The organism is Falsirhodobacter sp. 20TX0035, from assembly GCF_028307215.1.
Classification (GTDB): domain Bacteria; phylum Pseudomonadota; class Alphaproteobacteria; order Rhodobacterales; family Rhodobacteraceae; genus Falsirhodobacter.
Genome location: NZ_JAQMHV010000001.1, coordinates 219,217 through 271,513, shown reverse-complemented (window position 1 = coordinate 271,513; position 52,297 = coordinate 219,217). Strand labels below are relative to the sequence as shown.

The 52,297-nt window shown below is 66.9% G+C and carries 64 protein-coding genes, 2 tRNA genes and 1 riboswitch (2 of these 67 running past the window's edge); of the genes, 40 read left to right on the top strand and 26 right to left on the bottom strand.

All coding sequences use genetic code 11. The annotated features are described in order from the left end of the window. From aroA to trpB, 7 genes are all read left to right on the top strand, one after another. Nucleotides 1-501: the 3' end of a 3-phosphoshikimate 1-carboxyvinyltransferase gene (gene aroA, locus PIJ50_RS01450; protein ID WP_271972058.1), read on the top strand. It extends 837 nt beyond the left edge of the window; 501 of the gene's 1,338 nt are visible here — the last part of the coding sequence; the start codon falls outside the window, past its left edge; it ends in the stop codon at nucleotides 499-501. Continuing rightward, nucleotides 498-1,094 carry a (d)CMP kinase gene (locus PIJ50_RS01445; RefSeq protein ID WP_271972056.1) on the top strand — a complete coding sequence of 199 codons (597 nt, stop codon included), beginning with the start codon at nucleotides 498-500 and terminating at the stop codon, nucleotides 1,092-1,094. The genes aroA and PIJ50_RS01445 overlap by 4 nt, the downstream gene beginning before the upstream one ends. A gap of 94 nt (nucleotides 1,095-1,188) precedes the next feature. Continuing rightward, on the top strand, nucleotides 1,189-2,868 hold the full coding sequence (gene rpsA / locus PIJ50_RS01440) for a 30S ribosomal protein S1 (protein WP_271972054.1): 1,680 nt from the start codon (nucleotides 1,189-1,191) through the stop codon (nucleotides 2,866-2,868). 127 nt (nucleotides 2,869-2,995) lie between these two features. Then, nucleotides 2,996-3,277 (top strand): integration host factor subunit beta, encoded by a 282-nt coding sequence (gene ihfB / locus PIJ50_RS01435; RefSeq protein WP_271972052.1) that lies wholly within the window; start codon nucleotides 2,996-2,998, stop codon nucleotides 3,275-3,277. Between the two features lie 4 nt (nucleotides 3,278-3,281). Next, nucleotides 3,282-3,629 (top strand): lipopolysaccharide assembly protein LapA domain-containing protein, encoded by a 348-nt coding sequence (locus PIJ50_RS01430; protein WP_271972050.1) that lies wholly within the window; start codon nucleotides 3,282-3,284, stop codon nucleotides 3,627-3,629. Beyond that, nucleotides 3,629-4,291: a phosphoribosylanthranilate isomerase gene (locus PIJ50_RS01425; RefSeq protein WP_271972048.1), complete on the top strand. Its 663-nt coding sequence runs from the start codon at nucleotides 3,629-3,631 to the stop codon at nucleotides 4,289-4,291. The genes PIJ50_RS01430 and PIJ50_RS01425 overlap by 1 nt, the downstream gene beginning before the upstream one ends. A 51-nt stretch (nucleotides 4,292-4,342) precedes the next feature. Beyond that, entirely contained in the window at nucleotides 4,343-5,575 is a 1,233-nt protein-coding gene (gene trpB, locus PIJ50_RS01420) for a tryptophan synthase subunit beta (RefSeq protein WP_271972047.1), read from the top strand. Here trpB and PIJ50_RS01415 read toward each other — a convergent pair whose 3' ends face one another. The 5 genes from PIJ50_RS01415 to PIJ50_RS01395 all read right to left on the bottom strand — a co-directional run bounded on the left by PIJ50_RS01415 (nucleotide 5,576) and on the right by PIJ50_RS01395 (nucleotide 8,335). After that, on the bottom strand, nucleotides 5,576-5,947 hold the full coding sequence (locus PIJ50_RS01415) for a DUF2237 family protein (RefSeq protein WP_271972045.1): 372 nt from the start codon (nucleotides 5,945-5,947) through the stop codon (nucleotides 5,576-5,578). Next, the gene (gene pth, locus PIJ50_RS01410; protein WP_271972043.1) at nucleotides 5,944-6,618 is read right to left on the bottom strand and encodes an aminoacyl-tRNA hydrolase; all 675 of its coding nucleotides are present in this window, start codon (nucleotides 6,616-6,618) and stop codon (nucleotides 5,944-5,946) included. The genes PIJ50_RS01415 and pth overlap by 4 nt, the downstream gene beginning before the upstream one ends. Nucleotides 6,619-6,736: 118 nt before the next feature. After that, entirely contained in the window at nucleotides 6,737-7,351 is a 615-nt protein-coding gene (locus PIJ50_RS01405) for a 50S ribosomal protein L25/general stress protein Ctc (protein WP_271972042.1), read from the bottom strand. Nucleotides 7,352-7,448: 97 nt separating this feature from the next. Beyond that, on the bottom strand, nucleotides 7,449-7,916 hold the full coding sequence (locus PIJ50_RS01400) for a PaaI family thioesterase (RefSeq protein WP_271972040.1): 468 nt from the start codon (nucleotides 7,914-7,916) through the stop codon (nucleotides 7,449-7,451). Beyond that, nucleotides 7,913-8,335 (bottom strand): PaaI family thioesterase, encoded by a 423-nt coding sequence (locus PIJ50_RS01395; protein ID WP_271972039.1) that lies wholly within the window; start codon nucleotides 8,333-8,335, stop codon nucleotides 7,913-7,915. Before PIJ50_RS01395 ends, PIJ50_RS01400 begins: the two co-directional genes overlap by 4 nt. 87 nt (nucleotides 8,336-8,422) lie before the next feature. Between PIJ50_RS01395 and PIJ50_RS01390 the strand changes: the two genes are divergently transcribed. Then, nucleotides 8,423-8,794, top strand: coding sequence for a MerR family DNA-binding protein (locus tag PIJ50_RS01390; protein WP_271972037.1), 372 nt, complete (start codon nucleotides 8,423-8,425; stop codon nucleotides 8,792-8,794). On the opposite strand, the gene PIJ50_RS01385 is transcribed toward PIJ50_RS01390, so the two are convergent. The 5 genes from PIJ50_RS01385 to PIJ50_RS01365 all read right to left on the bottom strand — a co-directional run bounded on the left by PIJ50_RS01385 (nucleotide 8,791) and on the right by PIJ50_RS01365 (nucleotide 11,658). After that, nucleotides 8,791-9,540 (bottom strand): YoaK family protein, encoded by a 750-nt coding sequence (locus PIJ50_RS01385; protein ID WP_271972035.1) that lies wholly within the window; start codon nucleotides 9,538-9,540, stop codon nucleotides 8,791-8,793. The two genes, PIJ50_RS01390 and PIJ50_RS01385, sit on opposite strands and share 4 nt — an antisense overlap. A 188-nt stretch (nucleotides 9,541-9,728) precedes the next feature. Further along, the gene (locus PIJ50_RS01380) at nucleotides 9,729-10,058 is read right to left on the bottom strand and encodes a tRNA-binding protein (RefSeq protein ID WP_271972034.1); all 330 of its coding nucleotides are present in this window, start codon (nucleotides 10,056-10,058) and stop codon (nucleotides 9,729-9,731) included. After that, a complete protein-coding gene (gene proC, locus PIJ50_RS01375; RefSeq protein ID WP_271972033.1) occupies nucleotides 10,055-10,858 on the bottom strand; it encodes a pyrroline-5-carboxylate reductase in 804 nt (267 codons plus the stop codon). Before proC ends, PIJ50_RS01380 begins: the two co-directional genes overlap by 4 nt. Before the next feature lie 12 nt (nucleotides 10,859-10,870). Continuing rightward, nucleotides 10,871-11,368, bottom strand: a complete 498-nt coding sequence (locus PIJ50_RS01370; protein WP_271972031.1) for a type III secretion system chaperone family protein — start codon at nucleotides 11,366-11,368, stop codon at nucleotides 10,871-10,873. Between the two features lie 128 nt (nucleotides 11,369-11,496). Then, on the bottom strand, nucleotides 11,497-11,658 hold the full coding sequence (locus PIJ50_RS01365) for a hypothetical protein (protein WP_271972029.1): 162 nt from the start codon (nucleotides 11,656-11,658) through the stop codon (nucleotides 11,497-11,499). A gap of 77 nt (nucleotides 11,659-11,735) precedes the next feature. On the opposite strand from PIJ50_RS01365, the gene PIJ50_RS01360 reads away from it, so the two are divergent. The 3 genes from PIJ50_RS01360 (at nucleotide 11,736) to PIJ50_RS01350 (ending at nucleotide 13,934) form a co-directional block, all read left to right on the top strand. Next, nucleotides 11,736-12,236: a sigma-70 family RNA polymerase sigma factor gene (locus PIJ50_RS01360; protein ID WP_271972027.1), complete on the top strand. Its 501-nt coding sequence runs from the start codon at nucleotides 11,736-11,738 to the stop codon at nucleotides 12,234-12,236. A gap of 368 nt (nucleotides 12,237-12,604) precedes the next feature. Next, nucleotides 12,605-12,694 (top strand) — tRNA-Ser (locus PIJ50_RS01355). Nucleotides 12,695-13,028: 334 nt separating this feature from the next. After that, on the top strand, nucleotides 13,029-13,934 hold the full coding sequence (locus PIJ50_RS01350; protein ID WP_271972025.1) for a DMT family transporter: 906 nt from the start codon (nucleotides 13,029-13,031) through the stop codon (nucleotides 13,932-13,934). 8 nt (nucleotides 13,935-13,942) lie between these two features. On the opposite strand, the gene PIJ50_RS01345 is transcribed toward PIJ50_RS01350, so the two are convergent. The 8 genes from PIJ50_RS01345 to PIJ50_RS01310 are packed head-to-tail and all read right to left on the bottom strand — an operon-like array spanning nucleotide 13,943 to nucleotide 21,743. Beyond that, nucleotides 13,943-14,971 carry a trans-3-hydroxy-L-proline dehydratase gene (locus PIJ50_RS01345; RefSeq protein ID WP_271972024.1) on the bottom strand — a complete coding sequence of 343 codons (1,029 nt, stop codon included), beginning with the start codon at nucleotides 14,969-14,971 and terminating at the stop codon, nucleotides 13,943-13,945. Further along, nucleotides 14,959-16,626, bottom strand: a complete 1,668-nt coding sequence (gene lhpI, locus PIJ50_RS01340) for a cis-3-hydroxy-L-proline dehydratase (RefSeq protein WP_271972023.1) — start codon at nucleotides 16,624-16,626, stop codon at nucleotides 14,959-14,961. Before lhpI ends, PIJ50_RS01345 begins: the two co-directional genes overlap by 13 nt. After that, nucleotides 16,623-17,624: a 4-hydroxyproline epimerase gene (locus PIJ50_RS01335; RefSeq protein WP_271972022.1), complete on the bottom strand. Its 1,002-nt coding sequence runs from the start codon at nucleotides 17,622-17,624 to the stop codon at nucleotides 16,623-16,625. The genes lhpI and PIJ50_RS01335 overlap by 4 nt, the downstream gene beginning before the upstream one ends. Nucleotide 17,625: 1 nt before the next feature. Continuing rightward, on the bottom strand, nucleotides 17,626-18,846 hold the full coding sequence (locus PIJ50_RS01330; protein WP_271972020.1) for an NAD(P)/FAD-dependent oxidoreductase: 1,221 nt from the start codon (nucleotides 18,844-18,846) through the stop codon (nucleotides 17,626-17,628). Between the two features lies 1 nt (nucleotide 18,847). After that, the gene (locus PIJ50_RS01325; protein ID WP_271972018.1) at nucleotides 18,848-19,570 is read right to left on the bottom strand and encodes an amino acid ABC transporter ATP-binding protein; all 723 of its coding nucleotides are present in this window, start codon (nucleotides 19,568-19,570) and stop codon (nucleotides 18,848-18,850) included. Continuing rightward, a complete protein-coding gene (locus tag PIJ50_RS01320) occupies nucleotides 19,563-20,216 on the bottom strand; it encodes an amino acid ABC transporter permease (protein WP_271972016.1) in 654 nt (217 codons plus the stop codon). Before PIJ50_RS01320 ends, PIJ50_RS01325 begins: the two co-directional genes overlap by 8 nt. A gap of 10 nt (nucleotides 20,217-20,226) precedes the next feature. Next, nucleotides 20,227-20,892: an amino acid ABC transporter permease gene (locus tag PIJ50_RS01315; RefSeq protein ID WP_271972014.1), complete on the bottom strand. Its 666-nt coding sequence runs from the start codon at nucleotides 20,890-20,892 to the stop codon at nucleotides 20,227-20,229. 47 nt (nucleotides 20,893-20,939) lie between these two features. After that, nucleotides 20,940-21,743: an ABC transporter substrate-binding protein gene (locus PIJ50_RS01310; protein ID WP_271972013.1), complete on the bottom strand. Its 804-nt coding sequence runs from the start codon at nucleotides 21,741-21,743 to the stop codon at nucleotides 20,940-20,942. A 127-nt stretch (nucleotides 21,744-21,870) separates the two neighbouring features. Between PIJ50_RS01310 and PIJ50_RS01305 the strand changes: the two genes are divergently transcribed. From PIJ50_RS01305 to PIJ50_RS01260, 10 genes are all read left to right on the top strand, one after another. Then, on the top strand, nucleotides 21,871-22,899 hold the full coding sequence (locus PIJ50_RS01305) for an Ldh family oxidoreductase (protein ID WP_271972011.1): 1,029 nt from the start codon (nucleotides 21,871-21,873) through the stop codon (nucleotides 22,897-22,899). 41 nt (nucleotides 22,900-22,940) lie between these two features. After that, nucleotides 22,941-23,567, top strand: coding sequence for a GntR family transcriptional regulator (locus PIJ50_RS01300; protein ID WP_271972010.1), 627 nt, complete (start codon nucleotides 22,941-22,943; stop codon nucleotides 23,565-23,567). Between the two features lie 62 nt (nucleotides 23,568-23,629). Next, the gene (locus PIJ50_RS01295; RefSeq protein WP_271972008.1) at nucleotides 23,630-24,559 is read left to right on the top strand and encodes a dihydrodipicolinate synthase family protein; all 930 of its coding nucleotides are present in this window, start codon (nucleotides 23,630-23,632) and stop codon (nucleotides 24,557-24,559) included. Between the two features lie 73 nt (nucleotides 24,560-24,632). Then, a complete protein-coding gene (locus PIJ50_RS01290) occupies nucleotides 24,633-25,337 on the top strand; it encodes a GntR family transcriptional regulator (RefSeq protein WP_271972006.1) in 705 nt (234 codons plus the stop codon). Between the two features lie 110 nt (nucleotides 25,338-25,447). Next, nucleotides 25,448-26,254, top strand: a complete 807-nt coding sequence (locus PIJ50_RS01285) for a DUF3100 domain-containing protein (protein ID WP_271972005.1) — start codon at nucleotides 25,448-25,450, stop codon at nucleotides 26,252-26,254. Between the two features lie 10 nt (nucleotides 26,255-26,264). Beyond that, nucleotides 26,265-26,762, top strand: a complete 498-nt coding sequence (locus PIJ50_RS01280; protein WP_271972004.1) for a hypothetical protein — start codon at nucleotides 26,265-26,267, stop codon at nucleotides 26,760-26,762. Further along, nucleotides 26,759-27,901, top strand: coding sequence for a M20 aminoacylase family protein (locus tag PIJ50_RS01275; protein WP_271972002.1), 1,143 nt, complete (start codon nucleotides 26,759-26,761; stop codon nucleotides 27,899-27,901). The genes PIJ50_RS01280 and PIJ50_RS01275 overlap by 4 nt, the downstream gene beginning before the upstream one ends. 32 nt (nucleotides 27,902-27,933) lie before the next feature. Further along, on the top strand, nucleotides 27,934-28,845 hold the full coding sequence (locus PIJ50_RS01270) for a LysR family transcriptional regulator (protein ID WP_271972000.1): 912 nt from the start codon (nucleotides 27,934-27,936) through the stop codon (nucleotides 28,843-28,845). A gap of 91 nt (nucleotides 28,846-28,936) precedes the next feature. Continuing rightward, complete coding sequence (locus PIJ50_RS01265; protein ID WP_271971998.1) at nucleotides 28,937-29,803, top strand: NAD(P)-dependent oxidoreductase; 867 nt, start codon at nucleotides 28,937-28,939, stop codon at nucleotides 29,801-29,803. Nucleotides 29,804-29,807: 4 nt separating this feature from the next. Next, nucleotides 29,808-31,349 carry an aldehyde dehydrogenase family protein gene (locus tag PIJ50_RS01260; RefSeq protein ID WP_271971996.1) on the top strand — a complete coding sequence of 514 codons (1,542 nt, stop codon included), beginning with the start codon at nucleotides 29,808-29,810 and terminating at the stop codon, nucleotides 31,347-31,349. Here the strand turns inward: PIJ50_RS01260 and PIJ50_RS01255 are convergent. The 4 genes from PIJ50_RS01255 to PIJ50_RS01240 form a co-directional block, all read right to left on the bottom strand. Continuing rightward, entirely contained in the window at nucleotides 31,334-32,203 is an 870-nt protein-coding gene (locus PIJ50_RS01255) for a VOC family protein (protein ID WP_271971994.1), read from the bottom strand. The genes PIJ50_RS01260 and PIJ50_RS01255 overlap by 16 nt on opposite strands. A gap of 2 nt (nucleotides 32,204-32,205) precedes the next feature. Further along, nucleotides 32,206-32,964, bottom strand: a complete 759-nt coding sequence (locus PIJ50_RS01250; protein WP_271971992.1) for an LbetaH domain-containing protein — start codon at nucleotides 32,962-32,964, stop codon at nucleotides 32,206-32,208. Nucleotides 32,965-33,484: 520 nt separating this feature from the next. Then, nucleotides 33,485-33,560, bottom strand: a tRNA-Phe gene (locus PIJ50_RS01245). A 104-nt stretch (nucleotides 33,561-33,664) separates the two neighbouring features. After that, a complete protein-coding gene (locus PIJ50_RS01240; RefSeq protein WP_271971990.1) occupies nucleotides 33,665-34,528 on the bottom strand; it encodes a hypothetical protein in 864 nt (287 codons plus the stop codon). Between the two features lie 122 nt (nucleotides 34,529-34,650). Between PIJ50_RS01240 and miaB the strand changes: the two genes are divergently transcribed. The 11 genes from miaB to PIJ50_RS01185 all read left to right on the top strand — a co-directional run bounded on the left by miaB (nucleotide 34,651) and on the right by PIJ50_RS01185 (nucleotide 44,269). Then, on the top strand, nucleotides 34,651-35,946 hold the full coding sequence (gene miaB / locus PIJ50_RS01235; protein WP_271971988.1) for a tRNA (N6-isopentenyl adenosine(37)-C2)-methylthiotransferase MiaB: 1,296 nt from the start codon (nucleotides 34,651-34,653) through the stop codon (nucleotides 35,944-35,946). Between the two features lie 107 nt (nucleotides 35,947-36,053). Next, nucleotides 36,054-37,064 carry a PhoH family protein gene (locus PIJ50_RS01230; RefSeq protein WP_271971987.1) on the top strand — a complete coding sequence of 337 codons (1,011 nt, stop codon included), beginning with the start codon at nucleotides 36,054-36,056 and terminating at the stop codon, nucleotides 37,062-37,064. Continuing rightward, nucleotides 37,048-37,545 carry an rRNA maturation RNase YbeY gene (gene ybeY, locus PIJ50_RS01225; protein ID WP_271971985.1) on the top strand — a complete coding sequence of 166 codons (498 nt, stop codon included), beginning with the start codon at nucleotides 37,048-37,050 and terminating at the stop codon, nucleotides 37,543-37,545. The genes PIJ50_RS01230 and ybeY overlap by 17 nt, the downstream gene beginning before the upstream one ends. An 85-nt stretch (nucleotides 37,546-37,630) precedes the next feature. Then, nucleotides 37,631-38,527, top strand: coding sequence for a hemolysin family protein (locus PIJ50_RS01220; protein WP_271971983.1), 897 nt, complete (start codon nucleotides 37,631-37,633; stop codon nucleotides 38,525-38,527). A gap of 52 nt (nucleotides 38,528-38,579) precedes the next feature. Continuing rightward, entirely contained in the window at nucleotides 38,580-40,022 is a 1,443-nt protein-coding gene (lnt, locus tag PIJ50_RS01215; RefSeq protein ID WP_271971981.1) for an apolipoprotein N-acyltransferase, read from the top strand. A gap of 35 nt (nucleotides 40,023-40,057) precedes the next feature. Continuing rightward, nucleotides 40,058-40,106: riboswitch (SAM-SAH riboswitch) on the top strand. Nucleotides 40,107-40,113: 7 nt separating this feature from the next. Next, nucleotides 40,114-41,280 (top strand): methionine adenosyltransferase, encoded by a 1,167-nt coding sequence (gene metK / locus PIJ50_RS01210; protein WP_271971979.1) that lies wholly within the window; start codon nucleotides 40,114-40,116, stop codon nucleotides 41,278-41,280. A gap of 54 nt (nucleotides 41,281-41,334) precedes the next feature. Next, complete coding sequence (locus tag PIJ50_RS01205) at nucleotides 41,335-41,817, top strand: PTS sugar transporter subunit IIA (RefSeq protein ID WP_271971977.1); 483 nt, start codon at nucleotides 41,335-41,337, stop codon at nucleotides 41,815-41,817. A gap of 33 nt (nucleotides 41,818-41,850) precedes the next feature. Continuing rightward, nucleotides 41,851-42,654, top strand: coding sequence for a tRNA (guanosine(37)-N1)-methyltransferase TrmD (gene trmD / locus PIJ50_RS01200; protein WP_271971975.1), 804 nt, complete (start codon nucleotides 41,851-41,853; stop codon nucleotides 42,652-42,654). A gap of 56 nt (nucleotides 42,655-42,710) precedes the next feature. After that, nucleotides 42,711-43,094 carry a 50S ribosomal protein L19 gene (rplS, locus tag PIJ50_RS01195; RefSeq protein WP_271971974.1) on the top strand — a complete coding sequence of 128 codons (384 nt, stop codon included), beginning with the start codon at nucleotides 42,711-42,713 and terminating at the stop codon, nucleotides 43,092-43,094. 11 nt (nucleotides 43,095-43,105) lie between these two features. Further along, nucleotides 43,106-43,327, top strand: coding sequence for a 50S ribosomal protein L31 (rpmE, locus tag PIJ50_RS01190; RefSeq protein WP_271971972.1), 222 nt, complete (start codon nucleotides 43,106-43,108; stop codon nucleotides 43,325-43,327). Between the two features lie 132 nt (nucleotides 43,328-43,459). Beyond that, nucleotides 43,460-44,269, top strand: coding sequence for a division plane positioning ATPase MipZ (locus tag PIJ50_RS01185; protein ID WP_271971970.1), 810 nt, complete (start codon nucleotides 43,460-43,462; stop codon nucleotides 44,267-44,269). Here PIJ50_RS01185 and PIJ50_RS01180 read toward each other — a convergent pair. Further along, nucleotides 44,266-44,586 (bottom strand): ArsR/SmtB family transcription factor, encoded by a 321-nt coding sequence (locus PIJ50_RS01180; protein WP_271971969.1) that lies wholly within the window; start codon nucleotides 44,584-44,586, stop codon nucleotides 44,266-44,268. The genes PIJ50_RS01185 and PIJ50_RS01180 overlap by 4 nt on opposite strands. Nucleotides 44,587-44,800: 214 nt before the next feature. Here PIJ50_RS01180 and PIJ50_RS01175 point away from each other — a divergent pair, with 214 nt between their 5' ends. The 5 genes from PIJ50_RS01175 to PIJ50_RS01155 all read left to right on the top strand — a co-directional run bounded on the left by PIJ50_RS01175 (nucleotide 44,801) and on the right by PIJ50_RS01155 (nucleotide 47,353). Further along, complete coding sequence (locus PIJ50_RS01175; RefSeq protein ID WP_271971967.1) at nucleotides 44,801-45,136, top strand: AtpZ/AtpI family protein; 336 nt, start codon at nucleotides 44,801-44,803, stop codon at nucleotides 45,134-45,136. Nucleotides 45,137-45,139: 3 nt separating this feature from the next. Then, a complete protein-coding gene (locus tag PIJ50_RS01170) occupies nucleotides 45,140-45,892 on the top strand; it encodes a F0F1 ATP synthase subunit A (RefSeq protein ID WP_271971965.1) in 753 nt (250 codons plus the stop codon). Between the two features lie 48 nt (nucleotides 45,893-45,940). Continuing rightward, on the top strand, nucleotides 45,941-46,174 hold the full coding sequence (locus PIJ50_RS01165; protein ID WP_128253405.1) for a F0F1 ATP synthase subunit C: 234 nt from the start codon (nucleotides 45,941-45,943) through the stop codon (nucleotides 46,172-46,174). 77 nt (nucleotides 46,175-46,251) lie between these two features. Further along, nucleotides 46,252-46,791 carry a F0F1 ATP synthase subunit B' gene (locus PIJ50_RS01160; protein ID WP_271971964.1) on the top strand — a complete coding sequence of 180 codons (540 nt, stop codon included), beginning with the start codon at nucleotides 46,252-46,254 and terminating at the stop codon, nucleotides 46,789-46,791. 4 nt (nucleotides 46,792-46,795) lie between these two features. Next, entirely contained in the window at nucleotides 46,796-47,353 is a 558-nt protein-coding gene (locus PIJ50_RS01155; RefSeq protein ID WP_271971962.1) for a F0F1 ATP synthase subunit B, read from the top strand. A gap of 51 nt (nucleotides 47,354-47,404) precedes the next feature. Here the strand turns inward: PIJ50_RS01155 and PIJ50_RS01150 are convergent, their stop codons facing one another. Both PIJ50_RS01150 and PIJ50_RS01145 read right to left on the bottom strand, forming a co-directional pair. Continuing rightward, the gene (locus PIJ50_RS01150; protein WP_271971960.1) at nucleotides 47,405-48,070 is read right to left on the bottom strand and encodes a YiaD family glycine zipper/OmpA-like lipoprotein; all 666 of its coding nucleotides are present in this window, start codon (nucleotides 48,068-48,070) and stop codon (nucleotides 47,405-47,407) included. 51 nt (nucleotides 48,071-48,121) lie between these two features. Then, the gene (locus PIJ50_RS01145) at nucleotides 48,122-48,964 is read right to left on the bottom strand and encodes a methylated-DNA--[protein]-cysteine S-methyltransferase (RefSeq protein ID WP_271972922.1); all 843 of its coding nucleotides are present in this window, start codon (nucleotides 48,962-48,964) and stop codon (nucleotides 48,122-48,124) included. A 78-nt stretch (nucleotides 48,965-49,042) separates the two neighbouring features. On the opposite strand from PIJ50_RS01145, the gene nth reads away from it, so the two are divergent. Further along, nucleotides 49,043-49,687, top strand: coding sequence for an endonuclease III (nth, locus tag PIJ50_RS01140; RefSeq protein ID WP_271971948.1), 645 nt, complete (start codon nucleotides 49,043-49,045; stop codon nucleotides 49,685-49,687). Further along, a complete protein-coding gene (locus tag PIJ50_RS01135; protein WP_271971946.1) occupies nucleotides 49,684-50,676 on the top strand; it encodes an adenosine kinase in 993 nt (330 codons plus the stop codon). The genes nth and PIJ50_RS01135 overlap by 4 nt, the downstream gene beginning before the upstream one ends. Here PIJ50_RS01135 and PIJ50_RS01130 read toward each other — a convergent pair. Next, nucleotides 50,673-51,491 (bottom strand): sulfotransferase family protein, encoded by an 819-nt coding sequence (locus PIJ50_RS01130; protein WP_271971944.1) that lies wholly within the window; start codon nucleotides 51,489-51,491, stop codon nucleotides 50,673-50,675. The genes PIJ50_RS01135 and PIJ50_RS01130 overlap by 4 nt on opposite strands. A 110-nt stretch (nucleotides 51,492-51,601) precedes the next feature. Here PIJ50_RS01130 and PIJ50_RS01125 point away from each other — a divergent pair, with 110 nt between their 5' ends. Further along, on the top strand, nucleotides 51,602-52,297 hold the start of the coding sequence (locus PIJ50_RS01125) for a DUF5928 domain-containing protein (protein ID WP_271971942.1). It continues 882 nt past the right edge of the window; only the first 696 of its 1,578 coding nucleotides appear in the window; the start codon lies at nucleotides 51,602-51,604; its stop codon lies beyond the right edge, outside the window.

Genomic DNA, 52,297 nt, shown 5'->3' with positions numbered 1-52,297 from the left:
ACGCTGGTGGAGATGGGCGCCGACATCACCTTCGAAAACGTGCGCGAGGAGGGCGGAGAGCCGGTGGCCGACCTGCGCGTTAAGTTCTCCTCCCTCAAGGGCATTGAGGTGCCGCCGGAGCGTGCGCCGTCGATGATCGACGAATACCCGATCCTGTCGGTGGTCGCGGCTTTTGCCGAAGGGAAGACCGTGATGCGCGGCGTGAAGGAGCTGCGGGTGAAGGAATCCGACCGGATCGACGCGATGGCCCGCGGCCTCGAGGCTTGCGGCGTGCGCATCGAGGAGGACGAGGACACGCTGATCGTGCACGGACGGGGCGGCGACGTTCCGGGCGGCGCGACGGTGGCCGTGCATCTGGACCACCGCATCGCGATGAGCTTCCTCGTGCTGGGGATGGCCGCGCAGGCGCCGGTGACGGTGGACGACGGCGAGGCGATCTCCACCTCCTTCCCGATCTTCGGGGCGCTGATGACGGGTCTGGGCGCGGACATCCGGGCATGATCTTCACGGTGGCCATCGACGGGCCGGCGGCGGCGGGCAAGGGCACGATCTCGCGCGCCGTGGCGGAACGATTCGGGTTCCGGCATCTGGACACCGGCCTTCTGTATCGTGCCGTGGGCGCCAAGGGCGGCGATCCGGTGGCGGCGGCGCAGGCGCTGCGGCCCGAGGATCTGCTGCGCGACGACCTGCGCAGCCTTGGCGCAGGGGAGGCGGCGAGCCGCGTGGCCGTGATCCCCGAGGTGCGGGAGGCGCTGATCGCGTTCCAGAAGCGTTTTGCCCGGGCCGAGGGCGGGGCGGTGCTGGACGGGCGCGACATTGGCACCGTTATCTGCCCCGAGGCGGAGGTGAAGTTGTTCGTGACCGCCAGCGCCCCGGTGCGCGCGCACCGCCGCTGGAAGGAAGTGGGCGGGGACGAGGCCGAGGTTCTGGCCCAGGTGATCGAGCGTGACCGGCGCGACGTCGAACGCGCCACGGCCCCAATGGTGGCCGCGCCCGATGCGCTCTTGCTTGACACGACGGAAATGAGTATATCCGCCGCAGTCGAGACGGCCGCGAGAGCCATCCGCGAGGTGATCGAACAGGGTCGGGCGTAAGCCTCGGCCCTTTCGTGTTTCCCGCAGTTGTTTCGAAAAGACCGGCGGAGCCAACCGCAAGGCCAGAAAACCGTATAAAGGAAACTGAAACCGCATGTGCGCTAAATCTACCATGGAAGAATTCGAAGCCCTTCTGAAGGAAAGCTTCGAGATCGACACCCCGGACGAAGGTTCGGTTGTCAAAGGCCGCGTGATCGCCATCGAGGCGGGCCAGGCCATCATCGACGTCGGCTACAAGATGGAAGGCCGCGTTGATCTGAAAGAATTCGCAAACCCCGGCGAAACGCCCGACATCAATGTCGGCGACGAAGTCGAGGTGTATCTGGACCGCGTCGAGAACGCGCGTGGCGAGGCTGTCATCAGCCGTGAGAAAGCCCGTCGCGAAGAAGCGTGGGACCGTCTGGAAAAAGCCTACGCTTCCGAAGCCCGCGTCGACGGCGCGATCTTCGGCCGCGTCAAGGGCGGCTTCACCGTGGATCTGGGCGGCGCCGTGGCGTTCCTTCCGGGTTCGCAGGTTGACGTGCGCCCCGTGCGCGATGCCGGCCCGCTGATGGGTCTGAAGCAGCCGTTCCAGATCCTGAAGATGGACCGTCGCCGCGGCAACATCGTTGTCTCGCGTCGCGCCATCCTGGAAGAATCGCGCGCCGAACAGCGTGCGGAAGTCATCTCGGCGCTGCACGAAGGCCAGACGGTCGACGGCGTGGTCAAGAACATCACCGAATACGGTGCGTTCGTGGACCTGGGCGGCGTGGACGGCCTGCTGCACGTGACGGACATGGCCTGGCGCCGCGTCAACCACCCGTCCGAGATCCTGTCGATCGGCGAGACCGTGAAGGTCCAGGTCATCAAGATCAACAAGGACACCCACCGCATCAGCCTGGGCATGAAGCAGCTCCAGTCCGATCCGTGGGACTCGGTGGAAATCCAGTATCCGCTGGGTTCGGTCCACAAGGGCCGCGTTACGAACATCACCGACTACGGCGCGTTCGTGGAACTGGAAGCCGGCGTCGAGGGTCTGGTTCACGTCTCGGAAATGTCCTGGACGAAGAAGAACGTGCACCCCGGCAAGATCGTCTCCACCTCGCAAGAGGTTGACGTCATGGTTCTGGAGATCGACTCCGCGAAACGTCGCGTGTCGCTCGGCCTGAAGCAGACGCAGCGCAACCCGTGGGAAGTGTTCGCTGAAACGCACCCGGTCGGCACGAACATCGAAGGCGAAGTCAAGAACATCACCGAATTCGGTCTGTTCGTCGGCCTCGACAACGACATCGACGGCATGGTTCACCTGTCGGACCTGTCGTGGGACCAGCGCGGCGAAGACGCGATCCAGAACTACCGCAAGGGCGACACGGTCCAGGCCGCCGTCACCGAAGTGGACGTCGAGAAGGAGCGCATCTCGCTCTCCATCAAGGCTCTGGGCGAGGACACCTTCACGGACGCGGTGGACGGCGTGAAGCGTGGTTCGATCGTGACCTGCACCGTGACGGCGATCGAAGAGGGCGGCATCGAGGTTGAGTACAACCAGATGAAGGCCTTCATCCGTCGTTCGGATCTGGCCCGCGATCGTGGCGACCAGCGCCCCGAGCGCTTCCAGGTCGGCGACAAGGTCGATGCCCGCGTGACGAACGTGGACAGCAAGACCCGCCGTCTGGGCCTGTCGATCAAGGCACGCGAGATCGCGGAAGAAAAAGAAGCCGTGGAACAGTACGGCTCCTCGGACTCCGGCGCTTCGCTGGGCGACATCCTGGGCGCCGCGCTCAAAGATCGTCGCTGATCGATCGACCGCTTCCGGAAAGGCCCCGCCGCTTGGCGGGGCCTTTTTGCATTCGCCGGTTGGTCTTGGGAACAACCTGTCCTATAATCAGTCGGATAGAGGGTCCATCATCGCATGTGGGGGGACGATGATCCGATCGGAACTTATTCAGAAGATCGCGGACGAAAACCCGCATCTGACGCAGCGGCATGTGGAACGCATCGTCCACACCGTCTTCGACGAGATCATTCAGGCCCTGTCCCGCGGCGACCGGGTCGAATTGCGGGGCTTCGGCGCGTTTTCCGTGAAGGACCGCGATGCACGGGTGGGCCGCAATCCCCGGACGGGTGAGGCCGTGGATGTCGATGACAAGAGCGTGCCCTTCTTCAAGACGGGCAAGCTGCTGCGCGATCGCTTGAACGGAAGGTAGAACTTTGCGCTGGATTCGAATTGCCCTGCTGGTCATCCTGGCCGTCCTGCTGCTGAGCGTGGCGATCGCCAACCGGGAACTGGTGACGATCAGCCTGCTGCCCGACGGCATCTCGGCCTTCTTCGGCTGGGACTGGTCGTTCCGGATGCCGCTGTTCCTCGTGATCCTTTTGGCAGCGGCGGTGGGCCTGCTGATCGGCTTTGTGTGGGAATTCCTGCGCGAACACCAGATCCGCACGGGGGCGATCCAAAGCCAGCGCGAAGCGTCGAAGCTGCGGGCCGAGGTGGCGACCCTGCGCCAGGAACAGCCCAAGGACGAGGTTCTGGCGATCCTGGACAACAAGACCGTCTGATGGCCGACATCCGCGTGAAGATCTGCGGCCTCCGGACGGAGGCCGACATGGCCGTCGTGGCGGCGTCTGGGGCTCAGTATGCGGGCCTTGTCTTCTTTCCCAAATCCCCCCGGCACCTGACGCTGGAGGAAGGCCGGGCCGTGGCCCTGGCCGCCCCCCCGGGCGTGGCGAAGGTTGCACTGGTCGTGGACGCGGACGATCAGGCGCTGGACGCCATCGTGGAAGCCGTGCCGCTGGACATGCTTCAGCTTCATGGCCACGAATCGCCCGAACGGGTGGCCGAGGTTCGGGCCCGCTACGGCCTTCCCGTGATGAAGGCGATGGGCGTCGCGGATGAAGGCGATCTGGCCGGCCTGATTGAGATGAGCCTTGCCGCCGACCAGCTTCTGATCGACGCGAAGCCCCCGAAGGACGCGGCGCTGCCCGGCGGCAACGGGCTGGCCTTCGACTGGCGGCTGGTGGCGCGCCGCCGCTGGCTGAAGCCGTGGATGCTGGCCGGCGGACTGACGCCCGAGAACGTGGCCGAGGCGATCCGGCTGACGAACGTGCGGCAGGTCGACGTCTCCTCGGGCGTGGAGGCGGCGCGCGGGGTGAAGGATCACGGCAAGATCGCGGACTTCGTGCGCGCGGCCACGGGCCCGGCGGTTCCGCGCCTGCGTTGAACTGCGCCCCGAACGGGTATAGACCACGCACGTCACACGAGGAGAGACGTCATGGCCGACGACGGTATCAACAGCTTCATGAACGGTCCGGACGAACAGGGACGTTTCGGCATCTTTGGCGGGCGCTTCGTGTCCGAAACGCTGATGCCGCTGATCCTGGATCTGCAGGCGCGCTACGAACACGCCAAGACCGATCCGGACTTCTGGGCCGAGATGACGGACCTGTGGACGCATTACGTGGGCCGCCCTTCGCCGCTGTATCATGCCGAGCGTTTGACGGAACATCTGGGCGGGGCAAAGATCTACCTGAAGCGGGACGAGCTGAACCACACCGGCGCCCACAAGATCAACAACGTGCTGGGCCAGATCATCCTGGCGCGCCGCATGGGCAAGACGCGGATCATCGCGGAAACGGGTGCCGGCCAGCACGGCGTGGCGACGGCGACGGTCTGCGCGAAGTTCGGGCTGAAATGCGTGGTCTACATGGGCGCGCATGATGTGGAACGGCAGGCGCCCAACGTCTTCCGCATGCGCCTTCTGGGGGCCGAGGTGGTGCCAGTCACTTCGGGCCGCGGCACGCTGAAGGACGCCATGAACGACGCGCTGCGTGACTGGGTGACCAATGTGCGCGACACCTTCTATTGCATCGGCACGGCTGCCGGCCCGCATCCCTATCCGGCGATGGTGCGCGATTTCCAGTCCATCATCGGCAAGGAAGTCCGCACCCAGCTGGCCGAGCAGGAGGGCGAGGGCCGTCTGCCCGACACCCTGATCGCGGCCATCGGCGGCGGGTCGAACGCCATCGGCCTGTTCCACCCGTTCCTTGACGACCCTTCCGTGCGGATCATCGGCGTGGAAGCGGGCGGCAAGGGCGTGGACGCCAACATGCAGCATTGCGCCAGTCTGACGGGCGGGCGCCCCGGCGTGCTGCACGGCAACCGCACCTATCTGCTGCAGGACAGCGACGGGCAGATCCTGGAGGGCTTCTCCATCTCCGCTGGGCTCGACTATCCCGGGATCGGGCCAGAGCATGCCTGGCTGCACGACACGGGTCGCGCGCAATACGTCTATGTCACGGATGTGGAGGCGCTGGAGGCGTTCCAGCTGTGCTGCGCGCTGGAAGGCATCATCCCCGCGCTGGAGCCGAGCCATGCGCTGGCGCACGTGATGAAGATCGCGCCGACGCTGCCCAAGGACCACATCATCGTCATGAACATGTGCGGCCGGGGCGACAAGGACATCTTCACCGTTGCCAAGCACCTCGGCTTCGACATGAAGATCTGATCAGGCGTCCTGCGCGTATTGGCGCAGGACGTCCAGCGGGACGATGTCCAGCGTCCGCTGGTGGGTGGAGGCGAGGCGCACCTGCGGCGCGGCCCCTTCCTCATGCGCCTGAAGGAAGCGCCCGGCGCACAGGCACCAGCGGTCGCCGGCCTTCAGCCCGGCAAAACCGAAGTCCGGCCGCGGCGTGGACAGGTCGTTGCCGAGATATTTCGACATGGCCAGAAACTCGTCCGTCAGGATGGCGCAGACGGTGTGGACGCCCCGATCCTCCGGCCCCGTGTCGCAGCAGCCGTTGCGGTAGAACCCGGTCAGCGGTGAAACCGAGCAGGGCTGAAGCTCCTCTCCCAGAACGTTGAGCGACGGTTCGATCATCGGAACTTCTCCATCAGCTTCTGCATGGGGCTGCGCGTGTCTTCGGGCACGGCGGCCGGGTTGGGGACGGGCGCAGGCCGCGCCGCACCCGTGGACGGGCGAGGCGGGGCCACGCGCTGCGCCACGGCGTTCAGGAAGCGGGGGGCATCCCCGTCGCCCAGCGCCGGGGCGCCGTCGGACAGGCCGCGCATCACGTCGTCCAGCCACTCCGCCTCGGCCTTGGCGAAATCGGCAAGAACATAGCCCGCCACGCGGTCCTTGTGCCCCGGATGGCCGATGCCTAGCCGGATGCGGTCATACGCCTCGCCAATATGGGCGTGGATGGACCGCAGCCCGTTGTGGCCGGCATGGCCGCCCGCCGTCTTAACGCGCACCTTGCCGGGAGCCAGGTCCAGTTCGTCATGAAAGACCACCACATCCGCTGGCGTCAGCTTCCAGAAGCGCATCGCCTCGCCTACCGACTGGCCGGAGTTGTTCATGAACGTTTCGGGCTTCAGCAGCGCGACCTTGCCCGCGCCCAGCCGCCCTTCGGACACCAGCCCCTGAAATCCCTTCCGCCAGGGCGCGAAGCCGTGATCCGCGGCGATCCGGTCCAGGGCCATGAAGCCGATGTTGTGACGGTTGCCGGCATATTTCGCACCGGGATTTCCAAGGCCGACCCACAGCTTCATCGCATCCTCCGTTTCCCCGGTTCTAGCAGCCGCGCCCGTTCTTGCAAACCTTGCGCCCAAACCCATGCAAAAAGGGCGCGGAGAACCGCGCCCTTTCCATCGTCGATCCGCGAAAGGATCACTCGGCCGCGTCGTCGCTGGCCGCGTTGTCTTCCGACACCAACCCCGACGGCGCCGACACGTTCGCGATCACGAAGTTGCGGTCGATCGTGGGCTTCGCGCCGTTCGGCAGCGTCACGTCGTTGATGTGGATCACGTCGCCGATCTGCTTGCCGGTCAGGTCCACGGTGATGTGGTCCGGGATGTCCGACGCCAGAACCTCCAGCTCCACCTCGTTGCGAACCACGACCAGGGTGCCGCCGCGCTTGATGCCGGGCGACGCTTCGTGATTCACGAAGTCGACGTGGATGAACAGGTTGATGCGGCTGTTGCGGTGCAGGCGCATGAAGTCGACGTGCGTCGGCAGGTCCTTCACCACGTCACGCTGGACCGAACGGCAGATGACGCGGACGTCGTCCTGGCCTTCGACCTTCAGGTTCCACAGCGTGGACAGGAAGCGGCCCTGCTTCAGGCGCTTCAAAAGGTAGTTGAAGTTCATGTTGATGGACACGGGCTCTTTGCCGTCGCCATACACGATGCCCGGAACGAGTCCGTCACGACGAGCTTGACGGGCGGCCCCCTTGCCTGTCCCCGCGCGCACCGTGGCCTGAAGATCAGGGATCTCTTTCGCCATTGGTTTATCTCCAATACTGGTTGATCGCCCCATCCTCCAAGGGTGCATGGGGTCGAAGGATGCGCCTATAGGGTGAATTGGGAAAAAAGGAAAGGGGTCACGCGCCCGGGGGCATCAGGAAATGCCCCGTGGCCTGGGCGAACAGGCGGTCGCGGTTGTCCTGCCACGCCTCCACGTGGACGCTGGCGTAGCGGCGGCCGAAGCGGACCACGCGGGCGCGGGCATAGGCGTCGCGGGGCAGGCCGGGGCGCAGGTAGTCCATCGTCATGTTGATGGTGCGCGGCAAGGCGGGGCGCGGGGCCCCCGCCTCCATCTGCGTCCAGGTGGAGGTCCAGGCCAGCTCGATCAGGGACGTCATCTCCAGAAACGCCGCGGTGACGCCACCGTGGATCGCGGGGGGCACGGGCACGCCGATCAGGCTGTCGCGGAAGGGCAGGATGGCCGTCAACTCGTCCCCCCGGCGGTCGAAGCGCATGCCGAGGAAATCGAGATAGGGCACGCTGGCCAAGAGGTCGGCCAGCGCCCCGTCACGGCGGGCCTTCACGGTGTGGACGGGTTCGATCATGTCCCCTCGCGCAGGATGGTGAAGGTCCCGGTCGCCACGGCCACGGGGCGGTCTGCGTCGTCGTCATGGGTCACGGCGCGCACGAAGGCCACGTGCTGGGTGACGTGATAGCATTCGGCCTGCGCAAGGATCGTCTGGCCCGGCGTCGCCGCCCGCAGATAGTCGATGCGCAGATCGATCGTGGAGGTGAGGCCCTCTGCCTCCGGATGCGCCATGACGGCGGCTCCGGAAGCCGAGTCCAGCAGAACCGACACCGCCCCGCCGGCGATGACGCCGGTGGCCGGATCGCCAATCAGGCGCCGGTCATAGGGCAGGGCCAGCGTGGCGCGGCCGGAGCCGACGTCCCGGACGGTGATACCCAGAGCGGCGCAGTGGGGAATGACGGCGATGAAGTGACGGGCGCGGTCCAGCAGTTCCATGGCACGATCCTGCCGCCAATCAGGATGTGACGCAAGGCGGATTGCTGGCCTGCCCCCGGGCGCTATCTGATCGGGCAGGAGGGCGGGATGACCGACGATCTGCTGAGTTTCAAGGACATGTGCGCCCGGTTCGACGTGACCCCGCGCACCTTGCGTTATTACGAGTACATCGAGCTTCTGCAGCCGCACAAGGAAGGGCGCGCCCGGTTCTACGGCCCGCGCGAGGTGCGGCGGATGGAGGTCATCCTGCGCGGCAAGCGGTTCGGCTTTTCGCTGGAGGAGATCCGGCAATGGCTGATCCTGTCGCAAAGCCAGGGCGCCGAGGCCGAACGCCGCTCCATCGTCGACATTGCGGACCGCAAGCTGGGCGAGCTGGTCCGCCAGCGCGAGGCGCTGGACCGGGCCATCGTCGATCTGCGCGCCATGCGCGACGAGGCGGCCCGGACGCTGCAGGGTTAGGCGAAGCCTTCCTCGCGCGCCTTGTGGCGCGGGCTCCACAGGGCCAGGGCGATCAGGGCAAGGCCCGGGGGGATCGCGAAGTTCCAGCCGATCATCCCGTGACCCACGGCGCCCAGGATGCCGCCGATGATGAAGGCCAGCACCAGCTGCACATACAGCCACAGACGCCCCGTGTCGGCCACCACGCCCGAACGCGGCGCGACCAGCCGGTAAAGCGAACGTCCGATCTCGATCCCCATGTCGGTGATCAGGCCGGTCGCGTGGCTGGTGCGGATGCGTGCGCCGGAAATGCGGGTGATCGTGGCGTTCTGAAGCCCCATGACGAAGCAGACGTTGATGATGGCGATCCGATGCTCCACCCCGTCGGGCAGGGTGGTGATCAGGGCCAGCGCCGCCAGCAGCACGCCCTGCACGCCCAGCGGCAGCGCATAGCAGAGGCGGGAGTTGTTCAGCTGCCCCCAGGCGATCATCGCCGCCGACAGGGCCGCGCCCAGCACGAAGCCCGTCACCGCCGCCAGACTGTCCAGCAGCATGATGAGATTGGAGAAGACGAGCCCGCCTGACATATTCGACAGGTGCCCCGTCATGTGGGAGGTGTATTGCGACAGCAAAAGAAAGCCGCCGGCGTTCAGGCTGCCCGCGATGGCCGCCAGAAGGATGCCAAGGGTTCGGTCCGTTTCAGGTGTGCGCTTCTGTGCGGCGGCCAGTCGGGCCACACGATAGGCACGGCTTTGTCGAGCAATCATGCGATCACCTTTCCCAGTTCAAGTGGCCTCCCCTGTCTTTAAGTTGGGGCAGGACCGGCAACAGGGCAATGACCTGTCGCGGAACGGGAGGGGTGTTGACGCTAACGCGGGGCGGCTTTGAGCGGGGAATCGTCAGAAAGCTGATTTCATTGGCGAAAAGGCGCTTCCCTCTGCGACAGGATGCCACGTCAGAACAGGCGCCCTCCCAAGGGCACATCCCGGTCGGGCGCGATCAGGACGACCTCGCCTTCGGCGTCGGGGACGCCCAGCACCAGCACCTCGGACATGACCGGCCCGATCTGGCGCGGGGGAAAGTTGACGACCGCCAGCACCTGCCGCCCGACCAGTGTTTCGGGCGCGTAGTGGCGGGTGACCTGGGCCGAGGATCGTTTCTCCCCCAGCTCTCCGAAGTCGATCCACAGCTTGATGGCGGGCTTGCGCGCCTCGGGGAAGGGTTCGGCGCGGGTGATGCGACCGGTCCGGATGTCGAGCTTGGCGAAATCGTCGAAGGTGATCATGCGCCCAGTTCCCGCCCACGTTCGGCGGCGGCGCGCACGGTGCGGTGTATCAGGTCGGGCAGGTCCTGCATCAGGACGGCCAGCCCGGCCGCCGTCATGCCGCCCGGCGAGGTAACGTTCACCCGAAGCTGCCGGGCGTCGTCCGGGGACTGGTGGGCCAGTTCGCCCGCACCGGTGATGGTCGCGCGGGCCAGACGCATCGCCAGATCCGGGGACAGGCCTTCGGCCACGCCCGCCTCCGCCAGCGCCTCGATCAGGTGGAAGACATAGGCGGGGCCGCAGCCGGAGATGGCGGACACCGTGTCCATCTGGTCCTCGTGCTCCAGCCGCACGGTGTCGCCCACGGCCGACAGCAGGGCCTCGGCCAGTTGCATGTCCGCTTCCGTCACCTGTGAATTCGCGACCAGTGCGGTGATGCCCCGCCCGACGGCGGACGGGGTGTTGGGCATGGCCCGCACCACCGGCGTGCCGGCGCCCAGCATCGCCTCGTATCGCGCCAGTGTCAGGCCGGCGGCCACGCTGAGGAACAGGGTCGCGCCGCCGCCCAAGGGCGCAAGACGCGGCAGGGCCTCGGCCATCTTCTGCGGCTTCACGGCCAGAAGAGCGATGGCGGCGTCCAGCGGCACGGCCCCGTTGATATGGACGCCGGTGCCCTTCAGCCAGTCCGAAGGGTTCGGTGTCATCACGTGAACCGACGCGGGCGGCAGCCCCCCTTCCAGCCAACCGGCCAGCATGGCCGATCCCATCTTTCCGCATCCCAGCAGAACAAGCCCGCGCTGCGCCACCTGGTCCAATGTCATTCTCGTCTCCCTTCAGGCGCGGCCACAGGCCTCGGCGATTGCGATGTGCAGGGCCTTGTCCGGCGCGGCGTCGCCCCAGGCCACAAGCTGGAACGCCGGATAGAACCGCTCCGACGCGGCGACCGCGCCTTGCATCAGGTGTTCGATCTGCCCGGCCCCCACGGCCAGTCCGCCCGGCAGCGCCAGTCCATAGCGCCAGACCATCAGGCGCTGGTCGGGCCAATAGGTGAAGGCCCCGGTCCAGACGCTGTCATTCGCGCGGTTCAGCAGGTCGAACAGGGCGGGGTGGCGGGCCGGGGGCGGGTTCATTTCGAAGGTGCACAAAAGGCGCAACGTCTCGTCCGCGGGCTGCCAGGTCAGCGTCAGCGTATACAGGCGCCACAGCCCTTCCACGGTCAGGGCGATGCGGTCCTCGCTCAGCCGGTCGAACTCCCACGCCTTGCGGGAGGCGAAGACCTCCACCGCGTCAAGCGGGTGCAGGTCGCCGTCAAAGTTGAAACCGTCCAGCATGTCGCCCCCAAACCATCAGGAGGCCATACTAGGGGCACCGATTCGCGCTGTGAATCCTCAATCGGACTGCGGACCCGAATCTCTTGGGGATAAATCTGGGGGAAGAGTCAATCCGATTCGATGCGGCGTCATTCCGGTTCGGCGGGAACAGTCGCCCGCGCGGTCAGGGCCGCCTGCAGGCGCGCGGCCAGATCCAGGATCGGCGGGGGGACGGGCTCGTTCCGCAGCGCGTCGATCAGTTCGGCTGTCAGCCGTTTCAGATCCTCGTCCAGGTCGCGCACGTCGTTCATTCCCATATCCCTGCATGACGGAACCAACGGCCCCAAGTCACGTTGACCCCGCATCAAAGACAGCAGGGTGACAGGACATGGATCAGCAAGCAGGAGGGAAGGTGGTTCCCGATGTGCTGGAGCTGATTCCCGCCCTGAGGGCCTATGCCCGTTCCCTGTGCCGAAACGCCGCCGATGCCGACGACCTTGTTCAGGATACACTGGTAAAGGCCCTTGGCAACATCGACAAGTTCGAAGAGGGAAGCCGCCTGCGCGCCTGGCTTTTCACCATCATGCGCAACACCTTCTTCACCTCGGTCAAGATTCGCACGCGTGAGGCGCCGGCCGGCGAGGATTGCGTCTCCGCCACCCCAATCAGCCCCGCCACTCAGGAATGGTATGTCCGCGGGAAAGAACTGATGGCCGCCGTGGACCGCCTGCCATCCCATTACCGCGAGATGCTGATCCTGGTGGTGATGCTGGGCGAAAGCTATGAAACCGCGGCGGAAATCTGCGATTGCGCTATCGGCACCGTGAAAAGCCGCGTCAACCGCGCCCGCCAGATGGTGATCGAGGATCTGGGCGTCGACGCCCTGTGATCCCCCGCGTTTGGGGGTCCTGAACGGCGATGTGTCAATTGTCTAAAATTTAGTATATGCTGAACGAGCGGCTGGCGGAAAAGCGTCTGGCCTCGCAATCAGGATTGGAAACACCATGTCGACCTTTGCGGGCGTCGTGGCCGTGCTGCCGGAGCTTCTGTTCGGTCTGCTTGGCATCAGTTCCGCTTGGTGGGTGATGCACCACTGGTGGTGAAGGCCGGACCTTGCCAGAACCACTTCATTCGGGAGGGGTGATGCAGGGTGATACGCTTCAGTTCGTGGGCCTTTCCCGGCCGCCGGCGGGCGTGGACGTGGACCTCCCGAAAAGCCGCTTGTTTTCCTGAATCCCCACCCCTATACGGGTCAGCGGAGACGTGGCCGAGTGGTCGAAGGCACACCCCTGCTAAGGGTGCAGGCCCGGAAGGGTCTCGAGGGTTCGAATCCCTTCGTCTCCGCCACCCACATCCCCGGAATAGAATGCAGGCAACACGGTCCTCAGGGGGCGAGGATCACGGAAGTGATGCAGCTTCGCACGTAAGACCGCCGCACCCTCTGCCTGCGGATAACGCCTGATGCGGGAGGTATTCCTTCCCCCGCCTATGGACCAGCGCCCAGGCGGCAGGGTTGATCCTGATCCGGGGGCTGCGGCCACTGTCCGAAGCACACCGTGGGCATGATTTGGTAGTCCATCTTCCGCTGCTGTTGCAGGGCGTCCGGGTGCAGACACGAATCCGCTGTAAAAACGCCCTCTGACGTGCAACGTCGATGAAAAGATGTTCAAGGCGACTCCGGATGAAGACCGACACCCAGCGCGGCATGACGCTGATGCTTTTCGCGATGGCGCTGTTTGCCGTCGAGGACACGTTCATCAAGCTTCTGTCGGCCAACATGCCCTACACGCAGATCGTGGCGGTGCTGGGTGCCATGGGCTGCGCGACCTTTTTGGGTCTGGCAAGGGCGAAGGGCGTGCGGATCGGGCGCAGCGGGCTCTTTCGCCCGATCGTCTTGTTCCGGAGCGTTTGCGAAGCCTTCGGTTCCATCTGCTTCGTGATCGCGCTGGCGTTGACGGAACTCTCCTCCACCACCGCCATCTTTCAGGCGCTTCCCTTGGCCATCCTGCTGGGCGCGGCGCTGTTTCTGGGGGAGCCTGTGGGCTGGCGGCGCTGGATCACCATCATCATCGGGTTTCTGGGCGTCATGATGGTGATCCGCCCGGGCTATGAAGGGTTCCAGCCCGTCTCGTTGCTTGCTCTGGTGTCCGTGCTGCTGCTGGCCGCGCGCGATCTGGTGACGCGCCGCATGCCGGCGGATGTGCGTTCGGAGATTTTGGCCGCCGGGGCCTTCGGCGCCACGCTGGTCGCGGCGCTTGTGCTGGCGGTCTCTCTGGGGCAGGTCTTCCTGTGGCCCGGCCTGACGCAGTGGATGTTCCTGCTGGGCTGCTGGGCGTCGGGCGTGGTGGCCTATGCCGCCTTGGTCGCCGCCACCCGGCAAAGCGAGGCTTCGGCCCTCGCGCCACTGCGCTACGCGCGGTTGGTCTTCGCGCTGATCTTCGGCGTCCTGATCTTCCACGAGCGGCCGGACCACATGACCCTGATCGGCGCGGCCATCATCGTCGGGTCCGGCTGCTATGCCATGTGGCGCGAGGCGAAACTGCGGCGGCGCCATCAGGAGACGATGGGCCCCGCAAGCTCGCTTTGAAGCCGCCCTCAGCGCGCGCCCCAGGTGTCCGACAGCCGGTAGCCGCCGGGCCAGGGATCGGCCGGATCCAGCATGTGCTGGTGCATCCCCGTGATCCAGGCGCGGCCCGAAATCTCGGACAGGATGGCCGGACGTCCCCCCACCATCGTTTCCCCCAGGATGCGTCCCGTGAAGGTGGATCCGATCAGCGACTCCACGGTCAGCCGATCCCCGATCCCCATCTGGCCCCGGGCGTGCAGCACCGCCATGCGCGCCGACAACGCCGTGCCGGTGGGAGAACGGTCGACCTTGCCGGGCTGGATCGCCACGGCGGCCCTGGCGCGCAGTTCATGCCCTTCGCGCGATACCGGGCCTGCGAACAGGCAGAAGGAAAAGTGACGCCAGTCCGGGTTGTCCGGATGGTGGAAGGCCAGCTGCGCATTGGCCGCATCGGTGATCCGAACGCCCAGCGTCGCGATCCGGTGCGCGTTGTCGGGCGTCAGCGCGAGGCCCATCGCCTCGGCGTCCACGATCACGAAGCTGTCGCCGCCATAGGCCGTGTCCACCGTCAGCCGCCCGATCCCCTCCACCTCCAGCGCCGCGTCCAGGGTGGCGGCGAAGCTGGGCAGGTTCTGCACGAAGATCCGCTCGGCCTTGCCATTCCGGCAGTCGGCCCGCACCCGCACCAGCCCACCGGGGGCTTCCAGCACGATCTCCGTCACGGGTTCGGTCATGGGCAGGATGCCCCCGTCCAGCAGCACTGTCGCCACGCAGATGGAGTTGGAGCCGGACATGGGCGGCGTGTCCTCCGGCTCCATGATGATGAAGGCGGCGTCGGCGCGCGGGTTCTTCGGCGGGACCAGCAGGTTGACGTGGCGGAAGACGCCGCCGCGCGGTTCGTTCAGGACGAAGTTGCGCAAGGTGCCGTCGCGGGCGATCCAGCGGCTCTGCTCCCACAGCGTGTCGCCGGGGGGCGGGGCCACGCCGCCGACGATGACGTCGCCGACCTCCCCCTCGGCATGGGCGGAAATGACGTGGACGGTCTTCACGCTGCGCATGGCGGCTCCTTCAGCCAGGGGGGAAGTCCGGGGGCGCGACCGGTGACGGCGGCACGGGCGCAATCGGCAAGGCTGCCGAAGCGCACGGCGCGGCCCGACAGGCCCGGCGCGTAATGGGCGTACTTGCCCGAATTCGTCAAAAGAACGCGCGTGTCGGGCGGGAACACCGGTTCGGAGATGGAGCACCAGCAAAGATCCGGCACCACCTGCGCGCCGAACGCTTCCAGCACGGCCAGCGTGCCTTCGGCCCGGGCGGCGGCAAGGATGTCATGGCCGCAGGTGACGATCACCTTTACCCTGGCGCGCGTGCCCGTCACCAGCGCCGCGAGCGTCCGGCACTCCCCCAAGGACGCGTGGGGGCTGCCGATGGCGATCAGGTCCACCTCGGCCGGGCCCGCGTTGAACTGGCGCCATGCATCGGCAAGGTCGGCGCGGGTGATGGTGGCGCGGTCGGCGGTGTCGGGCATCGCCGCCTCGGGCGTCAGGCCGTCGATGTGCAGCATCGGCGCGGCGGAGGTGGTGCCGAAGGCCGCGCACATCGCCTTCAGCGCGTCGGTGTCGGCGGCAGGGAGGTCGGTCAGGATCGGGATGCGGTCCGGCGCGCGCAGTCCCGCGACATAGCCGATCAGCGGCCAGAGGGCGTCGTCGTGACCGGGCGGAACCTCCACCCCGATGATCCGCCGGGGGACGCGGTCGGCGTCGCGATAGACGCCTGACAGGGGCGCGCGCCCGGTCAGCGCGATCATCAGGTCGAGGAAATCCGGATGCTTCACCGTGCGCGCGCCGATGACGGAGTTGGCGTAGACCACCGCGTTCGATTCCGCCCAGGCCACCCGGTCGCCCCGCTTCGGCGTGCTGTCCAGAAGATAAGGCGCGCAGGTGAAGCTGGGCCGCGCCCCCATCCGCACATAGGCGTCGGCGAGACGGCTGGCCGGGCCACCGAAGGACGGCGGAACCCCCTGCGCCCGCCAGTTCGCCCGGTCGACCGAGATGGCGTTCATCGTGGTGGGGATGCAGACCTGCGCGCCCATGTCTGCCATCGCCTCGGCGAACAGCAGGTTGGCGGGGCTGGCATAGATGCAGCCGTCGACATGGGCCTGGCTTACGTCCACCAGTTCGGTGGCACCCTGCTGGGCGGCCATGGCGCAGATCACCTCCATCGCCAGCCGTCGGGCGGGCGGGCCGGCCAGCCTCGCGCGGTCGGCGTCCGACAGGGTCAGCGCGGTAGGGAGGTCGGTCAGGGACAGCGACAGGTCATCCGCCACCAGATGCGTCGCGGTGATCGTCGCGCGTTCGGCGCGCGCCAGCGCGTCATAGGCCGACGCGTCCAGCCGCAGCACCGGCAGAGTCCGGTCGAACATCCGCCCCGCGATCAGCGCGCCAAGGGTCAGCACATCCTCGTCCGTGCGGAACACGAGGGCGGCGGGAGCGCGGCCGGTCATCGCCAAATCCAGCAGGACCCCGCTGCCGGTGCAGGATCCGCGGCTGGTGGGCATCATTAGCACCGCCCCGGTCAGGCAAACCCCCGCCAGCGGATGATGCGCGTCGATCACGCGCCCCGTGGCAGGATCGACACCACCCCAGAAGCTGAGCCCTTCCTTGGCCACGATCACGGGGCCTTCGGCGGTGCCCGCGACGATCCGGCGGGCGATCATTTGACGACGAAGCCATGCGCGAAGGGATCGCGATCGTCGATGAAGATGGTGTTGTAGCCGGTCATCCGCGCCCATCCGGCGATGGAGGGGATGATGGCCGGCGTGCCCGCCACGGTGATCGCCGCTTCCACCCGGCCCTTGAACAGGCTGCCGATGATGGATTCGTGGATGAATTCGTCCCCCACCGCCAGCCGGCCCTTCGCCGACAGTTGCGCCATCCGGGCCGAGGTTCCGGTGCCGCAGGGCGACCGGTCGATCGCCTTGTCGCCATAGAACACGGCGTTGCGCGCATGGGCGCCGGGAACGGTGGCCGCCCCGGTCCACAGGATGTGCGACAGCCCGCAGATCGCCGGATTTTCGGGGTGCAGGAACTCATACTTGGCGTTCAGGGCCGCGCGCAGCTTGGGCGACCAGTCGATCAGCTGCCCCGCGGTGTGGTCGGCGATGTCGCGGAAGGCGGCCTGCGGCTCCACGATGGCATAGAAGTTGCCGCCATAGGCCACGTCGACCACGATCTCCCCCAACCCTTCCACCTGCGCGGTCAGGCCTTCGGAATGCAGGAAGCCCGGAACGTTGGTCAGGCGCACCTCCTCCACGAAGCGGCCTTCCTGGACATAGGTGATGTCGACCTTACCGGCCGGGGTGTCGATGGACAGGCGGCCGGGGGTGCGGGGGTGGATAAGGCCGTTCTCGATCGCCATGGTGATGGTGCCGATGGTGCCGTGGCCGCACATCGGCAGGCAGCCCGACGTTTCGATGAACAGCACGGCCACGTCGCAGTCGGGGCGGGTGGGCGGATACAGGATGGAACCCGACATCATGTCGTGGCCGCGCGGTTCGAACATCAGGCCGGTGCGGATCCAATCGAACTCGCGCAGGAAATGGGCGCGGCGTTCCAGCATCGTCGCCCCCTCCAGCCGCGGCCCGCCGCCCGAGACGAGGCGGACCGGGTTGCCGCAGGTGTGCCCGTCGATGCAGGAGAAGGTGTGGGTCGTCATGTCAGAACCTTTGGGGCGAGAAGGGGGCGAGGTCGACCGCGGGCGGCGCACCGGTGACGAGGTCGGCCACGAGGCGGGCCGTGCCGACCGACTGCGTCAGGCCCAGATGGCCGTGCCCGAAGGCGTGGATCACGCGTGGGCTGGTGCGGGCCCGCCCGATGGCGGGCAGGCTGTCGGGCAGGGACGGGCGGAAGCCCATCCACTGGGTGCCGCCCTCGGTCTTCAGGCCGGGCAGGAAGGTGGCGGCCTTGTCCAGCATCGCCGCCGCGCGGGCGTAGTTCGGGGGCAGGGCCAGACCGCCCAGTTCCACCGCGCCACCCACCCGGATCCCGGTGGACAGGGCGCTGACCACGAAACCGTGGCCGCCGAAGGTGACCTGCGTGCGCAGGTCGAAGGCGCCCGGGGGCAGGGTGGTGTTGTAGCCGCGCTCGGTTTCCAGCGGGATGCGGTCGCCCGTCAGCGCCGCCAACCGGTGTGAAAACGCGCCGGCCGCGATCACGGCATGGGCGGCGCGGTGAAAGCCGACCTGCACATGATCCGCGTCCGCCCGCAGCTCGGTCACGTTCGCAAGGGCGATCACGCCGCCCTGCGCGCGGAACCGTTCGGCCAGCGCCAGAACATACAGTTTCGGATCGGCGATGGAATGCCAGCCGGGGGTGAAGGTGCCGTGGGTGAAGCAGGGGGACAGGCCGGGCTGGATCCCGGCCATCTCCTCGGCCGTCATGTGGGTGAAGGCGATGCCGTGGGCCGCGCGGGCGTCCCAGCCGGGCTGCGACGCGGCCAGTTCCCCCGCGGACTCGTAGACCTGAAGGTTGCCGTCGCGACGCAGCATCGGCAGCGTGCCGGTGGCAGCCAGAAACGGCTCCAGCTCCTCCTTCGACAGGTCCATCAGCGCCGTCTGCGCGGCGGTGGAGGCGGCGACCCGCGACGGGTGGCACGCGCGCCAGAAGCGGTACATCCACGGCGCGATCCGGGCGGCATAGGCGGGCGGGACCGACAGCGGCCCCAGCGGGTCCATCAGCCAGCGCGGCGCCTTGCGCAGCAGACCGGGGGAGGCGAGCGGCAGGATGTCGGTGAAGGCGAAGGCCCCGGCATTGCCCGCCGACGCCCCCGCCGCCGGGCCTTCGCGGTCCAGAACCGTCACCGACAGCCCCCGCGCCTGCAGCGCCAGCGCGGACGACAGGCCGACGACCCCCGCGCCGATGACGATCACATCCGCCATGTCAGTGCGTCGCCGACAGGAACTGCTGCAGTTCGGCCGTCCGCGGGGCGCCGAAGAAGGTGTCGGGCGGCCCGATCTCGGCCATGACGCCCTTGTGGAAGAAGGCGACACGGTCCGACACCTCGCGCGCGAACTTCATCTCGTGGGTGACGCAGATCATCGTCATCCCCTCGCGCGCCAGCATCCGCAGGGTGTCCAGAACCTCGCCCACCAGCTGCGGATCGAGGGCGGAGGTCACCTCGTCGAAGAGCATGTATTCGGGCGACATGGCCAGCGCGCGGGCAATGGCCATGCGCTGCTGCTGGCCACCTGACAGGCGCGAGGGGTAGACGCGCAGCTTGTCGCCCAGACCCACATGGGTCAGCTGCTTCACGGCCATCGCCTCGGCCTCCGCCTTCGGCTGCTTCAGCACCTTGCGGGGGGCCAGCATAACGTTTTCCAGCACCGTCAGATGCGGAAAGGCATTCCACTGCTGGAACACGATGCCCACCTTGCGCCGCAACCGGTTCAGGTCGGTGCCCTTGGCGTGCACCTCCGTCCCGTCCAGAAGGATGCGGCCGCTGTCGATCGGCTCCAGCCCGTTGATGCAGGTCAGCAGGGTGGACTTGCCGGAACCGGAACCGCCGATGACGGTCAGCACCTCGCCCTTCTGAACGAAAAGGTCGATGCCCTTCAGCACCTCCAGCGTGCCGAAGGATTTGCGGACGTTCTGGATCTCAATCATGGGGGGACCACCGTTTCTCGAGATAGCCGCCAAGGCGCGCTATCGGGAAGCTGAGCAGGAAGTAGATGGCGCCGCAGATCATCAGGATGAACAGCGGCTCCTGCAGCCGGGTCACGAGGATCTGGGACGCGCGCAACAGCTCGATCAGGCCCAGCCACAGCACCAGCGCGCTGTCCTTCAGCACGCCCAGCGTCAGGCCGATCCAGGCGGGCAGCGACACGCGCGTGGCCAGCGGCGCCACGATGTACCGCATGTCGCCCCACCAGGTCAGGCCCAGCGACCGGGCGGCGCGGCGGGTGGTGGGGGGCACGGCCTCGATCCCGCCGCGCACGATCTCGGTGCAATAGGCAGCGGTGTAGAGCGAGAGGATCACGCAGGAGGTCGTGAACGGCTCCCACCCCAGCCGCGCGATGGCCTGGAAGGCATTGCCGAGCACGAGCTGGATGAGGAGCGGGACCGAGCGGAAGATGTCGAGAACAAAGGTCAGCGGCAGCGACCACCAGGTGCCAAGCTGATAGCGCAGGACGCCGAAGACGATGCCCATGACCGTGCCCGCAAGAACCGCGACGGCGGTGACCATCAGCGTCATCCCCGCCCCTTGCGCAAGGAAGATCATGTCGTTCCAGGACAGGGCGGTGTCGAACATGGCGGCCTCCTCAGTACCGGAACATGCGCCAGGCGAAGGCCTGCGCGGCAAGGGTGACGGCCTTGGCGATCACGTAGTAGATGACAGCCGCGATCGCGAAGAACTCGAACGTGCGGAAGGATCGCGCGTTCAGCTCCTGCGTGATGCCCGCAAGGTCGGTGTTCATGCCCACGGTCACGCCAAGCGAGGTCATGAGGATCGCCCAGACCATCTGGTTGGTCGCGGGCAGGAAGGCCACGCGGAACATCTGCGGCATCACGATCAGCCGGAACGCCTGCCCGGCGGGCATGCCCAGCGACCGGGCGGCCCGCGTCTGCGTGTCCGGGATAGCCTTCAGCGCGCCGCGGAAATTTTCGGCGAGGTACCCTGCGTTGTTGAACGCGATCCCCGCCAGAAGCGAGGCGTAGGGGCTGAGGTGGATGCCAAAGGCCCCGAGGCCGAAATGCGCCATGTAGATCTGGAACAGGGCGGGCGTGTTGCGCGCAAGTTCAACCCATGTGGCGGCGATCGCGCGCAGGACGCGGTTGCCGGACAGGCGGAACAGCGTCAGCGCAACCGCCACGGCCACGCCGATCACCATCGACAAAAGCGCGATCTGCAGCGTGACCAGCGCGCCGTCCAACATCTGCGGCAGCGCGTTCAGCGCTTGGTTCCAGCGGAAGGTGTAGTTGAACATCGTGGCCGTCCCGGACAGGGGCGCCGGCCCGGGGCCGGCGCGAAGGCTCAGCGGTAGGTGCCGGGGACGGTCAAGTCGGGCAGGTCGCCCCCCACCCACTTCTCGTACAGCTCGGCGTAGCGGCCCGTGCGCACCTGCTGGTTGATGAAGAGGTTGAGGTAGTTCAGCAGGCCGTATTCCTCGCGCATGGCGAAGAGGGCGACGTAGTCGGTGTCGAAGGGCGCGCTGCCTACGACCGAGATGCCAGGGAAGTTGCCGGTCTTGACGTTGGCCTGCGCCACGGTGGAGGTGGACACGGTGGCGTCGATCTGCCCCTGGCTGAGGGCGAGGAACACGTCCGCCTGCGTCTGGTAAGGGCGGAACGTGCCCTCACCCCATTCCTTGACCTGCTCTTCCAGCGCGATCGCCTCGTACGTGCCGGCGGTGGCGCCGACCGTCTTGCCCTTCATGTCCTCGAACGAGGCGACGCCCGCGCCGTCCTTGGCCGTGACCGCCATCTGGAAGGCGAAATAGGGGATGGTCATGCCCACGGTCTTCGCACGCTCCAGAGTGTCGGAGGTGGAGGCGACGCCCACGTCGACCCGGCCCGACATCAGCGCGGGGATGCGCTCGGGGAAGGGCGTCTCGACGATCTCGGCCTCCACGCCCAGCGCGGCGGCCAGGTCGTTGCAGTAGTCGACGTCAAAACCGATCGGGTTGTTGTCGGCGTCGCGCGATCCCATGGGCGGGAAATCGAGCACCACAGCGCAGCGGAGCGTGCCCGAGGAGATGATGTCGTCCAGCGCATCGGCATGTGCGGCAGGCGAAAGGCATGTGGCGGCAAGCAGCCCGGCCACGACGGCGGTCTTCATGGTGACGCTCCCTGATGGTGGCCGTTGATTCGACCTTGTCACCAAACCATGACGCTGGCTTGTTTGTGAATCAACAAGAATACTGTATGTATACTCTAAGGATTCACGGCATGCCGAAGGAGTTGGAATGACACAGGCGCCCATCACCTCCCTTGATCTGACGATACGGGTTGCGGACATCTTCCGGGGGGCGGGCGTCGACGATGTTCAGGCCGACGCCCTGGCCCGCGTCATCGTTGCAGCGGAGCGGGACGCCTGCAAGTCCCACGGCCTTTACCGGATCGCGGGCTGCCTGCGGACGATCAGGGCGGGCAAGGTGGCACCCCAAGCCGTGCCGGTGCTGGCCGATGACGGCTCGGGCATCCTGCGGATCGACGCGAAGGGTGGCTTTTCCTGCGCCGGGTTCGAACTGGGCGCGCCGGTTCTGGCCGAGCGGGCGCGGGCGCTGGGCGTGGCGACGCTGGTCATCAACGACTGCACTCATTTTTCGGCCCTCTGGCCTGAGGTGGAGGCGCTGGCGTCGATGGGTCTCGCAGCCCTTGCGATGTGCCCAAGTTATGCGACCGTAGCGCCTACGGGCGGGACGCAGGCGCTTCTGGGCACGAACCCGATCGCCTTCGGCTGGCCGCGGCCGGACCAGTATCCCTATGTCTTCGACTTCGCCACCAGCGTCGCCGCGCGGGGCGAGGTGGAACTGCATGGCCGCGCCGGAACCCCCCTGCCCGAAGGCTGGGCCATCGACGCCGAGGGACAACCCACGACCGATCCCGACCGCGCGCTGGAAGGGGCGATGCTGCCCTTCGGCGGCCACAAGGGATCGGCCATCTCCACCATGATCGAGCTGCTGGCCGGTGCGATGATCGGCGACCTGACCAGCCCCGAGGCGCGCGACAGCCTGGGCGGCATGTGGCTGCTGCCGCGTCACGGGGAACTGATCCTCGCCTTCAGCCCCGAACGGTTCGCGGCCGGCCGCCCGGGCGACCCGTTTTCGCGCGCCGAAGGCCTGTTCGAGGCGATCCTGGGGCAGGGCGCGCGCCTGCCCTCGCAGCGCCGCTTCGCCGCGCGGGCCGTGTCCGAAGCCGAGGGCATCCGCCTGTCGGACACTGAGTGGGAGGAGCTGGAGCGTCTGCAGGCCTTGGGACTGGACGCCGTCTGATGCCGGGGGACGAGGGGCCCCGAAGACGGCGCGGCGAGGGGGTGGACCTTGTCCACGCCCTTCTGCGCGAGGAGATCCTCGACCTCGTCCGCGCGCCCGGCAGCCCCATCGACGAGATCCATCTGGCGCAACGGCTGTTCATGTCGCGGACGCCGGTCCGGGCGGCGATCGTGCGGCTGGCCTCCGAAGGGCTGGTGACGGTGCTGCCCAACCGCTCCGCCATCGTGTCGACGGTGGACCTCGTGAACCTGCGCCCGTTCCTTGAGGCGCTGACGCTGATGCACCGGGTGACGGCCCGGCTGGCCGCCGAGCGCCGGACGGAGGCGGATCTGGCCGCGATCCGTGTCTGCCAAGCACGGTTCACCCGGGCCCGAAGCGTGCGGGATCGGGCCATCGCGGACCGCGAGCTTCACGCCGCCATCGCCGGGGCGGGGCGCAATCCCTACTACACCACGCTCTTGTGTCGCCTGCTGGACGAGGAGCGGCGCCTTTGGTGCCTTCATCCGTCGACCGTGGATCCGCACCCCGAAGGCATGTCCCAGCACGAGGCGCTGCTGGCGGCCATCACGTCTCGCGACATCGCGCAGGCGGACCATCTGGCCCAGGCCCACACCCTGCATTTGCGAACCGCCCTGGCTCAGGATCTTCGGCGGCATCCGCCTTTTTGATTCATGTAGACTATCTGTATCCAAAAAGTATACATAAAATCTGTCCACTCATGGAGAGAGAGATGAGCATCTTTTCCGGCTGCGTCCCCGCGCTGATGACCCCCTGCACCCCCGACCGCCGTCCCGACTTCGACGCCCTTGTTGCCAAGGGGAAGGAGTTGATCGGGCAAGGCATGTCCGCCGTCGTCTATTGCGGGTCGATGGGGGACTGGCCGCTTCTGACCGATGCGGAGCGGATGGAGGGGGTGGAGCGTCTGGTGAAGGCGGGCGTGCCGGTCATCGTCGGTACGGGGGCCGTGAACACCGCGCTGGCCGTGGCGCACGCGGCCCATGCGCAGAAGGTGGGCGCCAAGGGGCTGATGGTCATCCCGCGCGTTCTGTCGCGGGGGCCGTCCCCCACCGCGCAGAAGGCGCATTTCAAGGCCATTCTTTCGGCCGCGCCGGATGTGCCGGCGGTGATCTACAACAGCCCCTATTACGGCTTCGCCACCCGCGCCGACCTCTTCTTCGCGCTGCGGGCCGAACATCCGAACCTTGTCGGGTTCAAGGAGTTCGGCGGCCTTGCCGACATGCGCTATGCCGGAGAGAACATCACGAGCGGGGAGGGCGTGTCCCTGATGGTGGGCGTGGACACCGCGGTGGTGCATGGCTTCGTCAACTGCGGCGCCGTGGGCGCGATCACCGGCATCGGCAACGTCCTGCCGCGCGAGGTGCTGCACCTCGTGGAACTCTCGCAGGCGGCCGCCACCGGCGACGCCACCGCCCGCCGCAAGGCCGAGGAGCTGGAGCGCGCGCTGGGTGTGCTGTGCTCCTTCGACGAGGGGCCGGATCTGGTCCTCTACTACAAGCACATGATGGTGCTGAAGGGCGCGCCGGAATACAGCCTGCACTTCAACGAGACCGACAGCCTGACCGACAGCCAGCGTCATTACGTCGAAGCGCAGTTGCGCCTGTTCGACGCATGGTATGCGGACTGGTCCAAGGCCGCCTGAGGCGGGCGTTTTCGACATGCAACCGCGGTGCGGGGCTGATACACGGGCCCCGCACAGTGTCAGGGGGACCGACATGACCAGCAAACCGTCCGAAACCCTTTCCGAACGCAAGCGCGGCTCGGGCGTGAAGGTCGTCTACGACACGCTGCGCGACGAGATCCTGGACCTGACCCTGCCGCCCGGCCACCCCGTGGACGAGGTGCAGCTGGCGGAACGTTTCAACATGTCCCGCACCCCGATCCGCGAGGCGCTGGTGCGGCTGGCGGGGGAGGGGCTGGTCACTACGCTGCCGAACCGCAGCACCATCATCTCCAACATCGACCTACTGAACCTGAACGCCTTCTTCGACGCGCTGACGCTGATGTACCGCGTCACGCTGCGCTTGGCGGCCCAGCACCACCGCAAGGCGGACCTTGTCCGCATCCGCGCCCTGCAGGAACAGTTCTCGGCCGCGATGCAGGCGGGGGACGCGCTGCGCATGATCGCTGCCAACCGCGAATTCCACGCGGCCATCGCCGAGGCGGGCCGCAACCCGTATTTTCATGCCCTGTGCCTGCGGGTGCTGGACGACGGACGGCGCCTGCTGCGCATCTACTACCAGTCCTATGACGACCGCCTGCCCGAACAGTATGTGGGCGAGCATGACGAGATGATCGAGGCGATCGCGACCCGCGACCTCGACCGCGCCGACCGCCTGGCGCAGATACATGCCGACCAGATCGTCCTGCAGATCCGCAAGCTGTTCATCGAGGACGTGCGCCAGACGCTGCCCTTGTGAAGGACGGTGTTGCTGCGCGGGCAACGCTGTGTTCCAATTTGCGATCTGGTCGCGTGAAAATGCGACTTTCATACTGTCGCAAAAAGATAACAATCAACATGGAGGACAGGATGCCGACTTCGGGCGTTTTCGAACCGCGCCATCTTTCCCTGCACGTCTTCGTGCTGGCCATCGTCATCGTCGCCGAGGCGATCGGCATCATCCGCATTCCCATCGGCATCGCGGCCATCGTGCTGCTGCCCATGCTGTATGCCTTCGCCATGGGGATCGCGCTGAACCCCAACATCACCCGCGCCACCGGCCGCGTGCTGACGCCGAACGTGCAGAAGTTCGCGGGCGCCATGATCACCATCGCGATCACGCCATTCGTGGCGAAGTTCGGCACCACCGTCGGCCCGCAGATTGACGCGATCATCGAGGCGGGGCCCGCCCTGATCCTGCAGGAGATCGGAAACCTCGGCACCATCGTCGTCGCGTTTCCCATCGCCGTCTATGTCCTGCGCATGGGGCGCGAAACCGTGGGCGCCGTGTATTCCATCGACCGGGAACCCAACCTTGCCCTGGTGGCCGAGAAATACGGCCTCGACAGCCCCGAGGGGGCGGGCGTCATGGGCGTCTACGCCACGGGCACGCTGATCGGCACCTTCATCTTCGCCGTCATCCCGGTGCTGGTGCACGCCACCGGCCTGTTCGACATCCGGGCGCTGGCGATGTCCTGCGGCGTCGGTTCGGGCTCGATGCTCGCGGCCTGCACGGGCGGGCTCGTCACGGCCGAGCCGGAGAACAAGGACCTGATCCTGGGCCTGGCCGGCGCGTCCAACGTGCTGACCTATGCGACCGGACTTTACGTGGGCATGTTCGTGGCTCTTCCCCTGACCCAATGGCTGTTCCGCAAGGCGCGGCCGGACCTTTACTGAGGGCGCGATCATGCAGACCACCGAACATCTGAAACTGGACATCGAACCCGTGGACGAACGCGGCATCCGCGTGGGCGAGACCATGCTCCTGCTGCTGATCGCCTGCGTCATCGGCGGCGTGGCGAATTACGTCTCCACCGGCGTGGGCGCGGCCGAGGCGTTTCCCGGCATGGCGATCCTTTACGTCTGTTCCGTCCTCGGGCTGATGCTGGCGCGGTTCATGCCGTTCTACCTGCCATCCGTTGCCTGGGTGTCGCTGATCGCCATCGTCATCACCATTCCGGGCGTGCCCGGATCCGAATGGGTGGTGGCGCAGGTCGGCAAGATCAACTTCCTGTCGCTGGCCACCCCGGCGCTGGCCTATGGCGGCCTTGCGCTGTCGTCGAAGGAATTCGCCATCGCCCGCACCTCGGGGTGGAAGATCGTGATTGTGGCCATCTGCGTGATGCTGGGGACCTATCTCGGCTCTGTCGTGATCGCGGACCTGACGCTGCGGATGTTCGGATGATCCCGCAGGACCAGATCGCGGAGGCCATCGCCTGGCGGCGCCATCTGCACGCCCACCCCGAACTGGGCTTTGCCGAGCACGAGACGGCGGCCTTCATCGCCGGGAAGATGACCGGCTGGGGCTACGACGTGCAGACGGGGGTGGGGCGCACGGGCGTCGTCGCCTCTCTGACAAAGGGGGAAGGTCCGTCCATCGGCATCCGCGCCGACATCGACGCGCTGCCGATGACGGAAACGTCGGGCGTGGACTGGGCCTCGCGCCACGCGGGGCGGGCCCATGCCTGCGGGCATGACGGGCATGTGGTGACGGCGCTGGCCGCCGCCCGCGTTCTGGCGGAAACACCCTTCACGGGCACCCTGCGCTTCATCTTCCAACCGGCCGAGGAGAACGAGGGCGGCGCGGGCGCCATGATCCGCGAGGGGCTGTTCACCCGGTTCCCGGTGGACGCCGTCTATGCCATGCACAACTGGCCCGGCGCGGCCCCCGGCACGCTGGTGGCCCGCGACCGCGAGATGATGGCCGCCTTCGCCGTGTTCGAGATCACGGTGACCGGCGCCGGCGCGCATGGGGCAATGCCACATGAAGGCGCGGATTCGCTTCTTGCGGCCGCGCACATCGTGACGGCGCTGCAATCCATCGCGGCGCGGAACGTCAGCCCGCTGCGCAGTTCCGTCGTGTCGGTCACGCAGGTTCATGGGGGCGAGGCTTGGAACGTCCTGCCCGAAACCGCCGTGATCCGCGGCACCACCCGCTGGTTCGATCCCGCCATCGGCGACCTGATCGAAGGGCGGATGCGCGGGCTGGCGGACGGCGTGGCCGCGGGCCTCGGATGCCGGGCGGACCTGTATTACGAACGGCGCTACCCGTCCACTTTGAATTCCGCCCCCCACGCCCGGCGCGTGCGGGAGGTGGCCGCGGCCGCGGGGCTGACCGTGGCGGACACCGATCCCAGCATGGCGGCCGAGGATTTCGCCTTCATGCTGGACGAGGTGCCCGGCTGCTACTTCTGGATGGGCGCGGCGCGGGACGGGGACAATCCCGGCCTTCATTCCCCGCGGTTCGACTTCAACGACAACATCCTTGAAGGGGCCGCGGCCTTCTGGGTGGCGCTGGCGCGGGCCGAACTGGGCGCGGCTTGACAGGCCGCGCGACGGGTCATCATCCTGCGGGGATGACCCTCGACGCCCGCGACATCCGCATCTATCTGGCCGTGCACCGCCTGGGATCGATCCGGGCGGCGGCGGCGCATCTGGGGCTGGCCCCCTCCATCGTGTCGCGCCAGATCGCCGACATGGAGGCGGAGCTGGGCGTGCCCCTGTTCGACCGGACCGCGCGCGGCGTCACGCTGACCGATGCGGGCAGCCTTGTCCTAGAACACGCCCGCCGCGCGGTGGAGGAGTTCGGCATCCTGGCCGAGCAGCTGTCGGACCTGCGCGGCATCCAGCAGCGCCACGTCCGCATCCATTGCGGCGAAGGATTCCTGGCCGATTTCGTGCAGAACGGGCTGGCCGGGATCATGGCCGCAACGCCGCATGTCCGCTATGAACTGCGGATCGGATCGACCGACGCGGTGGTGGCGGCACTGGTCAATGGTGACAGCGACATCGGCATCGCCTACAACCCGCCCGTGACGGGGGCGGTGCGCAGCGTGGCGCAGGCGCGCCATCCCTTGTGCGCGGTGCTGCCGCCAGGGCACCCGCTGGCGCGGGGGCGGCAGGTCGCGCTGGCCGAGTGCCTGCGCCATCCCATCGCCCTGCTGCCCGCCGGTCACGGCACGACGGATCTTCTGGCGCGCGTCGCCTCCGACAGCGGGCTGGCGCTCTCGCCGCGGCTCATCACCACCTCCATCGACGCGCTGCGGCGGTTCGTGACCTCGGGCCTCGGGATCGCGTTCCTGCCCCGGGCCTCGGTGGCCATGGATCTGGCCGAAGGCGCGGCCGAGGTGCGGGAGCTGGAGGATCTGGCCTTCACCGGCGCCTCGGCCCACCTGATGGTGCGGGCGCGGCGGCGGCTTCCGGCCTCGGTCACGGCGCTGGTGCAGCATCTGGAAGGGGCCATGGCCAGCTTTGCCGGGCGTTCCTGAAATCGCAACGCCTTGTTCCCCGGTTGAACGCTAGCGCAACACCCCCCCGGTGCGAAATCCTGTCGCGATAACAAAAGAGGAGGCGCGGCGCATGGCGGCGAACATGACGGTCGGGGTTGTCGGATTGGGGGCCATGGGGCTGGGAATGGCCATGTCGGCGGTGCGGGCGGGCTTCCGCACGCTGGGCTTCGACCTGTCCCCCGCGCGGCGCGATCTGGCGCGGGCCGAGGGGGTGGAGCCGGTCGACACGCTGGAGGCGGTGTTCGCCGCCGACCGCATCGTCTTCTCCCTCCCCACGGCGCAGGATGTGGCCAACGTGGTCGATCAGGTGCGCGACCGGCTGCAGACGCGCGGGCGGATCGTGGTGATCGACACCTCCACCTCGGAACCCGGGGTGTCGCGGGCGCTGGCGGAAACGTTGGCGGGGATGGGGCACGGCTTTCTGGACGCGCCCGTGTCAGGCGGCCCGGCCGGGGCGGCGAAGGGCGCGCTGACCATGATGATCGGCGGCGCCACGGCGGATCTTGAGGATGCGCGTCCCGTGATCGACGCCTTGTCGGCCAAGGCGATCCATGTGGGCGACAGCGGCGCGGGCAACGTGGCAAAGCTGGTGAACAACCTTCTGTGCGCCGCGCACATGGTCACCACCGCCGAAGGGCTGCGTCTGGCCGAAGCGGCCGGGATTTCGGCCGAATCCACGCTGGCAGTGCTGAACGCCGCGTCCGGGCGGTCGATGCTGTCCGAAGTGCACTTCCCGACCTGGGTGATGAACGAAGGCTTCAACAGCGGCTTCACCATGGCGCTAATGCAAAAGGACGTGCGCCTGGCGCGCAAGCTGGCCGCCGACACCGGCACCCCCATGCCGCTGACGGAAAAGGCGGCCGACCTCTGGGTCGCCTCTCCCTATGGCCTCACCGAGGATTTCACCCGCATGGGCGATTTCCGAACGAAAGGATAAAGCGATGACCCTGACCATCACCGCGGCCGAACAGGCCGAGCGCATCCTCGCCCTGTACCGCGACGTGTTCCCGGGGGCCGGGATCGGCAGCCTGATCGGGGGCGAGATCGTCACGGGCTCCGGCGCATCGCTGGATCTGACGGACCCCGCCTCGGGGCAGGTCTTCGCGTCCTTCCCCGACGCCGGCCGGGCCGAGATCGACGCCGCCATGGACGCCGCCGAACGCGCGCAGCGCGAATGGATGGCGATGCCCGCCGCCGCGCGGGGCCGCATCATGTGGACCATCGCCGCGCAGATCCGCGCCCATGCCCCCCTGATCGCCGAGATCGAGAGCCGGTCCGCCGGCCGCCCGATCCGCGACATCCGCGGCGAGGCGCTGCGCGTGGCCGAAATGTTCGAGTATTACGCGGGCTGGTGCGATAAGCTTTATGGCGACGTGATCCCCGTCCCGTCCAGCCACTTCAACTACACCCGGCAGGAACCGATCGGCGTGGTGATGCAGATCACGCCCTGGAACGCGCCGCTGTTCACCGGCGGCTGGCAGATCGCGCCCGCCATCTGTGCGGGCAACGGCGTCGTCATCAAGCCGTCGGAACTGACGCCTCTTTCCACCCTCATCCTTGGCCGGATGTGCGAGTTGGGGGGCGCGCCCCGCGGGCTGGTGAACGTGATCGCGGGCGGCGGCCTGACGGCGGGGCAGACGGGCGTCACGCATACGAAGACGGGGCTGGTGGTGTTCGTGGGGTCGGCGCAGGCCGGATCGGCCATTGCGGCGGCGGCAGCCCGGAACACCGTGCCTTGCGTGCTGGAACTGGGCGGGAAGTCGGCCAACATCGTGTTCCCGGACGCCGATCTGGGGCGCGCCATCGTAGGGGCGCAGGCCGCGATCTTTGCGGGGGCGGGGCAAAGCTGCGTCGCCGGGTCCCGCCTGCTGGTGCACCGGTCGGTGCATGAGCGGTTTGTCGAGGCCTATGCCGACGCCGCGAACCGCATCGCCCTTGGCCATCCCTTCGACGAGGCGACGCATGTCGGCCCGATCAACAACCGCCGCCAATGGGACAAGATCGGGGAGATGGTGCAGGCGGGCGTGGCTGAGGGCGCGCGTCTGGCCGCCGGCGGGGCGCGCCCCGAACCCCTGGAAAACTCGGGCGGGTTCTACTTCGCACCCACGATCCTGGACAACGTGACCCCCGGCATGTCCGTCGCGCGGGAGGAGATCTTCGGCCCTGTCGTGTCCGTCCTGACGTTCGAGAGCGAGGAAGAGGCCGTCGCGCTGGCCAACGACAACCCCTACGGCCTGGCCGGCGCCGTGTGGACGGCCGATGTCGGCCGCGCACATCGGATGGCCGCGTCGGTACGGGCGGGCACGTTCTGGGTGAACTCCTACAAGACGATCAACGTCTGTTCGCCCTTTGGCGGGTTTGGCCGGTCGGGCTACGGCCGCTCCTCGGGGAAGGAGGCGCTGATGGCCTACACGCAGACGAAAAGCGTCTGGGTGGAAACGGCGGCCGAACCCCCGGTCAGCTTCGGCTACGCCCCCGGCTGAACGAAGCTGAGAAGGATGCCGCCCAGACGGTCGTGTTCGGGCAGCACGACCGCGCCGCCCACCTCGCGCACCGCGAAGGTGGACAGGAACGGGCGAAGGCGCGGCAGGTCTGCCAGAATGTCGAGGGAGATGACGGAGGCGGCACCGTCCGCCGCCAACCCCTGGGGCAGGGGGCCGAACAGGGCTTCGGCCCCCTGCCGGTTCCGCACCCGCCACGCGCCCTTCGCCGTCTGCACATTGAAGCCGTCCGTCCGGCCCGTGATCGCGTCGGCCCCGTGCAGGGCGGCCATCCAGTCGCGCACGGGGGCTTGATCCTCGGCCAGGATGGTGGCGGAGGCGAAGCCGATGGCGCCGTTGGGATGATCCATCCATTCCGGAAACTCGATCAGGTCGCGCCGGTGCTGCTGACAGGCGAACATCGACAGGCGCGGCAGCCCGTCGCGCGTGAACACCGCCAGCGTGGTGGAGGTGCGGTCCGGCGTCCCGTCGTCGCGCGTGACGTCGCGGCCGAAGTCGATCCGGCCGCGCACGGTGCCGCCCCGCGCGGCCACGGCCGCGGCGTCGGCCATCGCATCGTCGGATTGGAGGGCGGACAGGGCGACGCCTTCGCGTTGCGCCAGATGATCCGCGACGTGCCGGCCGAACAGGAAGTCGCCCGCCGGATAGGTGGACAGAAGATCGCGGTCCCAGACCGACACCAGTTCCAGCAGCTGGCGGTGAAAGATCACAAGCGCGGTGGATGTGCCCCAAGGGTGCCGCCCCGCAGGCTTCATCCGGAAGCCGAGCGACAGATAGGTGTCGCGCGCCCGTTCCAGATCGCGCACGGCCACCAGCGGATGGTCCAGTCCCAGCATGATCAGCTCCTGTCCGGAGGGGTCGGGAATCCGGCAAAGGCGCCCGGACGGCGGGGCCGGTCTTCGGCCCTCGGTCCCGCAACGGTGGTGTGGGCCGGGACGGACCGGGTGACGATCGCGCCCGCCGCCACGACCGCGCCGGCCCCCACCTCGATGTTTCCGATCAAAAGGGCGCCCGCCCCGATCACCGCGCCTTCGCGGACCTTCGGATGGCGATCCGCCCCCCGGTCGGACAGGTTGGAGCCGAGGGTGACGCCGTGCCACAGGCTGACGCCCGCCTCGATCACGGCGGTCTGCCCGATGACGAGGCCGAGCCCGTGATCGAACCACACCTCGCGTCCGATCCGCGCCTGGGGCAGCAGGTCCACGCCCAGCGCCCGCGTGAACTGCGCCTTCACCGCCATCGCGAGGGATCGACGGTTCGCGCCGAACAGCGCATGGGTCAGCCGGTGCGACAAGAGCGCGTGCAGGCCATGGGCGAAATGCAGCGTGCCCGCAAGGCCGCCGGGATCCACGTCACGGGTGGCACAGGTGGTGATGTCCGACAGCACAAGCTCGGCCAGCCGGGGATCCGAAAACACCTCGGTCGCCAGTCGCAGGACGCTGGCCCGCGCAGGCCCTTCGGGCAGGCAGGCCGCCAGCGCCGACGCCACGGGATGGTCGGTGCGTGGGTCGCAGCCCAGCAGCGCCGCAAGCTCCGGCTCACCCTCGAACATCTCGACCGAGGCGTCACGCAGATCGGTCATGGCAAGCACGGTCATGGCCTCCCCTTTTTCAACAGGCTTGCAGATGAGCTGGCGCTCATCAACCTGCATCTTCCCTCGGCCGGAACAAGGGCGTGCTTCCCGTGCCGCCGCCAGTGCCCATAGGAGAATCGTTCAACCATCGCGCGGAACCCACCGACGAAAAGGAAGATCAGGATTAGAAAGTCCGCTAACCCTTGATCCGGACGGTGTCGATGGGGTCGAAGCAAAGGCCGATCAGCGTTACCTGATGCTGGCTGGGGGGCAGACAGCAGCCCGGCGAGTCCCGATCGCCCGGCCGCACCGTTCGAAACTTGTCATGGGATCGACAAGGCCGAAGCCGAGGGCGCGGAACCATTCGACTGGGGCGCAAAACAGTGACAGCGCCCGGCCAACAAAACGGACGACCTTGCCCGCTGTCCGAGAGCACCATCCCAGCCTTACCCAGACGCGCCTTTGGCGGGGCAGGCCAACACAAAGCACCCGATGGCATGAAGCTCATCTCGGCAGGGGTGATCGTATTTCATCAGGACAAGAATGGTGCCCGGAGACGGGGTCGAACCGCCGACACACGGATTTTCAATCCGTTGCTCTACCAACTGAGCTATCCGGGCACTTTCGCGGCGCGCCGCGTTTGGTGTGGGTCTGATAAGCGAGTGGCGCGGGGCTGTCCAGAGGGTTTTGACAGATTTTTGGCGCCCTCATTCGGCCCCGGATGTCACACCCACTGCCCGGGTTCCAGAAGGCCCAGATCCATCAGCTGCTGCGAGTCCCAGCGAAAGGGCACGGAGTAATGCCAGCGGAAATCCTTCACCTCGCGGCGCGACCCGGGATTGGTGCGCAGGGCCTTCGCTGCGCGGAACGAGCAGACGGCCGTGGTCGCGTTGTGGTGCCAAGGGCAGGAATAGGTGTTGTATTCCTCGTCGTTGAAGGTGAAGTCGGGGCGCATCTCCAGCCCCGCCTTGGCCTGGAACAGGCTGACGCGGTCGATGCGGCGGCGGTGATAGGGGACGTGCTCCTCGAACCGCCAGCGCAGGCCGCCGTAGAAGTCCATCTGCCGGTCCTTGTGCTGAAAGCCGTTCAGCGGATCCTCGCGTCCCAGCGCGTAATAGCCGGCGCGGTCCAGATGCGCGTCCTCGGCCGATACGCCGTCAGGATGGGCGTTCAGGTCCGTCGCGTAGAGGTCCACCACGTAGGTGAGGAAGGAATAGCGCCGTTCCTCGGTGTGGAAGGCGATCAGTTCGCGCACGTCGCGCGTTTCGCAGAAGGGATAGAACAGGTATTCGCCGTTGAAGCAGTAGTGAAACCATACGCCCGGCGCCGCCGCGATCAGCCGGTTCATGGCGCGCGGCATCGCGTCTTCCGCATGCACGTCATAGGTCACGCGGTGAACGGGGGCCTCGTCCTCGGGGGCGACGCGAATCTCGTCATGGGTCAGCAGCAGCACACAGGGAAAGCCCAGCATCCGCGCATGCGCGAGCGAGGATCCGACCTCGGTCTCGTCCTCGGCCATTATGACTGCGACAGGGCCCTTGCGAAATACGTTTGCGCCAATCACCTCATCCAGATTGCGGTAACGCATTCATTCATCCATTGCCGTTTCGGGGCCAAGATGGCGGAAGCCGTTGGGGCAGGGCAAGACCTTCGATTGCGATCGGCGATGTTTTTCGGTTAGACACGCCGTCATCCCACGAAAGAGCGATCATGGCCGACGCGAAGAAACTGTTCATCAAGACCTACGGTTGCCAGATGAACGTCTATGACAGCGAGCGCATGGCCGAGGCCATGGGCGGGCAGGGCTATGTCGTGACCGACCGGGCCGAAGACGCGGACATGGTCCTGCTGAACACCTGCCACATCCGGGAAAAGGCGTCCGAGAAGCTGTATTCAGACCTTGGCCGGCTGCGGCCGCTGAAGCGGAAGAACCCCGACATGAAGATCGGCGTGGCCGGCTGCGTGGCGCAGGCCGAAGGCGCGGAGATCATCCGCCGCATGCCGATGGTCGATCTGGTGGTGGGGCCGCAAAGCTATCACCGGCTGCCGGACATGGTGCAGGGCAAGGGTCCGGCCGTGGACACCGATTTCCCGCCCGAGGACAAGTTCGACCACCTGCCGCAGCGCAAGGCCCTGCGCGGCCCGACCGCCTTTCTGACGGTGCAGGAAGGCTGCGACAAGTTCTGCGCCTTCTGCGTCGTGCCCTACACCCGCGGGGCGGAGGTCAGCCGCGCGCCGCAGCGCCTTCTGACTGAGGCGCGCGATCTGGTGGAACGCGGCGTGCGCGAGATCACGCTGCTGGGCCAGAACGTCAACGCCTATCACGGCGACGACTGGACGCTGGCGCGGCTGATGCGCGAACTGGCCCGGATCGACGGGCTGGAGCGGATCCGCTACACCACCAGCCATCCCAACGACATGGACGACGCCCTGATCGCCCTGCACGGAGAGGAGCCGAAGGTGATGCCCTATCTGCACCTGCCGGTGCAGTCGGGATCGGACCGCATCCTGAAGGCGATGAACCGCAAGCACACGGCCGACGCCTATGTCCGTCTGATCGAACGCATCCGCGCGGCGCGGCCGGACATCCTTCTGTCCTCGGACTTCATCGTGGCGTTTCCGGGGGAAACGGAGGCCGATCACCGCGCCACCGTAGACCTGATTCGCGAGGTGGGCTATGGCGCGGCCTTCACCTTCAAGTATTCCGCCCGCCCCGGCACCCCCGCCGCCGAAAAGCCCGAGCTGCCCGGAGAGGTGGGCGACGCCCGCCTGCAGGAGGTACGCGACCTGATCATCGACCAGCAGCGCGCCACGCAGGAGGCCATGGTCGGGCGCGAGGTCGGGGTGCTCTACGAAAAGCCGGGCCGGTGGGCGGGGCAGATGGTCGGCAAGTCCGACCACCTGCACGCCGTCCACGTGACGGACCCCGCCGCGAAGGTGGGCGATCTGGTGCGCGTGCGGATCACGGAAAGCACCGCGAACTCGCTGGCCGGGGTGCGGGTCTAGGGTCCGGCGGCGCGACTTTCGGGAACGCGGGCGCAAAACGCTTGCCTCGGGGCCCTGCGGCCCCCACATTCAAGGTATAGCTTCACGCCTGCAGTAAGGAGATCTCCTTGGGCATCAGTGCGCTGACTTCCCCGAAACGTCCGGAAGACGCCGTGGAAACCGTTCTGGAATTTTCCGACAACCGTCTTCTGATCGACCTGTGCGGCGAATACGATCGCCACCTGGCCAAGATCGAACAGCAGATGGGGGTTCACATCCTGCGGCGTGGCAACCGTCTGGCCATCGTGGGCGAAAAGGCCTCGCGCGATCAGGCGGAGGCGGTGCTGAACGGCCTCTACGCCCGACTGGAAGCGGGCAAGGGCCTGGCCGCGGGCGATGTGGACGGCGCGCTGCGCATGTCCGCCCCCGTCTTCGGCGACACGGTCGAGCAGATGGAGATGTTCCAGCCCGGAAAGTACGAGATCCGCACCCGCAAGAAGCCGGTGGAGCCGCGGACCGAGGCGCAGAAGGCCTATGTCGCGCATCTGTTCGACCACGAGATGGCCTTCGGCATCGGTCCCGCCGGCACGGGCAAGACCTATCTGGCCGTGGCCGTGGGCGTGACCATGCTTTTGTCCGGCGCGGTGGAGAAGATCATCCTGTCGCGTCCCGCGGTGGAGGCGGGGGAGCGCCTCGGCTTCCTGCCCGGTGACATGAAGGAGAAGGTCGATCCCTACATGCAGCCGCTTTACGACGCGCTGAACGACTTCCTGCCGCAAAAGCAGCTTCAGAAGCTGATGGAGGACAAGAAGATCGAGATCGCGCCCTTGGCCTTCATGCGCGGCCGCACCCTGTCCAACGCCTTCGTGGTGCTGGACGAGGCGCAAAACGCGACGACCATGCAGATGAAGATGTTCCTGACCCGTCTGGGCGAAGGGAGCCGCATGGTCATCACGGGCGACCGGACGCAGGTCGACCTGCCGCGCGGCACCGCCTCGGGCCTTGCCGATGCGGAACGCATCCTGAAGAACGTGAAGGGCGTGTCCTTCAACTACTTCAACTCCAAGGACGTGGTGCGTCACCCGCTTGTGGCGCGGATCATCGAGGCGTATGAAGCCGCCGATGGAACCGCTGGTTGACACAGTCATAGAAGACGACCGCTGGGAGGCCTTCGGCCTCCCGGCCCTTGCCACGCGCGCGGCGGAGGCCACCTTCGCCGCGCTGGGCGTTCACGGCGTGACGCTGGCCCTGATGGGCTGCGACGACGCCGAGATTTCCGAGCTGAACGCCCAGTTCCGCCAGAAGGGCAAGCCCACCAACGTGCTGTCCTGGCCGTCCGAGGATCGGGCCGCGGGAGAGCCGGGGGGCATCCCCGACCTGTCGGGCGGCGACGAGGACGACCCGGACGAGCTGGGCGACATCGCCATCGCCTGGGAAACCTGCATGGCCGAAGCCGCCGATCAGAAGAAGACGCCCGAGGATCACGTGACACATCTGGTCGTGCACGGAATCCTGCATCTTCTGGGCTACGACCATGTCGAGGACGCGGATGCCGAACTGATGGAGTCCACCGAGACCAGGATTCTGGCCACATTGGCCATTTCCGACCCCTACGCCTGAACGTCGGACCCTTGCCAGACAGGCCGCCCGTGCCCCATATTGGCCGTGACGCCGCCGGACGGCGTTGCATCCGACAGAAGGACACATGGGCAGTAGCATCGACGGCTCTCCTGCGGCGCAGGGCGCGCAGGACACCGCAGAGGACGATCAACAGCGCGACGTTGCGGACGTCGCCCTGGACGAGCGGGACAATCGCGGCTTTTTCGGACGGCTGTTCGGGGCCTTCGCCCCCGGCGAGGACCGTGACGCCGCCGCCGACGCGCCGGAAGAACATCACGGCATCGCCAACCTTCGCCGCCTGCGGGTGGACGACGTGGCGGTCCCCAAGGCCGAGATCAAGGCCGTTTCCATCGACATCGGCCTGAAGGAACTGGTCGCGGTGTTCCGCGAGGAGGGATATTCCCGCCTGCCGGTCTATGAAAACTCGCTCGACAATCCGCTGGGCATGGTCCTGCTGAAGGATCTGGCGCTGCGGCACGACTTCACTTCGCACGAACCTTTCGATCTGCGCACGCTTCTGCGTCCGATCATGTTCGCGCCGCCTTCGATGACGGCGGCCGTGCTCTTGCAGAAGATGCAGCGCGAACGGATGCATCTGGCGCTGGTGATCGACGAATATGGCGGGGTCGACGGCCTTGTCACGATCGAGGACTTGATCGAGACCATCATCGGCGAGATCGACGACGAGCATGACGAGGTGGCCGGCGCTCTTTGGGTGCAGGACAAGCAGGGCAACTACATCGTGCAGTCCCGCGCCTCCCTCGACGCGTTCGAAAAGGCCACGGGGCTGGAACTGCGGCGCGAGGACGACGACGAGGACGTGAACACCATCGGCGGCCTGATCTTCGTGCGCGCCGGCCGCGTGCCCCGCAAGGGCGAGGTGGTGGAGCATGAGTCGGGCGCCCGGTTCGAGGTGCTGGACGGCGATCCCCGCCGCATCAAGCGTCTGCGCGTCCATCTGCCCGAGGTGCAGCCCGCTTGACGCGCCCCCGGCCGGGGGCCACAAGCGGCACGTCTGGCGACGGAGGCTTGTGATGTGGCGTTTCCCCGGCTGGCCGCGCATGGGCGTGGCCTTTGCCCTTGGTGGCGTGATGGCGACGGGACAGGCTCCCCTTGGCTTCTGGTGGTTCACGCTGGCGGGGCTGGCTGGTCTTTGCGCCGTGCTGGTCCGCGCCGAAGGCTGGCACGCGCGGGCCTGGACCGGCTGGTTCGCGGGGGCCGGCTATTTCGCGCTGGCGCTGAACTGGATCATCGAACCTTTCCTGGTCGATCCTTGGACCTATGGCTGGATGGCCCCCTTCGCGGTGGTGCTTTTGTCCTTCGGGCTGGCGCTGTTCTGGGCGCTGGCGGCGGGGGTTTCCCGCGGTCCCCTGATCTTCGCCGTGGCCCTCACCGCGGCGGAGTTTGCGCGCGGCCATGTGCTGACCGGCTTTCCTTGGGCGCTGCCGGGGCATGTCTGGATCGGCTGGGCGCCGTCGCAGCTGGCGGCCTGGGTTGGGCCCACGGGGCTGACGCTGATGACCGCGCTGATGGCGGCCCTGCCGGTGGCCCTGCGTTGGAAGGGCGTGGCCCTGTCGGCGGTTCTGCTGGCCGGAGCCTTCGGTCTGGGCCTGTGGCGGCTGGACCAGCCGGACCCGGCGGGCACGGGGCGCATCGTGCGGATCGTGCAGCCCAACGCGGCGCAGGCCATGAAATGGGATCCGGACCGCGCGGCCATGCTGTTCCGACGCTCGCTGGACCTGTCGGCCGCCCCGGGGCCCAAGGATCTGGTGGTCTGGCCGGAGACTGCTGTCCCCTATCTTCTGGATGATTACGTCGCGCAGGAGATCGGCCTTGCCGCGGGCGTACCCGCCGCCGTCGGCATCCAGCGCACGGAAGGGCCAATGGCCTTCAACTCCCTCGCCGTGGTGCAGCCGGACGGGCGGGTGACGCAGGTCTATGACAAGCATCACCTTGTGCCGTTCGGCGAATACATGCCCTTCGGCGACACGCTGGCGCGCATCGGCATCTCGGCCTTTGCCGCCCGTCTGGGCAACGGGTACACGGCGGGGCCGGGCCCCCACGTGCTGGATCTGGGGGCCTTGGGCAACGCGCTTCCCCTGATCTGCTACGAGGCGGTGTTCCCGCAGGACGTCCGCGCCGACACCCGTCCGGGCTGGCTGCTGCAGATCACGAACGACGCGTGGTTCGGCACGCTGACGGGCCCCTACCAGCATCTGGCGCAGGCCCGCCTGCGCGCGATCGAACAGGGCCTTCCCATGGTGCGCGCGGCCAACACGGGCGTGTCGGCGATGATCGACGCGAAGGGCCGGATCCTGTCCAGCCTCCCGCTGGGGGAGGCGGGGCATCTGGACGCCGAACTGCCCGCGGCACTGCCGCCGACGCTTTACGCGCGCTTCGGCGAAGGGCCGGTTCTGGCCGTTCTGGCGTTGCTGGCGGGGGGCTTGGTGGCGCTGCGGCGGAAAAGGCGCGGTTGACCCTCGCCCCCGCGCGATATAGCGATGCGGTCATCGAACCGTCACAACGGCTTCCTGGCGTGACGGGGATATCCCAACGGAGCACACTTCCATGTCGCGCAAGAACTACACCTTCACCTCCGAATCCGTGTCGGAGGGGCATCCCGACAAGGTTTGCGACCGCATCTCGGATGCGATCCTCGACGCCTTCCTGACCGAGGAGCCGAACGCACGGGTGGCGTGCGAGACCTTCGCCACCACGGATCAGGTGGTCGTCGGCGGGGAAGTGGGGCTGACCGACAAGGACCGCCTGCACGAGCACCTGGGCAAGATCGACGCCATCGTGCGCGAGTGCGTGAAGGACATCGGATACGAACAGGACAAGTTCCACTGGAACACCCTGCGCGTGCTGAACCTGCTGCACCCCCAGTCGGCCCATATCAGCCAGGGCGTGGACAAGGACGGCGCCGGTGATCAGGGCATCATGTTCGGCTTCGCCGTCGACGAGACGCCGGATCTCATGCCCGCGCCGATCCAGTACGCCCACGCGATCCTGCGCCGTCTGGCCGAAGCCCGCAAGTCGGGCGCCGAACCCACGCTGGGACCGGACGCGAAATCGCAGCTGTCCCTGCGCTACGAGGATGGAAAGCCGGTGGAGGTGACCTCCATCGTGCTGTCGACGCAGCACCGCGACATCGGCCAGACCAGCGCCGACATCCGCGCCATCGTGGAGCCCTACATCCGCGAAACCCTGCCGCAGGGTTGGCTGACCGAGAAGACGGAATGGTGGGTCAACCCGACCGGCACCTTTGTCATCGGCGGGCCGGACGGCGACGCGGGCCTGACGGGCCGCAAGATCATCGTGGACACCTATGGCGGGGCCGCCCCGCATGGTGGCGGCGCGTTTTCGGGCAAGGATCCCACCAAGGTGGACCGTTCGGCGGCCTATGCCGCGCGGTATCTGGCCAAGAACGTCGTGTCGGCCGGAATGGCGTCGCGCTGCACCATCCAGATCTCCTACGCGATCGGCGTGGCGAAACCCCTTTCGGTCTATGTGGACACGCATGGCACGGGCGAGGTGGATGCCGCCGCGATCGAACGCGCGATCCCCAAGGTCATGGACCTGTCGCCCCGCGGCATCCGCGAACATCTGCAACTGAACCGTCCCATCTACGCCCGCACGGCCGCTTACGGTCATTTCGGCCGCGCGCCGGAAGCCGATGGCGGCTTCAGCTGGGAACGCACCGATCTGGTCGAGGCGCTGAAGCGCGCCGTCTAGGACCCTTCCGCCATCCCGGTCACGGGGTGGCGTTCACGTTTCAACGGGATGTGCATGACGCTCTCCGAACTGATCCGGCCCGAAGGGCTGCTGCTGGACATCGAGGTGTCCGACAAGGCCGCGCTTCTGGACCTTCTGGCCGACCGTGCCGCCCAGGTTTTCGGACTGGACCGCGACCTTGTCCTGTCGAAGCTGTCGAAGCGGGAGGAGCTGGGCTCCACCGGAATCGGCCATGGCATCGCCTTGCCCCATTGCCCCTGCACCCGGATCGACGCGCCGGCCCTGCTGTTCGCCCGCCTGAAGCCCGCGATCGAGTTTCAGGCCGTGGACGAACGCCCCGTGGATCTTGTCCTGATGCTGCTTCTGCCCAAGGGCAGCGCGGCCCAGCATCTGCCCGTCCTGTCCATGGCGGCCCGCGTGCTGCGCCAGCCCGACGTGGCCAAGGCCCTGCGCCACGCCACCGCGGAGGAGATTCCGGCCATCTTCCACCGCGCCGCCGCGACCGTGGACGAGGAAAAGCGCAGCGCCGACCTCTAGACCGGCCGGCGAAAGGCGGCTAGAGGCGATGGGATGAGCATTCCAACGAAATCCCACGGCCGCCTCGCGATCAGCGCCTCGACCAAGCCGCGCGACCTGATGGCGGATGTCCGCGTGCAGGGCGCGTGGCGGGCGAAGATCATCACCCTGTTCCCCGAGGCGTTTCCCGGCACGCTGGGCCTGTCGCTGACTGGCAAGGCGCTGGATTTCGGGCTGTGGGCGCTGGAAACGATCGACCTGCGGACCTTCGGCGAAGGCCGGCACCGCAACGTGGACGACACGCCCGCGGGCGGCGGAGCGGGGCTGGTGATCCGTCCCAACATCGTGGCCAAGGCGCTGGACGCCGCGGCGGAACCGGCAGGTTGGCCGGTCGTCTACCTATCGCCGCGCGGCAAACCCTTCGATCAAGCCATGGCGCAGCGCTGGTCCGAAGGGCCGGGCGTCACGCTTCTGTGCGGCCGGTTCGAGGGCGTGGACCAGCGCGTGATCGACCATTACGGGATCGAGGAGGTCTCCCTGGGCGACTTCGTCATGACCGGGGGCGAGATCGCGGCACAGGCCTTGATTGACGCCACGGTTCGACTTATACCGCGCGTCATCGGGAATCACGCGTCCACCGAGGAGGAATCCTTCTCGGATGGACTTTTGGAATTTCCGCAATACACGAAACCTTCGGTCTGGCAGGACCGCGAGATACCGGAAGTGCTTCTGTCCGGCCATCACGCGAACATCTCCCGCTGGCGGAAGGACATGGCCGAAAGGCTGACAAAGGAACGCAGGCCTGATCTCTGGCGGGCTTACTGTGCGCGGCACGGTAGGGACCCGGGCGAAGACTGAGAGCTCTCGGGCGGCATCACCATCGTGGAAAACCACGAGATTTGAAAGGACACGCGATGAACCTGATCGCACAGATCGAGGCGGAGCAGATTGCCGCCCTCGGCAAGACCATCCCGGATTTCAAGGCCGGCGACACCATCCGCGTCGGCTACAAGGTGACCGAAGGCACGCGCACCCGCGTACAGGCCTATGAAGGCGTCTGCATCTCCCGCAAGGGCGGCGCCACGCTGGCCGCTTCGTTTACCGTTCGCAAGATCTCGTTCGGCGAAGGCGTGGAACGTGTGTTCCCCCTCTACTCGACCAACATCGAGACGATCGAAGTCGTGCGCCGCGGCCGTGTGCGCCGCGCGAAACTGTACTACCTTCGTGCACGTCGTGGCAAATCGGCCCGTATCGCCGAAGACACCACGTACAAAACCAAGAACGCCGTCGAAGCGTAAGGACCGGAAAGATGAAAAACGACATCCATCCCGACTATCACTTCATCAACGTCAAGATGACGGACGGCACGGTCTACCAGGTCCGTTCGACCTGGGGCAAGGACGGCGACCAAATGGCGCTGGACATCGACCCGCTGGCGCACCCCGCATGGACCGGCGGCACCAGCCGCCTGATGGACACCGGCGGCCGCGTGTCCAAGTTCAAGAACAAATACGCCGGTCTGGGCTTCTAAGAATCGGAAAAGGGCGCGGGAACACCGCGCCCTTTGTCTTTGGGCCACACCCCGTGGCCCTTCCGCCGCCCGCCCCTTGCGCGAAGGGCTGCCAGCCGCTAGCCGATTTGACAGGCCAGAGAGGGTGGTTTCGTGGCGCACATCATCGTCGTCGGCAATGAGAAGGGCGGGTCGGGCAAGTCCACCACCTGCATGCATGTGGCCACGGCGCTGGTGCGCATGGGCCACCGGGTGGGCGCGCTGGATCTGGACGTCCGCCAGCGCAGCTTCGGCCGCTACATCGAAAACCGTGCGGCCTTTCTGGCCCGAGCGGGGATCGAGTTGCCATCCCCCCGCTATCTGGTCCTGCCCGAGATCGACGAGGCCGAGGTGGGTCCGGACGAAAACATCCTGGACCGCCGTCTGGCCCTTGGCGTCGCGCAGTTGGAGCCGGTATCGGACTTCATCCTGATCGACTGCCCCGGATCCCACACACGCCTCAGCCAGGTGGCCCACACGCTGGCCGACACCCTCATCACCCCCCTGAACGACAGCTTCATCGACTTCGACCTGCTGGCCCGGATCGACCCGGAAACGGGCAAGGTCAAGGGTCCGTCGATCTATTCCGAGATGGTGTGGAACGCGCGGCAGTTGCGGGCGCAGGCGGGGCTGAAGCCGATCGACTGGATCGTGCTGCGCAACCGCCTGGGCGCCCAGCAGATGCACAACAAGAAGAAGGTCGGCGCCGCGCTGGAGGATCTGTCCAAACGCATCGGCTTCCGCGTGGCCCCCGGCTTTTCCGAACGCGTGATCTTCCGCGAGCTGTTTCCCCGCGGGCTGACGCTGCTGGACCTGAAGGACACGGGCGTGGAAACCCTCAACCTTTCCAACATCGCAGCGCGGCAGGAGGTGCGCGATCTGGTGGCGGAACTGCAACTGCCCGGCGTGACGGTGACCTTCTAGCCGAGTTCGGCCTTCAGGAAGCGTTCGAAGGCGTCCAGATCCATCGGATCGAACTGCCCGAACCCCTGCATCCAGACCGAGGCGCGGCGCAGCGCGTCCGGTTCCAGCCGACACCAGCGCACGCGACCGTGTTGTTCCTGCGTGACCAGTCCTGCGGCGACGAGCACCTGCAGGTGCTTGGAAATGGCGGCCAGCGACATCTGGAAGGGGGCCGCCACGTCCGACACGGCCATGTCGTCCTCCAGCAGCATCGACAGGATCGCCCGCCGGGTCGGGTCCGCCAGGGCGGCAAAGATAAGGTCGAGCGGTTCCGGCATCCGGTCATCTTGCCCGATGCGATGAAGGGGCGCAACGCGCGACGATCAACCGCCCGGTTTAGGGACTCCGGGGGCCGGCGGGTGCGACATTCTGGCACATCAGCTGCCAGGGGAGGGTTTCGCCATCGGATCAGGAGGTTAGGGGCGCCCGGCCTTCCTTGACTTGAAGGGGAGGGGGCAGTAGCAACGCTTCAACTGTCACAGGGACGTGTTCATGGCGGACGACCCCGATCCGGAGCGGCTGCGCGCACTCGAGGCGCGCCTTGCCAAGGCGAAGGGCTCGGCCGTGCCGAAGCGGACCGGAAAGGCGGGCGAGGCGTTCTCGGCGGGCGAGATTGGTTGGCGCATGATCACCGAACTGGTGGCCGGGCTGCTGATCGGGTTCGGCATCGGCTATGGGCTGGATGTGCTGCTGGGAACCTTGCCGCTGTTTCTGATCCTCTTCACGATGCTGGGCTTTGCCGGCGGCGTGCGGACCATGATGCGGACGGCGCAAAGCGTGCAGTCGAAGGAAAAAACGGACGGCGACGTCCGGAAGCGAGAGGAATAGGGCGTGGAGACGGAAACGGCAGCAGGCGGTTTTGCCATCCATCCGATGGATCAGTTCATTGTCCGTCCGCTGTTCAGCGACGGTCCGGTCCAGTGGTACACCGTCACCAACGTGACGCTGTGGCTGGCGCTGGCCGTGCTGTGCGTGGCCGCGCTGATGATCTTCGGCACGCGCCGCCGCGCGCTGGTTCCCAGCCGCAGCCAGTCCATGGCCGAGATGGCCTACGGCCTCGTGCACAACATGGTCGAGGAAGTGACCGGCCCCGAGGGCGTGAAGTACTTCCCCTATGTCATGACGCTGTTCATGTTCATCCTGTTCGCCAACCTCCTGGGCCTCATCCCCGCCTCGTTCACGACGACCAGCCACGTGGCCGTGACCGTGACGCTGGCGCTGATGGTCTTCGTGGGCGTCACCGTCCTCGGCTTTGTGCGTAAGGGGCCGGGCTTCCTGAAGATGTTCTGGGTCGAGTCCGCGCCGCTGCCGGTGCGCCCCGTTCTGGCCATCATCGAACTGATTTCCTACTTCGTGCGCCCCGTCAGCCATTCCATCCGTCTTGCGGGCAACCTGATGGCCGGCCACGCCGTGATCAAGGTGTTCGCGGGCTTTGCCACCATGGCGATCCTGTCGCCGGTCGCCATCGGCGCCGTGACCGTGATCTACGGTCTGGAAACGCTGGTCGCGGTCGTCCAAGCCTATGTTTTCACCATTCTGACCTGCGTCTACCTGCGTGACGCGGTGGCGGACAATCATCACTAACGGGCACTGATGGGTCCAAACCCTCTGCCAATCCAAGGAGACACGGATATGAACGAACTCGCAATGATGGGCCAATACATCGGTGCTGGTCTGGCTGCGATCGGTTGCGGCGCCGCCGGTATCGGCGTCGGCCACATCGCCGGCAACTTCCTGTCGGGCGCCCTGCGCAATCCGTCGGCGGCCGCCGGCCAGATGGCGAACCTGTTCGTCGGCATCGCGTTTGCCGAAGCTCTGGGCATCTTCGCCTTCCTGATCGCCCTGCTGCTGATGTTCGCCGTCTGATCCAAGGCGCGACGATCCTTTGGCCGAGGGGGCTTTCCGCCCCTTCGGCCTGATCCTTGACGCCGCGGAGGGAATTCATGGAACATCAAGTTCAAGACGTGGCGGAAGCCGCGCACGGCGAGGCCCCTCATGCTGCGGGCATGCCGCAACTGGACTTCTCCAGTTGGCCGAACCAGATCTTCTGGTTGCTGGTCGCTCTGGTAGCCATCTACCTGCTGCTGACGCGTGTGGCCCTGCCACGCATCGGTTCGGTCCTGTCCGAACGGCGCGGCGCGATCACCAACGACCTGCTGGCTGCGGAAGAGCTGAAGCAGAAAGCCAAGGACGCCGAAACGGCGTATGAGGCGGCCTTGGCCAAGGCGCGCGCCGAAGCCCAGGGTATCGCGGCGGACGCCCGTGCCGCGACCGACGCCGATCTGGCCGACGCCATCGCCCGGGCCGATGCGGAGATCGCCGCACGCGTGGCCGTGTCCGAAACCCGGATCGGGGAGATGCGGGCCGGCATGCAGCAAAGCGTGACGGAGGTCGCGACGGACACTGCGGCCGCGCTGGTCGCCGCCCTTGGTGGCCGCTCGGACGGAATCGATGCGGCTGTCGCCAGCCATGTGAAGGTGTGACGTGATGAAGACGCTTTCCATCCTTCTCGCGCTGACCGCCACGCCGGCGCTTGCGGCGACCGACGCGCCGTTCTTCTCGCTCTACAACACGAACTTCACGGTCGGCATCGCCTTCCTGATCTTTGTGGGCATTCTTTTGTGGGCCAAGGTTCCGGCCCGGATCACGTCGATGCTGGACAAGCGTTCGACCGACATCCGGAGCGAGCTGGAAGAGGCCCGCGCCCTGCGCGAGGAAGCCAAGGCGCTGCTGGCCTCGTACGAGCGCAAGCAGAAGGAAGTGATCGAGCAGTCGGAGCGTATCGTCGCGAAGGCCCGTCAGGACGCGATCCACGCCTCGGAACAGGCCAAGCTGACGCTGCAGGACACGGTCGCACGCCGGATCAAGGGCGCTGAGGATCAGATCGCCGCCGCCGAAGCCGGCGCCATCAAGGAAGTGCGAGAACGTGCGATCCAAGTGGCCGTCGCGGCGGCGCGGGACGTGCTGGCCCGGCAGATGACGCCGGAAAGCCGTTCGGCCTCCATCGATGCGTCGATCGATCAGGTCGGCCAGAAGCTGCACTGACCCGAACCTTCGGATCATGAAAAAGGCCGGTCTTTCGACCGGCCTTTTTGCTTAGCGCTGGATCGGGCGGATGACGATGTCCACCCGGCGGTTCTGGGCGCGCCCTTCGGCCGTCGCGTTCGACGCGACCGGCTGGCTCAGCCCCATACCGTAGGAGGAGATGCGGTTCGCCGGCACGCCGTTGCGGATCAGCACCTGTGCCACGGCCGAGGCGCGACGCTCGGACAGGGCCTGGTTGTAGGCGGCGCTGCCGGTGTTGTCGGTGTGGCCCGCGATCTGGATGGTGGAGCTGGGATACTGCACCAGGTTGCGCGACACAGCCTGAAGGTCGGCCTGCAGATCGGCGCGCAGGTTGGAGCTGTCGGTGGCGAACAGCAGGTCCTGCGGCATGTTCACCACAAGCTCGTTCCCCGTGTTCGTCACGTTGATGTTGGAGCTGGTGGAGGCGCGCAGCTGCGCCGCCTGACGGTCCAGCTCGGCACCGGCCGCGCCGCCCAGGATGCCGCCGACGATCGCGCCACCGGCGATCTTCGCCGCGCGATCCTCACCCGACTGCGCGCCAAGGGCGCCGCCGATGATGGCGCCGGTCAGGGCGCCCATGTTGGTTTTCTGGTTGGCCGCGCCACCCGGGCCCACGCCGGTGCCATAGGGGTCGTTGCAACCGGCAAGGGCGACAAGGCCCACGGTGCCAAGGAAAAGGGGAAGTTTGAAGTTCATTCTGACGCCTCGTATCTCGCGTTCACGCCAATGCGTGGGCATATCGCTATATCAACGTCGCACGCTTTCCGATAGTTCCGCTGTCACATCGGCGGCATCGCGCCGAGCGGCTTCATGCGCCAACATCGCGCGCTTGCGCGTCAGCCCCCAGTGATAGCCGCCAAGCGCCCCGGTCTTGCGCACCGCGCGGTGGCAGGGGATCAGCCAGCTGATCGCGTTGCGCCCGATGGCCGTTCCCACGGCACGGACGGCGGTCGGCTGGCCGATGGCGGTTGCGATGTCCCCATAGGTCGTCACTTGACCGGAAGGGACCGACAGCAGCGCCTCCCACACCTTGATCTGAAAGGGGCCGCCCATCAGGTGAAGGCGCGTCGGCCGTCCGGCAAAGGCGGCCTCGGCCAGCACGGCGACCGACCCGTCCTCCTCATACACCGCGCGCGGCCAGCGGCGAGCCAGATCGGTGAAGGCGTCGAAACCGGGGTCCGTGAACCCGATCCCGCAGATGCCCCGCGCCGTCGCCATCACCACCGCTTCGCCGAAGGGGGAGGGGGTGCGCGTCCAGCCGATCCGCAGCCCGGCGCCGGCGCGGGCGTAGTCGCCGGGGCTCATCCCCTCCCACCGCAGGAACAGGTCGTGCAGGCGTCCGCCGCCGGACAGGCCCGCCGCATGACTCGCCTCCAGCACCGGGGTCTGCGCGGCCAGAAGGTGACGCGCATGATCCAGCGCCAGATATTGCGCGAATCGCTTGGGCGACACCCCCACCCAGGCCGAGAAGACGCGCTGGAAATGCGCCGGCGACAGGCCCGCCACCGCGGCCACCTCCTCCAGCGACAGGTCGGGGCGGTCGGCGATGGCGTCCAGGGCACGGGCGATGATGGCGTAATGATAGGACATGGCCCGAAGATACGCCCGCGCCCGCAACGGGGCGACCCGAATCTTGCGGCTTCGCGGGCGGGCTGTCATACCGTCGCCATGGCACGCCAGCTTCCCTATCAGACCATCAAGGCGATCTTCACCCGCCTGCACGAGATCGAGCCGGAGCCGAAGGGCGAGCTGGATCACGTGAACGCCTACACGCTGGTCGTGGCGGTCGCACTTTCGGCGCAGGCCACGGATGCGGGCGTCAACAAGGCGACCAAGCCCCTGTTCGCTCAGGTGACGACGCCCCAGCAGATGCTCGACTTCGGAGAGGAGCGGCTGCTGGAGGCGATCAAGACCATCGGCCTGTTCCGCCAGAAGGCGAAGAACGTCATGAAGCTGAGCCGGATCCTAGTGGAGGAGTATGGCGGCGAGGTCCCGTCATCTCGCGCCGCCCTGCAGACCCTGCCGGGGGTGGGGCGCAAGACGGCGAATGTTGTCCTGAACATGTGGTTCCACCAGCCGACGCAGGCTGTGGACACCCACATCTTCCGCGTGGGCAACCGGACCGGCATCGCCCCCGGCCGCGACGTGGACGCGGTGGAGCGGGCGCTGGAGGACCATGTGCCCGCCCAGTTCGCCCTGCACGCCCACCACTGGCTGATCCTGCACGGGCGCTACATCTGCATCGCGCGAAAACCCAAATGCGGCATCTGCCCCATCTATGAACACTGCGCTTACGAGGATAAAACGGCATGAAGAAGTATCACGTGACGGGCATCGGCAACGCCATGGTCGATGTGCTGGCGCGCACCGATGATGCGTTTCTTCAGGATCACGGCATCGGCAAGGGCGTGATGCAGTTGATTGACCGCGACCGCGCGGTGGAGCTGTACGCCCATATCGGCCCCGCGCGCGAAGTGTCGGGCGGGTCGGCCGCGAACACGATCGCGGGCATCGCGCATCTGGGCGGGCCCACGGCCTATATCGGCAAGGTGCGCGACGACCAGCTGGGCGCCATCTTCGCCCACGATCTGCGCGCGCAGGGCGCCACGTTCGAGACGCCCATGGCCAGCCGTGACACGGTGCAGGAAACCGGCCGCTGCCTCGTCTGCGTCACCCCGGACGGGGAGCGTTCGATGAACACCTATCTGGGCGTGTCCGAATTCCTCGGCCCCGAGGACATCGACGTGGAGATGGTGGCCCAGTCCGAATGGATCTATCTGGAAGGCTACCGCTTTGACGGGCCCGACAGCCACGCGGCGTTCGAAAAGGCCATTCGCGCCTGCAAGGCTGCTGGCGGGCGCGTGGCGCTGACGCTGTCTGATCCCTTCTGCGTGGACCGGCACCGGGACGCCTTCCGCCGCCTGATCGAAGAGGATGTGGACCTTCTGTTCGCCAACCGGGCCGAGATCCTGTCGATGTACGGCACGGACGATCTGGACACCGCCTTGGCGGCCGCCGCGGCGCAGGTCGGCATCCTTGCCTGCACGGACAGCGAAAAGGGTGCGCATGTCCTGTCAGGCGGCCAGCGCTGGCACATCCCGGCCCTGCCGACCGAAATTCAGGACGCGACAGGGGCGGGCGATCTGTTCGCGGCGGGCTTCCTGTGGGGGATCACCAACGGCCACGGGCTGGAGGAGGCGGGACGCATGGGCTGCATCGCCGCGTCCGAAATCATCAGCCATGTCGGCGCGCGGCCGGAACAGGACCTGAAGGCCCTGTTCCATCAGCACGGGCTTCTTTAGTCGCCCAGACGGCGGTGGACCTCTTTCAGGTCCACCTCGGACTTCGGCAGCTTGTTGGCCGGGTTGTCGAAGTCGTATTTGAACAGCTGAAAATCCTTGCGGTAGATTTCCCACATCAGGTGCATCGACATGTCGTCGAAGTAATCTTCCACCGGGTGGGCGCGCTTGGGGCCGTGGCCTTCGGATTCGTTGAAGCGCGGGATCGTCTTCAGGTCGATCTCGTGCTGCGGCTCCATCGCGTTCAGGACCTTCTGCATCCCGTCGTTGAACTTCTCGGTGAAGAAGATCTGGTCGTACTTGCCGCCGTTCACGATAAAGGTCGCGATGTGGCCCGACATGGCCGACCAGTGGATGTCCGGGTCCATCGGCTTCTTGAAGCGGATGGTGTCGCGGGCGAACAGCAGGAAGCGGCGGAAGCTCTTGATCTGGTCGAATTCCTCGGTCCCGTCGGGGCCGCCGACCTCGATCCCGTATTTCTGGATCAGAAGGGGCACGAGGTTGCCGCGATACCGCTTTCCGTTGCGCTGGATGCCGCAGATCTTGTCGAAAAAGGACGACAGGATGCGCGTGTAGGGGTTGCGCACGCAGGTGAAGGTCACGCTCTTGTGCTTGTAAACGTTCGCTTCGATCAGCGGCTGGCTTTCGGCCTGCGACCACTTGTGCAGCCCGCCCGTCGAATCGTGGATGTCACCGTCGAAGAAGCGGCCATGATCGGTGTAGAACATGATCTGCCCGATGGTGGAGCAGGCGCATTTCGGCACGACGCGATACACGACGCTTTCGCTTTCGGTCATCCACGTTCCTGGAAATCCCATCACCTTCTCCCGCTCCGGTACTTGCCGGACAAGCAAAAGCAGAGGACGCGGGACTTTTCAATCGCCCAGAAAGCGATTTAAATGATTTCGTTGGAACATCGGGACGGCACATGGCGAAGATCGCGTTCATTCTGCTTTGTCACAAGGATCCGGCGGGGATCATCGCGCAGGCGCAACGGCTGACGGCGACGGGCGATTTCGTCGCCATCCACTTCGACCGCCGCGCGAGCCCGGAGGATTACGCCCGCATCCGCAGCGCGCTGGCGGGCAATCCGGGCGTGGCCTTCACGCGCAAGCGCGAAAAGTGCGGCTGGGGCGAATACAGCCTGGTCGCAGCCACCCTTCTGGCCACCCGCACGGCCGAGGAATCCTTTCCGGAAGCTACCCATTTCTACATGCTGTCGGGCGACTGCATGCCCATCAAGTCGGCCGAATACGCCAAGGCCTTTCTGGACCGGGACGATGTCGACTACATCGAATCCTTCGACTTCTTCAAATCGGACTGGATCAAGACCGGCATCAAGGAGGAACGGCTGATCTACCGCCACTACTTCAACGAACGCAACCGCAAGGCGCTGTTCTACGGTTCGCTCGCGTTGCAGCAGAAGATGGGCCTGTCGCGCCCCATCCCGGCGGGGCTGGAGATCCAGATCGGCAGCCAGTGGTGGTGCCTGCGCCGCCAGACGGTGGAGGCGGTCCTGCAATACTGCGACAGCAACCCCAACGTGCTGCGCTTCTTCTCCACCACCTGGATCCCGGACGAGACGATGTTCCAGACGCTGGTCCGCCACGTCGTCCCCGACTAC

What these genes read in the sequence shown, in the direction of transcription:
- PIJ50_RS01445 (WP_271972056.1), top strand. Translation starts at nt 498, where the DNA reads ATGATCTTCACGGTGGCCATCGACGGGCCGGCGGCGGCGGGCAAGGGC.
- rpsA (WP_271972054.1), top strand. Translation starts at nt 1,189, where the DNA reads ATGTGCGCTAAATCTACCATGGAAGAATTCGAAGCCCTTCTGAAGGAA.
- ihfB (WP_271972052.1), top strand. Translation starts at nt 2,996, where the DNA reads ATGATCCGATCGGAACTTATTCAGAAGATCGCGGACGAAAACCCGCAT.
- PIJ50_RS01425 (WP_271972048.1), top strand. Translation starts at nt 3,629, where the DNA reads ATGGCCGACATCCGCGTGAAGATCTGCGGCCTCCGGACGGAGGCCGAC.
- trpB (WP_271972047.1), top strand. Translation starts at nt 4,343, where the DNA reads ATGGCCGACGACGGTATCAACAGCTTCATGAACGGTCCGGACGAACAG.
- PIJ50_RS01415 (WP_271972045.1), bottom strand. Translation starts at nt 5,947, where the DNA reads ATGATCGAACCGTCGCTCAACGTTCTGGGAGAGGAGCTTCAGCCCTGC.
- pth (WP_271972043.1), bottom strand. Translation starts at nt 6,618, where the DNA reads ATGAAGCTGTGGGTCGGCCTTGGAAATCCCGGTGCGAAATATGCCGGC.
- PIJ50_RS01405 (WP_271972042.1), bottom strand. Translation starts at nt 7,351, where the DNA reads ATGGCGAAAGAGATCCCTGATCTTCAGGCCACGGTGCGCGCGGGGACA.
- PIJ50_RS01400 (WP_271972040.1), bottom strand. Translation starts at nt 7,916, where the DNA reads ATGATCGAACCCGTCCACACCGTGAAGGCCCGCCGTGACGGGGCGCTG.
- PIJ50_RS01395 (WP_271972039.1), bottom strand. Translation starts at nt 8,335, where the DNA reads ATGGAACTGCTGGACCGCGCCCGTCACTTCATCGCCGTCATTCCCCAC.
- PIJ50_RS01390 (WP_271972037.1), top strand. Translation starts at nt 8,423, where the DNA reads ATGACCGACGATCTGCTGAGTTTCAAGGACATGTGCGCCCGGTTCGAC.
- PIJ50_RS01385 (WP_271972035.1), bottom strand. Translation starts at nt 9,540, where the DNA reads ATGATTGCTCGACAAAGCCGTGCCTATCGTGTGGCCCGACTGGCCGCC.
- PIJ50_RS01380 (WP_271972034.1), bottom strand. Translation starts at nt 10,058, where the DNA reads ATGATCACCTTCGACGATTTCGCCAAGCTCGACATCCGGACCGGTCGC.
- proC (WP_271972033.1), bottom strand. Translation starts at nt 10,858, where the DNA reads ATGACATTGGACCAGGTGGCGCAGCGCGGGCTTGTTCTGCTGGGATGC.
- PIJ50_RS01370 (WP_271972031.1), bottom strand. Translation starts at nt 11,368, where the DNA reads ATGCTGGACGGTTTCAACTTTGACGGCGACCTGCACCCGCTTGACGCG.
- PIJ50_RS01365 (WP_271972029.1), bottom strand. Translation starts at nt 11,658, where the DNA reads ATGAACGACGTGCGCGACCTGGACGAGGATCTGAAACGGCTGACAGCC.
- PIJ50_RS01360 (WP_271972027.1), top strand. Translation starts at nt 11,736, where the DNA reads ATGGATCAGCAAGCAGGAGGGAAGGTGGTTCCCGATGTGCTGGAGCTG.
- PIJ50_RS01350 (WP_271972025.1), top strand. Translation starts at nt 13,029, where the DNA reads ATGAAGACCGACACCCAGCGCGGCATGACGCTGATGCTTTTCGCGATG.
- PIJ50_RS01345 (WP_271972024.1), bottom strand. Translation starts at nt 14,971, where the DNA reads ATGCGCAGCGTGAAGACCGTCCACGTCATTTCCGCCCATGCCGAGGGG.
- lhpI (WP_271972023.1), bottom strand. Translation starts at nt 16,626, where the DNA reads ATGATCGCCCGCCGGATCGTCGCGGGCACCGCCGAAGGCCCCGTGATC.
- PIJ50_RS01335 (WP_271972022.1), bottom strand. Translation starts at nt 17,624, where the DNA reads ATGACGACCCACACCTTCTCCTGCATCGACGGGCACACCTGCGGCAAC.
- PIJ50_RS01330 (WP_271972020.1), bottom strand. Translation starts at nt 18,846, where the DNA reads ATGGCGGATGTGATCGTCATCGGCGCGGGGGTCGTCGGCCTGTCGTCC.
- PIJ50_RS01325 (WP_271972018.1), bottom strand. Translation starts at nt 19,570, where the DNA reads ATGATTGAGATCCAGAACGTCCGCAAATCCTTCGGCACGCTGGAGGTG.
- PIJ50_RS01320 (WP_271972016.1), bottom strand. Translation starts at nt 20,216, where the DNA reads ATGTTCGACACCGCCCTGTCCTGGAACGACATGATCTTCCTTGCGCAA.
- PIJ50_RS01315 (WP_271972014.1), bottom strand. Translation starts at nt 20,892, where the DNA reads ATGTTCAACTACACCTTCCGCTGGAACCAAGCGCTGAACGCGCTGCCG.
- PIJ50_RS01310 (WP_271972013.1), bottom strand. Translation starts at nt 21,743, where the DNA reads ATGAAGACCGCCGTCGTGGCCGGGCTGCTTGCCGCCACATGCCTTTCG.
- PIJ50_RS01305 (WP_271972011.1), top strand. Translation starts at nt 21,871, where the DNA reads ATGACACAGGCGCCCATCACCTCCCTTGATCTGACGATACGGGTTGCG.
- PIJ50_RS01295 (WP_271972008.1), top strand. Translation starts at nt 23,630, where the DNA reads ATGAGCATCTTTTCCGGCTGCGTCCCCGCGCTGATGACCCCCTGCACC.
- PIJ50_RS01290 (WP_271972006.1), top strand. Translation starts at nt 24,633, where the DNA reads ATGACCAGCAAACCGTCCGAAACCCTTTCCGAACGCAAGCGCGGCTCG.
- PIJ50_RS01285 (WP_271972005.1), top strand. Translation starts at nt 25,448, where the DNA reads ATGCCGACTTCGGGCGTTTTCGAACCGCGCCATCTTTCCCTGCACGTC.
- PIJ50_RS01280 (WP_271972004.1), top strand. Translation starts at nt 26,265, where the DNA reads ATGCAGACCACCGAACATCTGAAACTGGACATCGAACCCGTGGACGAA.
- PIJ50_RS01275 (WP_271972002.1), top strand. Translation starts at nt 26,759, where the DNA reads ATGATCCCGCAGGACCAGATCGCGGAGGCCATCGCCTGGCGGCGCCAT.
- PIJ50_RS01270 (WP_271972000.1), top strand. Translation starts at nt 27,934, where the DNA reads ATGACCCTCGACGCCCGCGACATCCGCATCTATCTGGCCGTGCACCGC.
- PIJ50_RS01265 (WP_271971998.1), top strand. Translation starts at nt 28,937, where the DNA reads ATGGCGGCGAACATGACGGTCGGGGTTGTCGGATTGGGGGCCATGGGG.
- PIJ50_RS01260 (WP_271971996.1), top strand. Translation starts at nt 29,808, where the DNA reads ATGACCCTGACCATCACCGCGGCCGAACAGGCCGAGCGCATCCTCGCC.
- PIJ50_RS01255 (WP_271971994.1), bottom strand. Translation starts at nt 32,203, where the DNA reads ATGCTGGGACTGGACCATCCGCTGGTGGCCGTGCGCGATCTGGAACGG.
- PIJ50_RS01250 (WP_271971992.1), bottom strand. Translation starts at nt 32,964, where the DNA reads ATGACCGTGCTTGCCATGACCGATCTGCGTGACGCCTCGGTCGAGATG.
- PIJ50_RS01240 (WP_271971990.1), bottom strand. Translation starts at nt 34,528, where the DNA reads ATGCGTTACCGCAATCTGGATGAGGTGATTGGCGCAAACGTATTTCGC.
- miaB (WP_271971988.1), top strand. Translation starts at nt 34,651, where the DNA reads ATGGCCGACGCGAAGAAACTGTTCATCAAGACCTACGGTTGCCAGATG.
- ybeY (WP_271971985.1), top strand. Translation starts at nt 37,048, where the DNA reads ATGGAACCGCTGGTTGACACAGTCATAGAAGACGACCGCTGGGAGGCC.
- PIJ50_RS01220 (WP_271971983.1), top strand. Translation starts at nt 37,631, where the DNA reads ATGGGCAGTAGCATCGACGGCTCTCCTGCGGCGCAGGGCGCGCAGGAC.
- lnt (WP_271971981.1), top strand. Translation starts at nt 38,580, where the DNA reads ATGTGGCGTTTCCCCGGCTGGCCGCGCATGGGCGTGGCCTTTGCCCTT.
- metK (WP_271971979.1), top strand. Translation starts at nt 40,114, where the DNA reads ATGTCGCGCAAGAACTACACCTTCACCTCCGAATCCGTGTCGGAGGGG.
- PIJ50_RS01205 (WP_271971977.1), top strand. Translation starts at nt 41,335, where the DNA reads ATGACGCTCTCCGAACTGATCCGGCCCGAAGGGCTGCTGCTGGACATC.
- trmD (WP_271971975.1), top strand. Translation starts at nt 41,851, where the DNA reads ATGAGCATTCCAACGAAATCCCACGGCCGCCTCGCGATCAGCGCCTCG.
- rplS (WP_271971974.1), top strand. Translation starts at nt 42,711, where the DNA reads ATGAACCTGATCGCACAGATCGAGGCGGAGCAGATTGCCGCCCTCGGC.
- rpmE (WP_271971972.1), top strand. Translation starts at nt 43,106, where the DNA reads ATGAAAAACGACATCCATCCCGACTATCACTTCATCAACGTCAAGATG.
- PIJ50_RS01180 (WP_271971969.1), bottom strand. Translation starts at nt 44,586, where the DNA reads ATGCCGGAACCGCTCGACCTTATCTTTGCCGCCCTGGCGGACCCGACC.
- PIJ50_RS01175 (WP_271971967.1), top strand. Translation starts at nt 44,801, where the DNA reads ATGGCGGACGACCCCGATCCGGAGCGGCTGCGCGCACTCGAGGCGCGC.
- PIJ50_RS01165 (WP_128253405.1), top strand. Translation starts at nt 45,941, where the DNA reads ATGAACGAACTCGCAATGATGGGCCAATACATCGGTGCTGGTCTGGCT.
- PIJ50_RS01160 (WP_271971964.1), top strand. Translation starts at nt 46,252, where the DNA reads ATGGAACATCAAGTTCAAGACGTGGCGGAAGCCGCGCACGGCGAGGCC.
- PIJ50_RS01155 (WP_271971962.1), top strand. Translation starts at nt 46,796, where the DNA reads ATGAAGACGCTTTCCATCCTTCTCGCGCTGACCGCCACGCCGGCGCTT.
- PIJ50_RS01150 (WP_271971960.1), bottom strand. Translation starts at nt 48,070, where the DNA reads ATGAACTTCAAACTTCCCCTTTTCCTTGGCACCGTGGGCCTTGTCGCC.
- PIJ50_RS01145 (WP_271972922.1), bottom strand. Translation starts at nt 48,964, where the DNA reads ATGTCCTATCATTACGCCATCATCGCCCGTGCCCTGGACGCCATCGCC.
- nth (WP_271971948.1), top strand. Translation starts at nt 49,043, where the DNA reads ATGGCACGCCAGCTTCCCTATCAGACCATCAAGGCGATCTTCACCCGC.
- PIJ50_RS01135 (WP_271971946.1), top strand. Translation starts at nt 49,684, where the DNA reads ATGAAGAAGTATCACGTGACGGGCATCGGCAACGCCATGGTCGATGTG.
- PIJ50_RS01130 (WP_271971944.1), bottom strand. Translation starts at nt 51,491, where the DNA reads ATGGGATTTCCAGGAACGTGGATGACCGAAAGCGAAAGCGTCGTGTAT.